The sequence below is a fragment of the Rhizobium sp. BK112 genome (assembly GCF_014193215.1).
Lineage (GTDB): Bacteria > Pseudomonadota > Alphaproteobacteria > Rhizobiales > Rhizobiaceae > Rhizobium > Rhizobium anhuiense.
The window spans coordinates 112,522-167,753 of sequence record NZ_JACHYZ010000004.1 but is presented as its reverse complement, the minus strand read 5'-3'; the positions used below and the strand labels follow the sequence as shown (position 1 = coordinate 167,753).

Annotated in this window: 57 protein-coding genes and 1 tRNA gene (2 of these 58 only partly in view); 35 read left to right on the top strand and 23 right to left on the bottom strand. The window is 61.2% G+C overall.

The annotated features are described in order from the left end of the window. The 3 genes from FHT75_RS13455 to FHT75_RS13445 all read left to right on the top strand — a co-directional run. Positions 1–440: the 3' end of a methyl-accepting chemotaxis protein gene (locus FHT75_RS13455; protein WP_028755456.1), read on the top strand. The gene continues 1,558 nt to the left of window position 1, outside the view; the window shows 440 of its 1,998 coding nt (coding positions 1,559–1,998); its start codon lies off the left edge, out of view; its stop codon occupies positions 438–440. A 345-nt stretch (positions 441–785) separates the two neighbouring features. Then, positions 786–2,306, top strand: a complete 1,521-nt coding sequence (locus FHT75_RS13450; protein WP_028755455.1) for an ATP-binding protein — start codon at positions 786–788, stop codon at positions 2,304–2,306. Positions 2,307–2,428: 122 nt separating this feature from the next. After that, a tRNA-Arg gene (locus tag FHT75_RS13445) sits at positions 2,429–2,505 on the top strand. 185 nt (positions 2,506–2,690) lie between these two features. On the opposite strand, the gene FHT75_RS13440 is transcribed toward FHT75_RS13445, so the two are convergent. Beyond that, positions 2,691–3,308, bottom strand: a complete 618-nt coding sequence (locus FHT75_RS13440; RefSeq protein ID WP_028755454.1) for a hypothetical protein — start codon at positions 3,306–3,308, stop codon at positions 2,691–2,693. 216 nt (positions 3,309–3,524) lie between these two features. Here FHT75_RS13440 and FHT75_RS13435 point away from each other — a divergent pair, with 216 nt between their 5' ends. Beyond that, a complete protein-coding gene (locus FHT75_RS13435) occupies positions 3,525–5,210 on the top strand; it encodes a winged helix-turn-helix domain-containing protein (RefSeq protein WP_049810844.1) in 1,686 nt (561 codons plus the stop codon). A gap of 287 nt (positions 5,211–5,497) precedes the next feature. Then, complete coding sequence (locus tag FHT75_RS13430; RefSeq protein WP_028755453.1) at positions 5,498–7,399, top strand: adenylate/guanylate cyclase domain-containing protein; 1,902 nt, start codon at positions 5,498–5,500, stop codon at positions 7,397–7,399. On the opposite strand, the gene FHT75_RS35835 is transcribed toward FHT75_RS13430, so the two are convergent. Continuing rightward, entirely contained in the window at positions 7,389–7,526 is a 138-nt protein-coding gene (locus FHT75_RS35835) for a DUF982 domain-containing protein (RefSeq protein WP_245294564.1), read from the bottom strand. The two genes, FHT75_RS13430 and FHT75_RS35835, sit on opposite strands and share 11 nt — an antisense overlap. Here FHT75_RS35835 and FHT75_RS36485 point away from each other — a divergent pair. Further along, complete coding sequence (locus FHT75_RS36485; RefSeq protein ID WP_245433233.1) at positions 7,482–7,640, top strand: nuclear transport factor 2 family protein; 159 nt, start codon at positions 7,482–7,484, stop codon at positions 7,638–7,640. The genes FHT75_RS35835 and FHT75_RS36485 overlap by 45 nt on opposite strands. A 17-nt stretch (positions 7,641–7,657) precedes the next feature. Here FHT75_RS36485 and FHT75_RS13415 read toward each other — a convergent pair whose 3' ends face one another. Further along, on the bottom strand, positions 7,658–8,179 hold the full coding sequence (locus FHT75_RS13415; RefSeq protein WP_028755451.1) for a hypothetical protein: 522 nt from the start codon (positions 8,177–8,179) through the stop codon (positions 7,658–7,660). Positions 8,180–8,392: 213 nt separating this feature from the next. Between FHT75_RS13415 and FHT75_RS13410 the strand changes: the two genes are divergently transcribed. The 4 genes from FHT75_RS13410 (at position 8,393) to FHT75_RS13395 (ending at position 10,301) form a co-directional block, all read left to right on the top strand. After that, entirely contained in the window at positions 8,393–9,172 is a 780-nt protein-coding gene (locus FHT75_RS13410) for a hypothetical protein (protein ID WP_246712920.1), read from the top strand. Positions 9,173–9,188: 16 nt separating this feature from the next. Next, positions 9,189–9,746 (top strand): sel1 repeat family protein, encoded by a 558-nt coding sequence (locus FHT75_RS13405; RefSeq protein ID WP_028755449.1) that lies wholly within the window; start codon positions 9,189–9,191, stop codon positions 9,744–9,746. 64 nt (positions 9,747–9,810) lie between these two features. Beyond that, on the top strand, positions 9,811–9,993 hold the full coding sequence (locus FHT75_RS13400; protein WP_028755448.1) for a hypothetical protein: 183 nt from the start codon (positions 9,811–9,813) through the stop codon (positions 9,991–9,993). Positions 9,994–10,004: 11 nt separating this feature from the next. Then, positions 10,005–10,301, top strand: a complete 297-nt coding sequence (locus tag FHT75_RS13395; protein WP_028755447.1) for a hypothetical protein — start codon at positions 10,005–10,007, stop codon at positions 10,299–10,301. A gap of 124 nt (positions 10,302–10,425) precedes the next feature. On the opposite strand, the gene FHT75_RS13390 is transcribed toward FHT75_RS13395, so the two are convergent. Together FHT75_RS13390 and FHT75_RS13385 are read right to left on the bottom strand one after the other, a co-directional pair. After that, the gene (locus FHT75_RS13390) at positions 10,426–11,910 is read right to left on the bottom strand and encodes a hypothetical protein (protein ID WP_183844898.1); all 1,485 of its coding nucleotides are present in this window, start codon (positions 11,908–11,910) and stop codon (positions 10,426–10,428) included. Positions 11,911–12,145: 235 nt separating this feature from the next. Then, entirely contained in the window at positions 12,146–12,571 is a 426-nt protein-coding gene (locus FHT75_RS13385) for a hypothetical protein (RefSeq protein ID WP_028755445.1), read from the bottom strand. Between the two features lie 280 nt (positions 12,572–12,851). On the opposite strand from FHT75_RS13385, the gene FHT75_RS13380 reads away from it, so the two are divergent. Beyond that, positions 12,852–13,463, top strand: a complete 612-nt coding sequence (locus FHT75_RS13380) for a hypothetical protein (RefSeq protein ID WP_028755444.1) — start codon at positions 12,852–12,854, stop codon at positions 13,461–13,463. Between the two features lie 86 nt (positions 13,464–13,549). Here the strand turns inward: FHT75_RS13380 and FHT75_RS13375 are convergent, their stop codons facing one another. Beyond that, positions 13,550–14,251 (bottom strand): class I SAM-dependent methyltransferase, encoded by a 702-nt coding sequence (locus FHT75_RS13375; RefSeq protein WP_028755443.1) that lies wholly within the window; start codon positions 14,249–14,251, stop codon positions 13,550–13,552. Between the two features lie 228 nt (positions 14,252–14,479). On the opposite strand from FHT75_RS13375, the gene FHT75_RS13370 reads away from it, so the two are divergent. The 5 genes from FHT75_RS13370 (at position 14,480) to FHT75_RS13350 (ending at position 18,296) form a co-directional block, all read left to right on the top strand. Then, positions 14,480–14,800, top strand: coding sequence for a hypothetical protein (locus tag FHT75_RS13370; protein WP_028755442.1), 321 nt, complete (start codon positions 14,480–14,482; stop codon positions 14,798–14,800). 191 nt (positions 14,801–14,991) lie between these two features. Continuing rightward, a complete protein-coding gene (locus FHT75_RS13365; RefSeq protein WP_028755441.1) occupies positions 14,992–15,363 on the top strand; it encodes a hypothetical protein in 372 nt (123 codons plus the stop codon). Positions 15,364–15,815: 452 nt separating this feature from the next. Then, complete coding sequence (locus FHT75_RS13360) at positions 15,816–16,487, top strand: class I SAM-dependent methyltransferase (protein WP_028755440.1); 672 nt, start codon at positions 15,816–15,818, stop codon at positions 16,485–16,487. Positions 16,488–16,506: 19 nt separating this feature from the next. Continuing rightward, positions 16,507–17,142, top strand: a complete 636-nt coding sequence (locus tag FHT75_RS13355; RefSeq protein ID WP_028755439.1) for a TetR family transcriptional regulator — start codon at positions 16,507–16,509, stop codon at positions 17,140–17,142. 272 nt (positions 17,143–17,414) lie between these two features. Beyond that, positions 17,415–18,296, top strand: coding sequence for an aldo/keto reductase (locus FHT75_RS13350; protein ID WP_028755438.1), 882 nt, complete (start codon positions 17,415–17,417; stop codon positions 18,294–18,296). Between the two features lie 503 nt (positions 18,297–18,799). Here FHT75_RS13350 and FHT75_RS13345 read toward each other — a convergent pair. Continuing rightward, a complete protein-coding gene (locus FHT75_RS13345; RefSeq protein ID WP_028755437.1) occupies positions 18,800–19,183 on the bottom strand; it encodes a hypothetical protein in 384 nt (127 codons plus the stop codon). Positions 19,184–19,391: 208 nt separating this feature from the next. Here FHT75_RS13345 and FHT75_RS13335 point away from each other — a divergent pair, with 208 nt between their 5' ends. The 3 genes from FHT75_RS13335 (at position 19,392) to FHT75_RS13325 (ending at position 23,097) form a co-directional block, all read left to right on the top strand. Beyond that, positions 19,392–20,669: an alpha/beta hydrolase gene (locus FHT75_RS13335; RefSeq protein ID WP_028755436.1), complete on the top strand. Its 1,278-nt coding sequence runs from the start codon at positions 19,392–19,394 to the stop codon at positions 20,667–20,669. 79 nt (positions 20,670–20,748) lie between these two features. Continuing rightward, entirely contained in the window at positions 20,749–21,999 is a 1,251-nt protein-coding gene (locus FHT75_RS13330) for an NAD(P)/FAD-dependent oxidoreductase (RefSeq protein ID WP_063474769.1), read from the top strand. Positions 22,000–22,059: 60 nt separating this feature from the next. Further along, on the top strand, positions 22,060–23,097 hold the full coding sequence (locus FHT75_RS13325) for a 4-hydroxyproline epimerase (RefSeq protein WP_028756127.1): 1,038 nt from the start codon (positions 22,060–22,062) through the stop codon (positions 23,095–23,097). Between the two features lie 42 nt (positions 23,098–23,139). Here FHT75_RS13325 and FHT75_RS13320 read toward each other — a convergent pair whose 3' ends face one another. From FHT75_RS13320 to FHT75_RS13305, 4 genes are all read right to left on the bottom strand, one after another. Next, on the bottom strand, positions 23,140–23,520 hold the full coding sequence (locus FHT75_RS13320; RefSeq protein ID WP_028756128.1) for a TfoX/Sxy family protein: 381 nt from the start codon (positions 23,518–23,520) through the stop codon (positions 23,140–23,142). Continuing rightward, complete coding sequence (locus tag FHT75_RS13315; RefSeq protein ID WP_028756129.1) at positions 23,513–23,875, bottom strand: nuclear transport factor 2 family protein; 363 nt, start codon at positions 23,873–23,875, stop codon at positions 23,513–23,515. The genes FHT75_RS13320 and FHT75_RS13315 overlap by 8 nt, the downstream gene beginning before the upstream one ends. Then, positions 23,872–24,453, bottom strand: a complete 582-nt coding sequence (locus tag FHT75_RS13310) for a TetR/AcrR family transcriptional regulator (protein ID WP_028756130.1) — start codon at positions 24,451–24,453, stop codon at positions 23,872–23,874. Before FHT75_RS13310 ends, FHT75_RS13315 begins: the two co-directional genes overlap by 4 nt. Positions 24,454–24,842: 389 nt before the next feature. Then, positions 24,843–25,511: a TetR/AcrR family transcriptional regulator gene (locus tag FHT75_RS13305; RefSeq protein WP_028756131.1), complete on the bottom strand. Its 669-nt coding sequence runs from the start codon at positions 25,509–25,511 to the stop codon at positions 24,843–24,845. Positions 25,512–25,592: 81 nt separating this feature from the next. On the opposite strand from FHT75_RS13305, the gene FHT75_RS13300 reads away from it, so the two are divergent. Then, complete coding sequence (locus FHT75_RS13300; RefSeq protein ID WP_028756132.1) at positions 25,593–26,333, top strand: SDR family NAD(P)-dependent oxidoreductase; 741 nt, start codon at positions 25,593–25,595, stop codon at positions 26,331–26,333. A gap of 289 nt (positions 26,334–26,622) precedes the next feature. Further along, positions 26,623–27,039, top strand: coding sequence for a GFA family protein (locus tag FHT75_RS13295; RefSeq protein WP_082849692.1), 417 nt, complete (start codon positions 26,623–26,625; stop codon positions 27,037–27,039). Between the two features lie 14 nt (positions 27,040–27,053). Here FHT75_RS13295 and FHT75_RS13290 read toward each other — a convergent pair whose 3' ends face one another. The 3 genes from FHT75_RS13290 to FHT75_RS13280 form a co-directional block, all read right to left on the bottom strand. Further along, entirely contained in the window at positions 27,054–28,601 is a 1,548-nt protein-coding gene (locus tag FHT75_RS13290) for a putative bifunctional diguanylate cyclase/phosphodiesterase (protein ID WP_028756133.1), read from the bottom strand. A gap of 460 nt (positions 28,602–29,061) precedes the next feature. Continuing rightward, a complete protein-coding gene (locus FHT75_RS13285; RefSeq protein WP_028756134.1) occupies positions 29,062–30,495 on the bottom strand; it encodes a hypothetical protein in 1,434 nt (477 codons plus the stop codon). Between the two features lie 348 nt (positions 30,496–30,843). Then, the gene (locus FHT75_RS13280; protein ID WP_028756135.1) at positions 30,844–32,376 is read right to left on the bottom strand and encodes a winged helix-turn-helix domain-containing protein; all 1,533 of its coding nucleotides are present in this window, start codon (positions 32,374–32,376) and stop codon (positions 30,844–30,846) included. A gap of 117 nt (positions 32,377–32,493) precedes the next feature. Here FHT75_RS13280 and FHT75_RS13275 point away from each other — a divergent pair, with 117 nt between their 5' ends. Together FHT75_RS13275 and FHT75_RS13270 are read left to right on the top strand one after the other, a co-directional pair. Next, positions 32,494–32,928: a cupin domain-containing protein gene (locus FHT75_RS13275; protein ID WP_028756136.1), complete on the top strand. Its 435-nt coding sequence runs from the start codon at positions 32,494–32,496 to the stop codon at positions 32,926–32,928. 19 nt (positions 32,929–32,947) lie between these two features. Next, the gene (locus tag FHT75_RS13270; protein WP_028756137.1) at positions 32,948–33,430 is read left to right on the top strand and encodes a RidA family protein; all 483 of its coding nucleotides are present in this window, start codon (positions 32,948–32,950) and stop codon (positions 33,428–33,430) included. Between the two features lie 3 nt (positions 33,431–33,433). Here the strand turns inward: FHT75_RS13270 and FHT75_RS13265 are convergent, their stop codons facing one another. Beyond that, positions 33,434–33,910: an RbsD/FucU family protein gene (locus FHT75_RS13265; RefSeq protein WP_028756138.1), complete on the bottom strand. Its 477-nt coding sequence runs from the start codon at positions 33,908–33,910 to the stop codon at positions 33,434–33,436. Next, entirely contained in the window at positions 33,894–35,141 is a 1,248-nt protein-coding gene (locus FHT75_RS13260) for an ROK family transcriptional regulator (RefSeq protein WP_063474768.1), read from the bottom strand. Before FHT75_RS13260 ends, FHT75_RS13265 begins: the two co-directional genes overlap by 17 nt. A 228-nt stretch (positions 35,142–35,369) precedes the next feature. On the opposite strand from FHT75_RS13260, the gene FHT75_RS13255 reads away from it, so the two are divergent. The 7 genes from FHT75_RS13255 to FHT75_RS13225 all read left to right on the top strand — a co-directional run bounded on the left by FHT75_RS13255 (position 35,370) and on the right by FHT75_RS13225 (position 42,365). Beyond that, entirely contained in the window at positions 35,370–36,389 is a 1,020-nt protein-coding gene (locus FHT75_RS13255) for a sugar ABC transporter substrate-binding protein (RefSeq protein WP_028756641.1), read from the top strand. Between the two features lie 155 nt (positions 36,390–36,544). Continuing rightward, the gene (locus FHT75_RS13250) at positions 36,545–37,609 is read left to right on the top strand and encodes an ABC transporter permease (RefSeq protein ID WP_028756640.1); all 1,065 of its coding nucleotides are present in this window, start codon (positions 36,545–36,547) and stop codon (positions 37,607–37,609) included. 2 nt (positions 37,610–37,611) lie between these two features. Beyond that, entirely contained in the window at positions 37,612–38,394 is a 783-nt protein-coding gene (locus FHT75_RS13245) for an ATP-binding cassette domain-containing protein (RefSeq protein WP_028756639.1), read from the top strand. After that, on the top strand, positions 38,391–39,023 hold the full coding sequence (locus FHT75_RS13240; protein WP_028756638.1) for a nucleoside triphosphate hydrolase: 633 nt from the start codon (positions 38,391–38,393) through the stop codon (positions 39,021–39,023). The genes FHT75_RS13245 and FHT75_RS13240 overlap by 4 nt, the downstream gene beginning before the upstream one ends. A gap of 211 nt (positions 39,024–39,234) precedes the next feature. Continuing rightward, entirely contained in the window at positions 39,235–40,272 is a 1,038-nt protein-coding gene (pyrC, locus tag FHT75_RS13235; protein ID WP_063474766.1) for a dihydroorotase, read from the top strand. A 185-nt stretch (positions 40,273–40,457) separates the two neighbouring features. Continuing rightward, a complete protein-coding gene (locus FHT75_RS13230; protein WP_048338238.1) occupies positions 40,458–41,627 on the top strand; it encodes a GGDEF domain-containing protein in 1,170 nt (389 codons plus the stop codon). Positions 41,628–41,831: 204 nt separating this feature from the next. Further along, positions 41,832–42,365: a glyoxalase superfamily protein gene (locus tag FHT75_RS13225; protein WP_048338239.1), complete on the top strand. Its 534-nt coding sequence runs from the start codon at positions 41,832–41,834 to the stop codon at positions 42,363–42,365. Between the two features lie 235 nt (positions 42,366–42,600). On the opposite strand, the gene FHT75_RS13220 is transcribed toward FHT75_RS13225, so the two are convergent. Together FHT75_RS13220 and FHT75_RS13215 are read right to left on the bottom strand one after the other, a co-directional pair. Continuing rightward, complete coding sequence (locus tag FHT75_RS13220) at positions 42,601–43,083, bottom strand: DUF1772 domain-containing protein (protein WP_048338267.1); 483 nt, start codon at positions 43,081–43,083, stop codon at positions 42,601–42,603. Between the two features lie 2 nt (positions 43,084–43,085). Continuing rightward, positions 43,086–43,910, bottom strand: coding sequence for an NmrA family NAD(P)-binding protein (locus tag FHT75_RS13215; RefSeq protein WP_063474765.1), 825 nt, complete (start codon positions 43,908–43,910; stop codon positions 43,086–43,088). A gap of 100 nt (positions 43,911–44,010) precedes the next feature. Between FHT75_RS13215 and FHT75_RS13210 the strand changes: the two genes are divergently transcribed. From FHT75_RS13210 to FHT75_RS13200, 3 genes are all read left to right on the top strand, one after another. After that, on the top strand, positions 44,011–44,664 hold the full coding sequence (locus FHT75_RS13210) for a TetR/AcrR family transcriptional regulator (RefSeq protein ID WP_028756631.1): 654 nt from the start codon (positions 44,011–44,013) through the stop codon (positions 44,662–44,664). Positions 44,665–44,739: 75 nt separating this feature from the next. Next, entirely contained in the window at positions 44,740–45,429 is a 690-nt protein-coding gene (locus tag FHT75_RS13205) for an orotate phosphoribosyltransferase (protein ID WP_183844899.1), read from the top strand. A 62-nt stretch (positions 45,430–45,491) separates the two neighbouring features. Then, a complete protein-coding gene (locus FHT75_RS13200; RefSeq protein WP_063474763.1) occupies positions 45,492–46,418 on the top strand; it encodes a carbohydrate kinase family protein in 927 nt (308 codons plus the stop codon). 56 nt (positions 46,419–46,474) lie between these two features. Here FHT75_RS13200 and otsA read toward each other — a convergent pair whose 3' ends face one another. After that, on the bottom strand, positions 46,475–47,875 hold the full coding sequence (gene otsA, locus FHT75_RS13195; protein WP_183844900.1) for an alpha,alpha-trehalose-phosphate synthase (UDP-forming): 1,401 nt from the start codon (positions 47,873–47,875) through the stop codon (positions 46,475–46,477). A gap of 288 nt (positions 47,876–48,163) precedes the next feature. Next, positions 48,164–48,523, bottom strand: a complete 360-nt coding sequence (locus FHT75_RS13190; protein WP_127431004.1) for a metalloregulator ArsR/SmtB family transcription factor — start codon at positions 48,521–48,523, stop codon at positions 48,164–48,166. 169 nt (positions 48,524–48,692) lie between these two features. On the opposite strand from FHT75_RS13190, the gene FHT75_RS13185 reads away from it, so the two are divergent. Beyond that, complete coding sequence (locus FHT75_RS13185; protein ID WP_127431003.1) at positions 48,693–49,646, top strand: acyl-CoA desaturase; 954 nt, start codon at positions 48,693–48,695, stop codon at positions 49,644–49,646. Between the two features lie 191 nt (positions 49,647–49,837). Here FHT75_RS13185 and pgi read toward each other — a convergent pair whose 3' ends face one another. Beyond that, positions 49,838–51,463, bottom strand: coding sequence for a glucose-6-phosphate isomerase (pgi, locus tag FHT75_RS13180; RefSeq protein ID WP_127431002.1), 1,626 nt, complete (start codon positions 51,461–51,463; stop codon positions 49,838–49,840). A 187-nt stretch (positions 51,464–51,650) separates the two neighbouring features. Further along, positions 51,651–53,351, bottom strand: coding sequence for a long-chain fatty acid--CoA ligase (locus tag FHT75_RS13175; protein WP_183844901.1), 1,701 nt, complete (start codon positions 53,349–53,351; stop codon positions 51,651–51,653). Between the two features lie 256 nt (positions 53,352–53,607). On the opposite strand from FHT75_RS13175, the gene FHT75_RS13170 reads away from it, so the two are divergent. Then, entirely contained in the window at positions 53,608–54,000 is a 393-nt protein-coding gene (locus tag FHT75_RS13170) for a PRC-barrel domain-containing protein (RefSeq protein WP_028756625.1), read from the top strand. A 200-nt stretch (positions 54,001–54,200) separates the two neighbouring features. On the opposite strand, the gene FHT75_RS13165 is transcribed toward FHT75_RS13170, so the two are convergent. After that, positions 54,201–55,232, bottom strand: partial view of a glycoside hydrolase family 2 protein gene (locus tag FHT75_RS13165; protein WP_183844902.1) — the final stretch only. The gene runs 1,425 nt beyond the window's last position; only the last 1,032 of its 2,457 coding nucleotides appear in the window; the start codon falls outside the window, past its right edge; its stop codon occupies positions 54,201–54,203.

Genomic DNA, 55,232 nt, shown 5'->3' with positions numbered 1-55,232 from the left:
TGATCACCAAGTCGGGCGACGAGGTGCAGGTCGGCGTCAAGCTGGTGCAGGCGACCGGCGAGGCGCTCGCCGAAATTGGCACCCGCGTCATCGCCATCAACGACCATATCCATTCGATCGCGACAGCCGCGACCGAACAGTCGACCGGCCTCAAGGAAGTCAATACCGCCGTCAATCAGATGGACCAGGTAACCCAGCAGAATGCCGCGATGGTCGAAGAGACCTCCGCCGCCACGCACAGGCTGTCGGCCGAAGCCAATGGGCTGGTGAGCCTCATTGCCCGCTTCAAACTGTCGGACGGTGCGCCGGCGCCTGTGGCGCTCGTCCGCAACGAGCCGCACCGGCCCGTCGCCTCGCCTGCCCGCCGGGCGATCGCCAAGGTCGCCCGCGCTTTCGGCGGCAATGCGGCGCCCGCCGAACAGAGCTGGGAAGAGTTCTAAGCTTTACTGATCACGCGCCTTTCAACGCCGCCTCCGGGCGGCGTTGGTTTTTTCTGCCCGGTCCGCGCCGGGCGAAGACCTCGCCCCAAGCCTAACCTGTCGCACCGGCGCTTCCAACTTCGTCGTTTCACCCGCGGAAAGGCTGATATTTGCCGCGTGGGCGCCGCAAATTGGTCCCTCCCTCTTGTGGGGAAAGGTTGGGGAAGGGCCTTCCTTCTCCAAGCTGGACGCTTCTTTGTGACGACGTGACGCTGCTCGCAAAGATTTGAAAGCGGAGCATCTTGGTCTAATATAAAGCTCCAGCGGTAAGGGCGGCGCAAATGCTGCCGATCGGGCGAGACGCGAATGCCGATGAAAGACCAGGGTGACAATCCTTCGGCGGAGACCCCGGCGGCCGGCGAGGCTGCGAGGGCGCCGTGCCCGTCTGCCCGCATGTTCGGCGGGCTCTCCGGCAAGCTGCTCTGGCTCACCGTCTTCTTCATCATGCTCGCCGAAATCCTGATCTTCTTCCCCTCGGTTGCCAGCATGCGCATACGCTGGCTGGAAGACAGGCTGAACACGGCCGCCGCCGCCGCCATCGTCATCGACGGGCTGCAGCCGGTCGAGCTGCCGCGAGCGCTGCAGAAGGAAACGCTGGAGGCAACCGGCACCAAGGCGATCGTGCTGCGCAAGGACGGCACCTCGCGGCTGCTGGCGACCACCGATATGCCGACCTCCGTCGATGAAGCCTATGATCTCACCGACGTGCCGCCAATGACGGCGATACGCGATGCGCTCGACACGCTGATCTTCGGCGGCAGCAGGATGATCCGCGTCTATGGCCCCGTCGGCGACACCAATACCGGCGTCGAGGTGGTGATGAGGGACAGGCAGTTGCGCACGGCGATGTTCGCCTATTCCCGCAACGTCCTCCTTCTGTCGGTGCTGATCTCCGTCTTCACCGCGACGCTGATCTTCTTTGCGATCAACCGCATCCTGATCGGCCCGATCCGCCGGCTGACCGGCAGCATGCAGCAATTCTCCTCCGATCCGGAAAACCCGGCCCATATCTATATCGGCGACGGCGGCCGCGACGAACTGGCGGTCGCCGGCCGCAACCTCACCTCGATGCAGATGGAGCTGCAGAAGACGCTGAAGCAGCAGAAGAACCTCGCCGCTCTCGGCCTTGCCGTCTCCAAGATCAATCACGACATGCGCAATATCCTGGCGTCGGCGCAGCTGATGTCGGACCGTCTCGTCGATGTCGACGATCCGATGGTCAAGAGCTTCGCCCCGAAGCTGCTGCGCACCATCGACCGCGCCGTCGGCTATACCACCGAGGTGCTGTCCTACGGCAAGGCGAGCGAATCGGCGCCGCGCCGCCGCCATATCCTGCTTTTGGAACTGACCCAGGAGGTCAAGGACATACTGGCGATCGACCCGCAGAGCGGCATCGAATTCGTCGAGCAGATCGGCGCCGAGCTCAAGGTCGATGCCGATGGTGAACAGCTCTTCCGCGTCATCCACAATCTCTGCCGCAACGCGCTGCAGGCGCTGACCGCGCCGGGCGAGGGCGCCCCGGGTACCTTGAGGCGCATCACCGTCGCCGCCCAGCGCGTCGGCAGCGTCGTCAGCATCACGGTCGACGATACCGGCCCGGGCATGCCGCTGAAGGCCCGCCAAAACCTCTTTGCCGCCTTCCGCGGTTCCGCCCGCTCCGGCGGCACCGGCCTCGGCCTCACCATCGCCCGCGAGCTGGTGCTGGCCCATGGCGGCACGATCGCGCTGGTGGAAAAGCCGACGGTCGGCACCCAATTCCGCATCGAGATCCCCGATCGCCCGGTTTCGCTGGAGGATTACCGCAGCCGGACGCATTTGGAAAAGTGACCTCGCTGGGCAAGGCGCTGCTGCGAACAGGCAAAGACGCGATTTTTTCAGAAATGCTCTTGCATTGTCCCGAAGGACGTTTTAGAGGATCGCCACGCAAGCGGCACCGCCGCATTTTGCACGCACCCGTAGCTCAGCTGGATAGAGCACCAGACTACGAATCTGGGGGTCAGGAGTTCGAATCTCTTCGGGTGCGCCATTCTTCCCAATTACCATGCCATCGGTCTTCAGGCCCCGGTTACGGACTGGCCATTTGGGTCTGATCGCACTTCAGTTCGTTATTTCCCATGCACATCCTCTAGGTGCGCGCAAGCTCGCAGCTATGCCCATGAGGCGCGTCGCGTCCTACTGGATCGGTGCCGTATGCCAAGCCGCCAGATGGCCTCAGTCGAGTTTGGCCGGCGACGAGAACGGCAGATTGGCGTCCACCACAAAGATGGCGAACTCATCGAGATCGCTTGTTCCGGCATTAAACACTTCCATCGGTGTATCCGCGCCATGACCAACCATGGTCGTTCCGGCTTCGGCATATGCCATGCCGTGCGGCGTCCTCTGGCCCAGCTTGCCGGCCAGCACATAAAAGGCCTCCGGCCCCGGATGTGAATGGATCGAAGTCTTGGCGCCCGGCACGCCTCCGGCGCGGTTGATGCGCAGCAAATATTCGCTTGCGCTGACCGGTGGGATGGGACCAATCGCGGCGACACTGGTTCCGCCTGGCGTAGAGCCATCCTTTGGTCCAAGCGTGAACAACCACACCTTGCCTGCGACCTCGGCCGCGAGTGACGTCGGGCCTGCGGCGCTTTGGGCCTGGGCCAGCGTTGGGAAATTCTCCAGCCGCCAGAACAATGGTCCGGGCGGCAGTTCCTTCACCTTCTTCTCGACCACTGGTTCGACGAGCAATTTGGCATTTTCGGCCGTCGCGGCGGACGTCGTAAGACCGAAAGCAACCTGCGAAATGAGCAGTATTCCGATCAGGCTCTCTGTGAGGGTTCGCAGGTTCATGGTGGTTCTCCTACCGATTCAACCTTGCATATGGTTTGGGGACGATGGGTCGCGACGCGCGCTTGGTGCGACGTTGGACGCGCACAATGCCAATGTCCCGAACGACTGGTGATCGTTCGGTGAAAAATTGCCGAAAAACAAAGGCGCTGCGGCGGCATTCACGGAGTTGCAGCTGTCTGATATGATAATGGATGTCCCCGCGGCAGGAGGCGGAGGATGGATTCCCGGGCTGCCAGGACGTTCGCGGTTAACGGCGTTATCGTTGATATTGCCGGAGGGATTGTGTGTGACGGGGAAGGGCGCGAGATCGCTCTCAGGCCGCAGGCCTTCCACCTCCTGAAGTATCTCCTCGAAAACGCCGATCGGCTGGTCACCAAAGATGAGCTGATGCAGGCGGTGTGGCCAGGCGTGTTCGTCACCGATGACAGCCTGGTCCAATGCGTGCGCGATGTACGCCGCGCTCTTCACGATGAGCAACAGGCAGTTCTCAAGGCCGTACCGAAACGCGGATACCGGCTGATGATCACCGCCGCGAACCCGCCTTTGGCGCCGGCAAGGTGGAAATGGACTGCGGGTCTGGGCCTGGTGGTCTTTCTGGCGGCAGGTGCAGTCTGGCTCTTTACAAGTTACGCAATCGAGAAGCGTCCCGACGCGGGGCTGCCATCCATCGCGGTGCTGCCCTTCGACAATTATCGCGGTGACGAGGCGACCGAACGCCTCGCCGATGGCCTCGTCGAGGACATAATCACCGATCTGGCGGGGTTCCCTGAATTCGAGGTGATCGCCCGCAACTCGACTGAACAATACCGGGACAAACCAGCCGAGCCGAATGAGGTGGGCAGGACGCTTGGCGCGAGCTTTATTGTCGAAGGCTCAATTCAACGCCAAGCCGATCGGGTGCGGGTTACAGCACAACTCATCGACGCCAAAACGAACAAGCACCTTTGGTCGCAGCGCTGGGACCGGCCGGACCGGGACCTCTTTGCGATTCAAACGGAGATTGCCGGGCAGGTCTCCAACCGGCTCGGCGGCGGAGGCGGCGTGATCCAGGAGGCAGGCCGGATCGCGGCCCATCGCAAGCCGCCAAGCGACCTTACCGCCTATGAGCTGTACCTGCTCGGCACGGAGAAGCTTGCGAAGATGAATCGCGCTGATGTCGAGGAGGCAATCAAGCTCCTCAAAAGCGCCGCGGAACTGGACCCGGGGCTGGCGCGCGCCTGGGTTGAACTTTATCACGCGTATAGCGTCATGCCGAGTTTTGGCGCCGATTTCGAGGTCAACTTCCGACTGGCCGCCGAGGCCGCCGAGCGCGCGGTCACGCTCGATCCGATGGACGCCGAGGCGCACGCCGTGCTGGGCTTTAGTTTCGGCGACAGGAACGATCTTGCACGCGCCAAAGCGGAATTCGACACGGCGCTGCGCATGGCGCCGAACCAGTTCGAAATTCTGACCTTCTACGCCTTCTTGGCATCCACCTTCGGCGAGCCGCAGCGCGGTGCGGAGATGGTCGATCAGGCAATCCGCCTTAATCCGATCTACCCGGTGTGGAGTACGAGAATCTTTGCTGCTGCCTATTTCATGGCAGGACGCTACGAAGATGCGCTTCGCATGCAGGGTCAAATGGGTCCGGAAAACTACGGTCGACGGATGTGGGTATATCGTCCAGCCGCGCTAGCCGCCACCGGCCGCACGGCGGAAGCGAAAACGGCTCTCACACAAGCACTGAAATGGTTTCCCGATCTCACCATAGAGGGATTTGTGAGCCTTCCTGATACAAATGAAAACGACAGGCGGCGATTGATCGAAACCATGCGACTTGCCGGCTTTCCGCCCTGCGCAAAGCCCGAGGCATTGGCCGGTTTTGTCAAGCCTTTCAGGTTGCCTGAATGCGTCGAGCGTTGAATCTCGCAAGCAGTCTGCGGCGCGGATAGCGGTAACTTCGAGATTGAAACCTAGCTGGCCGGCTCGTTGCAACCGCACAAACCCTGAAATGCGCTACGAATGGTCTCTTCAACGGATGGTCGCTCGGCAGCGGCTTAGAGCGTCAGTGTTTCTGGAAGGAGCCGATTGCACCCAACGCGGCCAACCCAACGGCTCACCTCTAAAATCGGCTATTTTCCCGACATGATTGCGCCGGATTCTAAGCGCTACGATTAAGCATTGCGGTCAACAGGGAGTGGGGGCTTCCAATGCAACGCAGGCTTTCGGCGATCCTCTCGGCTGACATCGTCGGCTACACCCGTTTGATGGAAATCGATGACATCAGCACGCTGAACCGCCTCAAGTCGTTGCGCCATGACCTGGTCGACCCCTGTATTGCGACTCACAACGGACGGATCGTCAAGCTGATGGGTGATGGGATGCTGGTGGAGTTCGCCAGCGTTGCCGATGCCGTAAGGTGCGCCACCGAGATTCAAAGCACGATAGCCAGAGCCGAACCCCAGGAGGCCCAAGACCGCGGTCTCGTATATCGCATCGGGGTCAATCTTGGCTACATCATCGTCGATGGTGACGACATCCATGGTGACGGGGTCAACGTCGCGGCGCGCCTGCAATCCCTCGCCGATCCCGGCGGGGTCGCGATCGCTGGCATCGTGCGCGAGCATATCGGCAGCGAGTTGGGGGTCGACTTCGAGGATTTCGGCCAACATTCCGTGAAGAACCACGAGAGGCCCATACAAGTCCACATGGCGCGCTTCGGACACAGATGGCAGGATTCACCGCCGAAGCGGCCTCCTGCGGCGGTGATCGCCGAAAGCGAAGGCGTGTCTATTGCGGTGCTACCGTTCACCAACATGAGCGGCGATCCGGAACAGGAATACTTCAGTGATGGCATCACCGAGGACATCATTACGGATCTTGCGAAAGTGTCCGCGCTCAGCGTCATCGCCCGCAATTCAAGCTTTATCTACAAAGGTCGCGCCGTGGACATGAAGCAGGTGGGATGCGAACTCGGCGTGCGGTATGTGCTGGAAGGCAGCGTGCGCAAGGCCGGAAACAAAGTGCGCATTGCGGCTCAGCTTATCAACGGAACGGATGGCCGGCACGTGTGGGCGGAGCGATACGATCGCGACCTTGAAGATATATTCGCGCTGCAGGACGAAATCTCCAAGCACATTGTCGACGCGCTTAAGGTCCGGCTCCTCGCAAAGGAGCTGGAGACTATCACCAAGCGGGGAACCGACAATCCGGAGGCCTATCAAATTTATCTGATGGGGCGGTCGTTCTTTAACCGTGGACACGAATCGAGAAGCATAAAGGCAGCCCGGGGTCTGTTCGCGAAGGCCGTCGACCTAGATCCGCGCTATGCACGGGCTTATGCCGGACTGTCCGACTGCGACTCCTACCTTCTGCTCGCCAATGATCCGGCTGCCACATATGACAACATCCTAGACAACGCCAACCGGGCTCTGGAGCTCGATCCAGGTCTCTCCGACGCCCATGCATCGCGAGGCATCGCAATGTTTACCAAGGGCCTGCGGGCTGAGGCCGAGGCAGAGTTCGAGCTCGCCCTCGAACGAGATCCGACCTCTTTCGAGGCGAACTTCTTCTACGGGCGCAATTGTCACGCGCAGGGCCAGTTCGAAAAGGCGCGCGGCCTCTACGAGCGCACTATCGCCTTGAAGCCAGATGATTATCGGGCCTGGGACCAGCTGCGAGCGGTCCATATATCCCTTGGGCACCATCAAGAAGCAGTTCAGTCGGCGCGAGAGTGCCTTCGGCTGATAGAAGGAGAGATTGCCGCACATCCAGACGAGCCGATCCTTATGTGCTATGGCGGCTGTTTGCTGGCGGATCTGGGCGAGATGGAGCGTGGAGCGTCGTGGGCGTCCCGTGCCGCCGCAATCGCTGGGGACGACCTCAGAGTGCTCTATAATCTCGCTTGTTGCTATGCGAAGCTCGGCAAACCTGCTGAGGCCATTGCCTGCCTTGAACGGCAGGCGTCCGGATCGCCTACCTATGTCGCGTCGGTCGTGGCGTGGATGAAGAAGGACAGCGATCTAGATCCTCTCCGGAACCATCCGCGCTACCTGGCTCTCGCCGACCGGATGGAAGCTCAGCTAGCAGAGCCTCCTGGCCTCATTCCTTGATCGGGATTCCGGCTTCGATCGCAGCGTCGATAAACGCCTGTCGCGCCTCCTGATCGATTGGCTTTCGCTGGCCGCTGCCACCGTGAAGGTCAGGCTGCGGATTCATTCCAACGTTTTCATCGACCATCTCTGCTTCGTGAAAGGCATCGAGGGCTGGCGGATCGTCGCCAAGGTCTGGCATCTGGAAACGGTGAGGGTATCGTTGCCCGCTTCACAAGATCAGGCCTTGCCGGGAAGCTGATGGCGCCCCGGCGACGCCTAGAATTCCTGAACGAATTCACACGCCAGCAAGGTTTTGCCTGGCAGGGCATTGCCTTGGCGGGCAACGATGGAGACCTTTCCGGGTCCGGCCATTCCCGGTTCCGGCTGCAGATCTGCCGGCAGTTCGCGCGAATAGCCCTTGGTAGATGCACCCAGCAGGTCCGAGGTCTCCCGCTTCAAGCCGTATTTTGCGGCCAGATCGTCGGCGCGTTCGCCTTCGACCAAAATTCCAACCGCGTTGCTTGCAAAGAAAACCTCGTTCGATTTGAAGCCGTCGCGGCCGATTTGGTTCGGGAGTTTGTAGATCGCCGCACCCAGAGACGACGTGTCTGGTTTGGCCAAAGCCTCCACGACGTCATAGATCTTCATTGCCGATGTCATCGTATAGGGTGGCTTGCAAAGGGCTGCGTCAAAGAACTTGTCATTGGCCGACTCGGCCAGAACCTGTCCGGCCTGAAATGCCGCAAAAGCGACGCACACAGAGAAGGCGGCGGAGCGAATGAATTGAGCGTTGGGCATGGAATATTCCTGAGAGCGCTATGGCGGTTAGCATTCGTTGTAATGCATCGGGATGCTTAGGGGATTCGAAGCAATTGTGCTACCTTAAGTTTAGCCCCTCGACATTTTCTGAAGGGCTGCCAAATGTTGAGCGAAAGGGCGCTGTCGATGGCGAACGGACAATTCGGCTTGCCCGGCTCGGAGTCCGGACAGTTTGGTAGGGCGAAAATGTAAATGACGTCACGAATGCAGGAGCACGTCGTCGAATTTCAGAGCCTCGCCGGCAGTGTGTCATCGATTTCATCAGGCAATCCAAACTCTCTTCTCAAGGCCACGGCCGGCCTGCTGGATGACGCCGATCTGCAGAGCATTGCGCGCGCCGACTACGGCAATGACAGCGAAGAACATCTCGCCCGGCTCGTCGATATCGCCCGGCTGTGCGAATTGCCGTCGCCATTGCAATGGCATCCCCGCGAGGTTCTGGAACTGACCCGGTGGTCTGAACCCGGGCAGCAGGGTCCCGGCATGGTGGCGAACCTATCCAGGCAATGCGCGTTTGCGTGCACGGTTCTGCTCGTCTCCTATGGCGACCCGCGCAACGCGGGTGCTTCTTATGGCGGCAACCAGACACTCATAAACTTGATCGGCAGCCTGGAAGCCCTCGGCTTGGATGTCGAGGATGACGTTCTGTCGCTGTTATTCTGGCTGATTCCGCGCCTGCCGGAACATGAAGCGGGAGAGATCCCCTTCTTCGGCTGGCCATGCTGTGGTTCGCGCTTGGCCGTCCGCACCAATGGAACGACGCAGCGCTTCTCGGTCTCTGCGAGTGGATCATGGTCGCCGAAGAGGCCGCCAGGCGCCGCAGATCCCCCGGCATGGATGCAAGCGGAGCGTGGCTGGTTTCGGGAACCGGCTATGACACCCATTGCGACCGGTGGCGGAAATTGGGGCGGAGGCTGGCGGATCGGCTCGACATGCGTCACGGCCCTGAGGTCAGAGAGGCTGTCCAATTGATCGGAGCAATGCTGGCATGACTGCGTCTAATGAGGAACTGGCCCAGCAATTGTACAAACAGAAGCGTTATAAGGAAGCCTTGCCTCTGCTGGAGGAGGCGGCAAATGCCGGATCTGCCTGGGCTCATGGAGTGTTGGGTTGGATGTATTGGTATGGCCATGCTGTTCGAAAGGATAAAGATCAATCGCTTCACCACTACCAGCTGGCCTATGACGGTGGAAACGAGTCCGCTGCTCATCCTCTTGGGCTCAACCATTTCGACGCTGGACGCGCCGAACTCGCGCTGGAATGGTTCCGGAGAGACCGGCATCACCCGATATCGTCGCTCTATTGGCAATACAGGACGATCGAGGCGCATCCCCATTTGGCGCGGCATGCCGACGAAGCCGATGACATTCTGTTGGCTGCAGCCAATAGCGGCCACCTGTTCGCGAAACGTGATGTGGCTTTTCGAATGATGAAAGGGCACAAGCGTTTTGGCACACGACGCCAGGGTGTGTTTCTATGGTTGGGTCTCTATCCCGATCTGTTCCGTCTGGCCCGTGCCGATTCCTATGATGAACGGCTCCGCTAAAGCATGTCGCACAAAACTGCGGAGAGAGAGATTGTAGTGACGTCTTTCGAAGACAGGAGAACCCATGATCGCAGCCTATATCGATGAAATCATCATGTTTTGCGCCGGCTTGTGGATGGCGTCCGTCGGCTTTGGTTATCTGCCCTTTCCCGGCAATCCGGCCAGCCGGCTGCCGGTGGTTCGTCACTTCAAGTGGATGGGTCCTTTGCTACTCGCGATCGCCATCATTCTAGCCGCAGCCTCATAGTCTCACCCGCAATGAACAATATGTTGGCCTGCCCGTCCTGCGGATTGGATGAAACCGAATCGATCGTCCATGGCGGTTCGTACATTCTTCGATGCGCCGCCTGCGGCGAAGCAATCGTCGCGACATCGTTCATGGCGATGCTCGACTCGGATCACCGGTGTTCAGCCTTTGTCGATCCGGGTCCGGGAAAACACCCTGCGCCAGATATGCTCGTCGCCGATGGACCGCTCCGGCAGATCGCAACGGCAATCAGCGCTGCGGCGAGGGATGGAACTTTGATACGTCTGATCCCCGAAGCAAAGGATTGAAGCCCCGCGTCGTTCCCCCGTTCATTTTGCCATCGGCGATTGACCCGGCGGCTGAAGTGAGGGGCAGCTGACCAGGGCGCGGCCGATGATGCCGCCGGGAAGGCAGACTGCACAGGTGGCGCCTTCATGGGCGTAGCCGGACGACAATCTTGGCGCCGGGAACCTTCAGCTGTTCCGCCAGCGCTTCCAAATCTTTCCGATCCGTTCCCGACAGAACAATGCGGCCATCCATGATCGGCTCCCTCATCCAGGGTTCCATGACGACATTGTCGTTGATCAGCATCTGCGTTTGTCGCCCCAATGCCGCCTGGGTGAAATCGCGGAATGCGGCAGCGCTTTCCGGGGTGAGCATGATATTCAGTCCGTGGTCGTAGGACACGGGGGACAGAGCTACCTCCGCACTCTTCACCGCAAGCGAGACAGGTGCGATTGCCTTGGCCCCGTCATCATCTGCGGCAGCGGCCGTATCTTGTGATGCCGTTGGCGGCGCAGGAGGTGTCGAAAGCTCATCCAGGATGCCCGGCCCGGTCTTGGCCGATGGCAGCGGCTCGATGCCCAAATCAGGCGTCTGCAAGTCTTTTGCCGTCAGCACGGCAGGCAGCGGCAGCTTGGCCGGCATGTCCTCGCGTTGGATATGGGTGTATGTGCGAAACGTTGCGTCTCCCGTGGTAACGGTCACGATCTCCGACGCTTCGAGCGTCGAGCCATCGTTCAGGGACACCACGAGTTCGACGCTTCGGTTCTTGCTGGCGCGTTTGACGGAAGCCAGCTGATCGGCCGTCAGGCTCTTTGCCCGCTCGGCAAAGCTGCTCATCAAATTTGCGATCACCGGCTGCTGCGACTGGCTGAACGCTGCGGCATCGGCTTCCTCCGACAGCGAAAGGGTTGCCGTGCCTGCGGTTGCGTCGGTCGATTTCAGGGTCCAGGTCGAGGTCACCGGGACATTGACGCCGCCATAGTCCTCGTCTCGGGATGCCACCGAGGCCTGTCCCATTTCCATCGTCTCCGCCTGGTAGGATTGCCCTGTGGCAAGCAGTTGCGCTTCCGGCGCCAGGGCGGCAACGATCTGCAGAGGGTTCGCCTCCAGCTTGGCGATAATGTCATAGACCCCGCTTTCCCGCGCCGCGGAGGCGCCGGCTGAGGGAGCGCCGCCAGCAGCCATCTCCCGCATATGCGCCACGATCTGATCGGCATCGGAGAGAGTGCGCGGGTTGCCGTTCAGGTCGGTTTCGAATTCGAGCGTGGCGGTGCCATAGGCTGTCAGAGAATTCCGATAGAGCAGGTTCATCTGATAGCTATCGGCAAGGCCAGCGGTGCCTGCCGGCAAATCGGCGCTGAGGGACCAGCGGACCCGCATGCCGTCTTCATCCCGCGACAGCACCGTCATACGCTGGCGAAACGCGCCGCGCATCGTCATGGCCGAGGCGCCTGGCTTGTCGAACCAGAACGACATATCGGTCTCAGTCGCTTTTTGAACGCGGTAGCTGCGCTCGACGCCCGTCGCCGGCGCGTAGCCCGGGATCTCGATGCCGCCGGCGGACCAGGCCGGATGGGAGAGTGTGAGGCACAGGCAAAACCAGGCAAATCTCTTCCAATGCAGTGATGTCATGCGGGCAGGGCCTCTGAACATTAAAGGTTGTGGGGCGCCGTTCGGCCGCCGACCGCGAGCATATTTGCTGATGAAGAGGACGGGTAGTGCCGAGGCTGCGATAATCGTCCTGCGCGAAACTGCTTGAGGTTTTCAAGATCGAGATCGGGAGAAGGTCAAGTACTTCTCATCGGCCGTTCCAGTCTCTGCCCCAAGACAGCGAAGCGAAAGGCCCCCAAGACAGCGAATCGAAAAACTATTGCTCGTCCGGATGGTCTTTCATATAGGCTTCCCTTTCTTCGTTCCCGAACAAGGATGAGTAATAGCCGCTGCAAACCAGGTATGAGCACTCATCCGGGTTGCCCGTTTGCCATCCCGGCTGGCAGAGGACGACGCGACGGAATTTGGCGTTGCAAAGCCCGTGGTTTGCCAGGAGCCGTGGATCGTTTCCGAAATACGCGCTTATGGCGTCCTGGTGAGTCCATGCGGGAACGATTTTCCAATCAGCGGCGCCGCCCTCAGCGCTCACATTGCCGGTCGCACAGAACGACCAATTCGAGATCACGACCGGCTGATCGCAGGGAAAGGCCTGGACGGCGCTTGCCAGCAAGATCGAAAACAAGACCAGCAATCGCTTGCCGCAAACCACCACGCTCTTTTTTCCCATGCCGATCATTCGCATCGCGCTCCTACCCTTCGAGATTCAGCGCCCTGATCCTAGCAGACGCAACCGAACGATGTAAGACCGAAACTAAGAATATTTTCCTAGTTCATGGATCGTTCTTGCGCTAGGTTGCCGTGATTGCAACCATGGAATGCCGGATGTCGAGCAAATTTTTCCTTATCGGCGAGTTGGTCGCCGGGACGAGCCTGGGCCGTCGCCCGCTTTATGAACAGAATTCCCGGTCTCGCAGGGTGAGTAGATTGCCGAAGGATCGACCGGCAACGCGGGCGAGGGGCTGATGGTCAAATTCAACCCTCGCGACAAAAGCCGAACCAGTCAGGGAAAGACGCGGGCGATGGTGCGCAAGCATACTGCTCCGCCAAGCGGCACGGATAACGGGTGCCTTCGCTGGCAATGGTTCACCATTCAGTTGCTGGAATCTGCGGCCTTCACGACACTGAGTGCGAATGCCTGCCGCGCCTTCTTCCGCATCGTCATCGAGCACACGTCGCACGCCGCCTTGGAAAACGGCAAGCTTGTCGTGACGCATCCGCAGTTCGTTTCCTACGGCGTGACCGGCGAATATGTGGCCGATGCGCTCGACGAGCTCGAATATAAGGGGCTGATAAAAGTTCGCCGCGGCCGGGCGGGCAGCGGGGTCGCGCATCCCAACCGGTTCACGCTCACCTTTGTCGGTGATCATGAAGGCGCGCCGCCCACAGACGAGTGGAAGCGGTGCACGGCCGAAAGATGCCGGAAATGGTCCGAGACCGACCGCAAGATTGCCGCTGACAAACGCGGTCGCGTCGGCAGGAAGAAAAAAACGCCACTTCGGGATCCCGAAATTCCCCCGCTTCGGGATTCCGAAATTCCCCCGCTTCGGGATTCCGAAATTCGCCGCGCTTCGTGAGCTGTCGGCATCAGGAAATATGGAATGATTTCAATAGCGCAGCCAATTTCGGGATTCCGCAGTGCTATATAGATTTTGGTGGGGAGTTACTGTCGAAGGCACTTGGCGACGATCAGGAACTCCGTCTCCCGTCCCCCGATCCTTCCGGCCGAAACTGCGCGCAGCAGAAGGCCGAAAGCCTCATAGAGCCAATAAAGCGGGGGAATTCTGTCCTTGAGCGCATGCACCTGGGTCGACACATATTCGCCGACGAAGACGATATCCATGCCGAGTTCCTTCAATGTCTGGGCAATCTCCGAATGGGATGCCTCGGCGGCGTGCTCGACGCGAAACGGCGCATAGCCCGGCTTCCCCGCGTTTTTCTGCCGCAGCACGTAGCGATAGAACAGGACATGGCTCCACCAGGGTGTGAGGTCGGTGAAGATCCCCTTGGCGGAACTGAGGATCGGACCTTTGACGAACACCAGACCGCCGGGAGACAAGGTATCATGGGCTCTCAACAAGGCGGAGCGCGGGTTTTCCAAATGCTCGAGAACGTCCCAGAACACGCAGGCGTCGAAGCGGCGATCTCCATAGTCGATGGTTTGAGCATCGCCGAGGATCCTTTCCGCGGCGTCCTTGTTCTTCTCGAGCTGCTCCTTGGAGATGTCCAGGACCGTATATCGCGCGCCTTTTAGTGGGATATGCGTGCGAGAGCCGCCCCCAACCTCAAGGATATCCGTGTTGATCTTGCTGGAAAACGCTGATTGTGCATGTGACAGTGCGTCGTTTACCCACGGCGAAGCCATAATCTTCCTCCCCCGGAGAGATTAGTGTCTACTATTGTAAGTAAGCATCAATGTAATAATTTAGCAATATTTTAAACATATTCGGGGCGCCCGCCATTCTTGGCCCGCATGCCCGAAATAGACAAGCGGCGGCTTTTGTCTGAAAGGGTGATTTGCCTAGTTTCGCGCAACCTTCCTGATGTATCCGCAGCTCTGATGATCTCAGAGGCGCTTCGGCCGGAGGAATGCATGATGGTGGGAATTTTTCGGGCTCTGGCTGCCCTGGCGATGATGACGGCGCTTGCCGGCTGTGTCGACCATGCCAATGATCCCGTGCTCCTGGCAGTCGGCGTGCCGGTCAACCCGCCTTCTGTTGCGCACGGCATTTGCATGACCGACGGCAACGCCATGTATGACGAGGCGCGGAAGCAGTATCAGCTGCGCGCCCAGCTGACCGGTTATGCCGGGGCCGATGAACTTGAGGCGGAAACCACGGCGCGCGCCGCCGCCCATCGTCAATATGTCGCCTGCCTCTCCGGCCAGGGCTACCGGACATTATACGCGAATTGAGAACAGAGAATTCACGGTGCAGCCCGGCTGCTCTTTGAGCTCCTCTTCTGATCGCGACTTTTCACGTTTTTCGGCGATTTAGTCACGCCGGATCGCCTGCAATCACGAGTTTTGGAATTGCATGTGAGCCACGGAACTCCGCCGGTGGGGAAGGCATTCTCCCGAGATAAATCCAGTAAGGAGGGTTTATCATGAAAATGCTCAGACTTGCCCCTTCCACCGCCGCGCTCGCCACCCTTCTCGCCATCGCCTCGATTGCATCAGTGCAGGCGGCTCCCGTCCAGACGGCTTTCCCGCCCGGTATTTCGGAGGTAAAAACGGTGCAATATAAACCACATGCCGGATCCTGGCATGGTTATCAGGGCTTCCGCACCGAACGCCCCGGCACCCGCCGCCATTCCGATGGCTATTGGTATCCGCTGGCCGCCTTCGGCGTCGAAGCCGGCACCACGGGCTCCATTATCCGCGAGCCGGTGAACAGGCCGGCAGCACCGGAAATGTGCAACCCTACGTTTTCTGGATCGATCGGCCCCGGCAGCATGCCGTGTGATAACGGCTATTGAGCCGGCACAGGAAAGAGGCGGCGACGAGCCGCCTTTTTCTTGCTCGGCGTGCCGCTCACATATCCGTGACCTCTGTTTCGGCGTCGCCGCTCGCGGGGCGAGGGGACGTGCCCCGCGAAAGGTTAGTGGGAACGGAGAGGTCGCGGCATGGTCCCTTCGCCCCGTTTGCGGGGGTCCGAAGGACGGGTCGAGACCCGTGGCTCGACCCCGGTCGGCGCCGGCAGGCGGATGAGGGGCGGGACCCCAGCCCACGACATGGCCTTCCGCAACGGTCACGCCCATACCTTGCATCAAATGCAAAAATGCAATAAGTACAGAATCAAACAATATTGGATGCTGGCGCTGCAATAAGCCGCATCGAAGAGCGATTGACCTGTCTGCCTTGGAATTGCCATGCTCGCCGCGATGGTCGCTTTTCATAATCAATCGAATTTCAGACAGGTGGGATAGTCATGACCGCAAAGGCCGCATGCTCCGATTTCCTGCATTTTTTCCGCTCATGGATCAGCAACCCGCTTCGCGTCGCGGCCATCGCGCCGTCGGGCGATTCGCTGGCCAGGATCATGACCAGTGAAATTGCCGCACTTGACGGGCCGATCATCGAGCTCGGCCCGGGCACCGGCGTCTTCACCCGCGCGCTTTTGGCGCGCGGCGTCAGTGAGGCGGATCTGACGCTGATTGAATACGGTCCGGAGTTCATAAACTCTCTGCAGGCGCGTTTCCCCACGGCGCGTGTGTTGCAGATGGACGCGGCCCAGCTCGCTCATGCCGATATTTTCGACGGCGAACCGGTTGGCGCTGTCGTCAGCGGCCTGCCGCTGCTCTCCATGTCGCCGCGCAAGATCGCCTCGATCATGGCGGGCGCCTTCGCCTATATGCGGCCGGGCGGGGCGGTCTATCAATTTACCTACGGTCCGCGCTGCCCGGTGCCGCGGCCGATCCTCGACCGTCTCGGCCTGAAGGCGGTGCGCATCGGCGGCACGGTCCGCAACCTGCCGCCGGCCTCCGTTTACAGGATTTCGCGCCGTAAGCCGCTGGAACTATCGCGCGAGCGCTTCAACTATCGCAACAGCGAGACCGAAATCGACGATGTCGCCGCTTTTTCCAACGAAACCGGCGGCTGAATTGTGATGCCGGGCAGGAATGGCTGAGAGCAAGCGGACGGAGACGGGGGAGGGCCGGCGGGTACGCAAGCGGCGGCAGACGCGCGAGCGCATCGAAAACGCGGCGATGGCCCTCTTTCTCCAGCGCGGCTTCGACGCCACGACGATCGAAGACATCACCGAGGCGGCTGATGTCTCCAAGCGCAGTTTCTTCGACTATTTCCCCTCCAAGGAAGAGGTGGTTTTCGCCTGGCAGGATAGCTTTGCCGATCGGCTGATGGCGGAAATCGCCGCAAGGCCTGTAGAGGAATCCTCCGTCGAGGCGGTCGAGGCCGCGATCACCACAACCGTCATCGCTTCCGTCGACGAGCGTGGCCTGGCGCTCGGCGAACTCATCCGTTGCACGCCGGCGCTGAAAGCCCGCGACCAGCTGAAATACGCCAAGCTCGAACAGAAGCTCGCCGAGGCGCTGCTGCTGCGCAGGGGAAATGACTCGGAGCAGCGGTCGCGGATGCGCGTCCTGGCGGCAATCGTCATCGGCGCGCTGCGCGTCGGCGGCGAACTCTGGCAGCAGCGCCCGGCAGGCGCCTCGCCGCAGGATTTCGCGCATGAGATCTTCGCCGAGCTTTGGAAAATGCTGGCGGAGTTCGGCGACCAGGCGAAGACCAGGCTTTGACGTAGGGCGCCTCGCAGTCGCCTGTACGCGCTGCGCGTCCGTCCGACGGCAATGTTTTCATCGCCGTCACTGTTATCCCTGCAGTGCCATCCTATATGTGCAAGCGTCGCAGCGACCACATTCTCATTCATCATCTCGATGGGCGGGTCATCACCATGCCGGCATTCCTTTCGATCAGGGCGCATTCGCGCTCGAAGGCATCCCAAAAGCCCAGGCATCTCCGACCGTTTCATCGACTTTCAGTGATCTATTGACCCAAGAGAGGAAAGACCATGTCCAGTTACAACGCAGCCAAGTCAGGCACCTTCAAGATCGGCGGCGAGATCGAGGTCAACCGTCTCGGATACGGCGCCATGCGCGTGACCGGTGACGGAATCTGGGGCGAGCCCGCCGATCATGCCGAATCTATCCGCACGCTGAAGCGGCTGCCGGAGCTTGGCGTCAACTTCATCGATACGGCCGATTCCTACGGCCCCGATATTTCCGAATGGCTGATCAAGGAGGCACTGCATCCCTATGCCGCCAAGTCCGTCGTCGCCACCAAGGGCGGGCTCACCCGCCACGGCCCGAACATCTGGCTGCCCGTCGGACGTCCGGAATATCTGATCCAGCAGGCGCATAAGAGCCTGCGTAATCTCGGTGTCGAGCAGATCGATCTCTGGCAGTTGCACCGCATCGATCCGAAAGTGCCGGCCAAGGAACAGTTCGACGCGATCAAATCGCTGCTCGATGCCGGCCTCATCCGCCATGCGGGGCTGAGCGAAGTGTCGGTTGCCGACATCGAAGCGGCGTCGAAGCACTTCAAGGTCGCGACCGTCCAGAACCGCTACAATCTCGTCGACCGCACCAGCGAGGACGTGCTCGATTATTGCGCCAAGCACAATATCGGTTTCATCCCGTGGTATCCGCTCGCCGCCGGCGATCTCGCCAAGCCGGGTTCGCTGCTCGATACGATCGCCAGAAAGCACAATGCCGCCCCCAGCCAGATCGCGCTCGCCTGGGTGCTGAAGCGCAGCCCGGTCATGCTGCCGATCCCCGGCACCTCAAAGGTCAAGCATCTCGAGGAAAACGTTGCGGCGGTTGATATCACGCTGTCGGACGAGGAATTCGCGGCTCTCGATGCCGAGGGTCGGAGGGTGTTCAAGGCGGCTTGATTTGCACCCGGTGGCTGCCCCTCACCGTAACCCTCTCCCCGTAAAAACGGGGCGAGGGGACCTGCCATGCGAGAGCCGAGGTGGGAATGGAGAGGGCGCGGCATATCCCCTTCGCCCCGTTTGCGGAGGTCCGAAGGACGGGTCGAGACCAGTGGCTCGAACCCGGTCGGTGCCGGCAGGCGGATGAGGGTCCAGCCTCGCCGATCTCCCAGGCCGCAATTTTCGGCAGAATTTTGACCACATGGTCAAACATGCCGTAAAATGAGGCGTTGGCCTGTTATTTTAGAGGCAAGCCATGCGCTGATTGCATTGCTGCATTGCGGTATTTTCGCTATTCCCGATCAAAAGAATTGGGTATTACTATCTTCGTAAGCAGCGCACTCCTCCTCCCAGCGCTCTTACATCGGACTGACAACACTCCTCCTCCCAGTTGTCAGTCAGGATCAAGAGCCCGGCGCACCTCCTCCCGCGTCGGGCTTTTTTCGTTTCCCCATCGAAATCGATCAATTGCCGATCCGTGCCACGCCGGTCCTGCCGTTATCCCGGGTCCATTTGACCTTGTTGGCGCCAGTGCGTTCGAGTGCGAAGCACATCGGCCTGCCCTTGTTCCAGCTCTGGAATTTCTGGCAGAGGCGGTTGGCGTCGATCCACCATCTGCCGCTATCGCTGGGCTTGAAATAGCGGCCGAGACCGATCGCCTTGCCGTTGCCGTCGACCTTGCCGGAGGAGCGGAAGATCAGCGGCAGTTCGCCGCCGAGCGGGGTGGAGAGGTAGACCGTCCTGCCGATGATATCGCGGCGGATCTCGGCCTCGCCGAGCGTCTCGGTCGAGCCGAGAGACGGCATCAGCACCAACGTCGATAAGCATGTGATCCCGAGCAATTTCATCACCGTGATCCATCGATTGAATGCGATCGGGAAAAACGCCGTGGACGGCAGAAAGTTCAAGAGCAATCCCGCAAAACTGCGCCGCGGTCCGGGTCCGGGATTGCGCAAACAAAAGGCTTCCAGCCCGCGCGGTTTGACTCGGCAAGCCTCGTCGGACTATTTGAACGGGCGCCGCCTGTCCGGTGCGTGAACCGATTGGAGTTTGGTCATGATCGGCAAAAGGCGCGGCTCGCGTGCGGCTCTGACAGGTCTTCTGGTGGCAATCATGGCGCTTTCCGGCTGCGGCGGCAGGCCGGTCGGTGTCATGCAGGCGGCCGGCAGCGTGCCGCCGGGCACCTCGAAGGTCGATCTGCTCGTCGCGACGACGCGGGCTGCCGATGACAATCCCGCCGTGCTGTTCTCCGGCGAACGCGGCACCGGGCTCGCCGTCAATGCCGTCGACGTCTCCATTCCGCCGGACGCCAATCGCAAGGTCGGCCAGGTGCAATGGCCAAATCGGCTGCCGGCCGATCCGCTGCGCGATTTCGTCACCGTTTCCGTCGATCCGCTGGAAGGCGAGCGGGCAGGCGAGACCTGGCTGAAGAGCCACATGCCGAAGAGCCGGCGGGTGCTGGTCTTCGTCCACGGCTTCAACAATCGTTATGAGGACGCCGTCTACCGCTTCGCACAGATCGTCCATGATTCGCATGCCGACGTCGCGCCGGTCGTCTTCACCTGGCCGTCACGCGCCAGCATCTTCGATTATAATTACGACAAGGAAAGCACCAATTATTCCCGCGACGCGCTGGAGGAGCTGCTGACCCGCACCGCCGCCAATCCCGCTGTCAGCGACGTCACCATCATGGCCCATTCGATGGGCACGTGGCTCACCGTCGAGGCGCTGCGGCAGATGGCGATCCGCAACGGTCACGTCGCTTCGAAGATCAACAATGTCATCCTCGCTTCGCCCGATCTCGATGTCGACGTCTTCGGCCGCCAGTTCGCAAGCCTCGGCAAGGACAAGCCGCACTTCACCATCTTCGTCTCGCAGGACGACAGGGCTCTGGCGCTGTCGCGGCGCATCTCCGGCAATGTCGATCGCCTCGGCCAGATCGATCCCTCCGCCGAGCCCTATCGCAGCAAGCTCGAGGCGGCCGGCATCACCGTGCTCGATCTCACCAAGCTCAAGGGCGGCGACCGGCTGAACCACGGCAAGTTCGCCGAAAGCCCCGAAGTGGTGAAGCTGATCGGCGACCGGCTGATTGCCGGCCAGACGATCACCGATTCCAATGTCGGGCTCGGCGAAGCCGTCGGCGCGGTGGCGATGGGCGCTGCCCAGACCGCCGGAAGTGCCGTCAGCGTCGCCGTCAGCACGCCGATCGCCATCTTCGACCCGCGCACCCGGCGCAACTACGACGCCCAGCTGAAACGTCTCGGCCAGTCGATGAACAATACCGTCGGTTCGGTCGGCGACAGCGTCGGTGCCGGTCTCCCCGAAAGCCAGTAAAAATTCCATAGGCATCATCGAAGATCTGATATATCAGAGTCGCGACGGCAATCCTGTCTGCCGTGCGATGGGTTGATTCATGGCGGATGAGACGAAGAAGAGCGTGGTTGTCGTCGGCGCGGGCGTGATCGGCGCCTCGATCGCCTTCGAGCTGCAGCGGCGTGGTTTGCAGGTGACGCTGATCGACAAGGGCGAGCCGGGACGCGGCACCTCTTTCGGCAATATGGCGAGCATCGCGCTGGATTTTGCCGCCGGTTCCGGCCCCTCGACCTGGAAGAAGATCCCCGGCTGGCTGCTCGATCCGGAAGGCCCGGTCTGGCTGCGGCCCTCCTATGCGGCAAAAATGCTGCCCTGGTTCCTACGCTTCCTCGCCGCCGGCCGGCCGTCGCGGCTCCGAGCGATCGAGGATGCCGGCATGAGCCTGTCGCACCGGGCGCTCGGCGATTTCAAGGAAATGCTGTCGGCGATCGGCGCGCCCGAGCTGATGACCGAAGAGGGCTGCCTGGCGATCTACGAGACCGAGGCGGAATTTACCGCCGATCGCGCGCATCTCGCCATGATGCAGCGCTACGGTCTCGAATTCGAGGTGTTGAGCAACGGCGCCATCCAATATTACGAACCCGCACTATCACCGGCGATCGCCAAAGCCGTGCTGCTCCCCGACAATAAGTCGATCCGCGATCCCTACAGGCTGGTGGTCAAACTGACCGACGCCGCCCTGGCCGCCGGTGCTGCCTTCGTTTCCGGCGGGGTGAGGAATATCGAGCGCCGGGGCGATGGCACATCAGTCATTCTCCTCGAGGATGGCAGGCGCATCGAAGCCGGTTCGGTTGTGCTTGCCGCCGGCGTCCACACCCGTTTCCTCGCCGCAAAGCTCGGCGAGCCGATCCCGCTCGAAACCGAACGCGGCTATCACACCCAGATCATGAAGCCCGGCATCTCCATGCGCTATTCGGTGATCTGGCCGCATCGCGCCTTCATGGTGACGCCGACGGCGGGCGGCATCCGGGTCGGCGGCAATGTCGAACTCGCCGGTCTCGACGCGGCTCCGGATTTCCGCCGCCCCCGGGTGCTGGTGCGCCATGCCCAGCGTGCGCTGCCCGGCCTGAAGGTCGAGGAGGCGACGGAATGGATGGGTCATCGCCCGGCGCTGCCCGATACGATCCCGATCATTTCGCCGTCCTCGAAGATGCCGGGTGTTTTCTATGCGACCGGCCACGGCCATCTCGGCCTGACCCTTTCGGCAACGACAGCGCTTGTGATCGCCGATATGGTGACCGGGGCGAAACCATCCGTCGATTTGACCCCGTTCCGCATAGACCGGTATTAACTTGGAACGATCCGCGTCGATGGCGGCGTCACCCGTCACGTCCGAACTGGAGTTTTCGATATGAGATGGAAGCGCACAATCCAGCTGCTGGATGTCCATGCCGAGGGCGAAATCGGCCGCGTGGCGATCGGCGGCGTGCCGAAAATCCCGGGCGACACCATCGCCGCCCAGCTGCATTGGCTGAACACCGATCCGAAGGGCGATGAGCTTCGCCGCTTCCTCTGCCTGGAGCCGCGCGGCGCGCCGATCGGCTCGGTCAATCTGTTGCTGCCGGCGCGGCATCCTGACGCGGATGCCGCCTTCGTCATCCTGCAGCCCGACCAGGCGCATGCGAGCTCCGGCTCGAATTCGATCTGCGTCACCACCGCCCTGCTCGAATCCGGCATCGTCGAGATGCAGGAGCCGGAAACGATCGTCACGCTCGAAACCGCCGCCGGCCTCGTCAAGGCGACGGCAACCTGCCGCGACGGGCGCTGCGAGAAGGTCAAGCTCACCATGGTGCCCTCCTTCGTGCATGAGCTCGATGTCGGCGTCGACACGCCGCATTGGGGAAGGATCAAGGCCGATATCTGCTATGGCGGCATCTTCTATGCGCTTGTTGATGTCGGCCAGATCGGCCTGACGATCGAAAAGGCCAATGCCGCCGGCCTCGTCCAGGCCGGCATGATCCTCAAGGAACTGATCAACCGCGACATCAAGGTCGTCCATCCCGAGATCCCGGCAATCTCCGGTGTCGCCTATGTCATGTTCCGCGATACCGAAGCCGACGGCACGGTGCGCACCTGCACCACCATGTGGCCCGGCCGGGCCGACCGCTCGCCCTGCGGCACCGGCAATTCCGCCAATCTCGCCACCCTTTATGCCCGCGGCAAAGCCAAGGTCGGCGACACCTTCACCTCGAAATCGATCATCGGCTCGGAATTTGAGGTCGGGCTACAGGCGGTGACCGAGGTGGCTGGCCGCCCGGCCGTCATCCCCACCATCACCGGCCGCGGCTTCACCTTCGGCCTGACCCAGGTGGCCCTCGACCCCTTCGACCCGCATCCGAACGGCTTCGCCCTGACGGATGTGTGGGGACCCTCGGCGGGAGAGATTTGACGCTCAGGCTCGATCCCGCGAAGGCCGGGCCTGGCATCGGCATTAGCCAGATGGGTTGAAAGCGAGCATCGTGTCGGAGAGTTTGTGGCCGGCCGTGGGCGTAGCGTGCAATGCCCGCTGCGAGTACGCGTGCAGCAATGCGGGATCATCGATCACATGGGCCGGGACTGCGTAGTAGCGGCGAACCGTCACCTCTCTGCCGGCCGCTCGGTAGCTGAACGGTTCGGAACCATCGGCCTCGAACTCCGCGCGCATCGCATCGTCGACGCGGAGATACAACATGCCCTTCATGACGAATCCGAATTGCGCGCCGTTTCGGACCAGAGCGGATCCGCCGAAGAAGCGTCGGACATCGATGGAGCCGGCTGGAGCGATCTGGCCCGCAAAGTCGAGCGCCAGCCTGCGTGTCGCCTCGCTACTCATGCGGCTGTGGCGCCAGAGGATCGAAGAAGCCGGTGATCGCGCCGAGCCGGCCATCGGAAATCACTCCGAAGCTGGTGCCCGTCTGCAAGACCATGTCGTCTTCCCGGCGCAGTGCCCAGCGTGCCAGCGAACGTTCATTATGATGGAGAACGCTCAATATCTTGAACCGGCCTCCCGGTACGCTCTCCTGAAATCCGGCCATGTAAGCCGAGAGACCGGTTCGTCCCGCGATCGCTCCATTCGGATCGCAATAGGTCACATCGTCAGCGAGGCAAGCCAGCATTTCCGGCTCGCGAGCGGCAGCATCCAGCGACCAGATGGCTGCATATCGATTCCATAGCGCCTCAGGTGTCATGACAGCGTCTCCAGTTGATTGAATTCGTCTTCTATTGCCTGCCGCAGGCCGGTCTTGTCTTCGCCGCCGCGAATGAGCACGAGGAGGCCCTGATAGAGGGCAAGAAGGCGGATGGCTGTCCTCGTCGCCTTGGCGCCATCGGCATCCCGAGCGAAGGTCGACGCCTCGGTAAGCCTCGCGCCGAATGTGGTGCGGAGGAGTCCGAGCGCGGCCTCGACACGGGGATGCGGTTGGACACCACCGCCGAATTCCACCGCCGTGTTTGTGATCAGGCAGCCGAGGGAGCCGTCGTCGGGCTCATGCAGGAGTGAAAGGAACAGTTGGCGCAAGCCTTGAAGTCCGCTCCCTGGCGGCGCATATCGCGCGATCCGCCCTTCCAGGACAATCCGGTGGTAGTGTCCGAACGCGGCGTCGAAGAGGCCGGCCTTGTCGCCGAAGGAGTGATAGATGCTGCCGCCTTTGAGGCCCGTCGCCTCCTCGAGGTCCCGGATTGATGCGCCTTGATAGCCCTGCTTGCGAAAGATGTGCATCGCCCCCGTCAGCACCGCCTCCTCATCGAATTCCCGCGTCCGGCCCATAGTCGCTCCGATTCTTTATTGCTCATTCTAGAATGGCTGATAAAGAATGCAAAAGCAACCGCCTCCCGTGACTTTCCGGAAAATCCCGCCAGATCGACCTCGGTCGAGCCAGGCGATTCCGCGGGATTGGAATGTGCCGGGGAGCGGCTCAGGACTTCGTATGAAATTTGGCGTGAGAAGAGACTGCCTCGTCTCAGCCTAGAGCAATTCCGGGAAAAGTGCGAAGCGGTTTTCCGTCCGGAATTGTGTAAAAACAAAAAGTTAGAGCGGTTCTGCGTTTCCATGAGAAGGTGAACCGCTCTAGCGCTGATGAAGTGGTCGCCCGAAGCTTCCGAGACGATTGACCAAGGTGACACATGAGCATCCACGCAGCGATATTTGAAACGCGATCAGCCTTGCCCGCGTTCGGCATCCGCGGTTCGAGTGTCCCAACCCAGCATGGCCAACTCGGCGACTGCCTCCAGTTCGCTACGGCTCGCTCCGTCACGGGCCAGGATCGACATGCCGTTCTGAACGGTCTGGATGAAGCGGGCGAGCGCATGGACGTCGGTCGAGACCGGAATTTCGCCTTCTGATATCGCCTGGTTCAGGCGCAGCTTCAGGCGGTCGAGCGTCACGGTGCGGGCGGCTCGCACGAGTTCGCCGAGTTCCACATAGCCCTCACTGCCGACCGAAGACAGCGTCACCATGCAGCCGCGGGGAATATCCACGACACAGCCGGTCAGGACAGCGGCCGAATCCATCAGAAGCGACTTGACCGCTTCGCGGGCCGTGCCCGCCGAAAAGAAGCCTGCCCAGACCAGCGCCTCGTTGTCCTCGCGATAGTGGCGCAACGCTTCGGCATAGAGCGCCTCCTTCGAGCCGAATGCGGCGTAGAGACTCGGCGATCCGATCCCCATCGCCTCGGTGAGGTCGGCGATTGAGGTCGCCTCGAAGCCCTTGATCCAGAACAGACGGGTCGCCTGGGCGAGGGCTGCTTCCCGATCGAACGCCCGCGGCCGTCCGCGGCTGCGGGCAGGGCTGTCATCGACTTTCCGGTTCTCATCCGATTTCTGCATCGATCATTATATAAACCCGTTGACACCTCGCGGCAATGCGCCTAGCTATTTATGTATCGATCATTACAGAAAGAGAAGATCATGACAGAACTGGCTGGTAAGCGTGCCCTCGTCACTGGTGGTTCGCGTGGGATCGGCGCCGCCATCGCATTGGCGCTTGCCGACAAAGGCGCTGATGTCGCCATCACCTATGAGCGTTCGGCCGATCGCGCCGCCGAAGTCGTCCGGGCGATCGAGCACAAGGGCCGCAAGGCGCTTGCCATCCAGGCCGACAGTGCCGATCCGGCGGCCGTGAAGCGTTCGGTCGACGAGGCCGCCCAGGCGCTTGGCGGTCTCGACATTCTCGTCAACAATGCCGCAATCGCGCTTTACGGTGCGATTGCCGACGTCAGCGTCGAGCACATCGATGCGCTGCTGGATGTCAATGTGCGATCGCCTTTGCTCGCTTCGCAGGCCGCCATTCCCTATCTGCAGGCGGGAGGCCGAGTCATCACGATCGGCTCGGCCGGTGCCGAACGCATCGTCGGTGACACCGGTACGGTCTACTTCATGACAAAATCCGCGCTTCACTCGTTTACCCGCGGCCTCGCTCGGGAACTGGGATCTCGCGATATCACCGTAAACCTGGTCCAGCCGGGCTCGACCGACACCGATATGAATCCCGCCGATGGCGACTTCGCCGACTTCCAGCGTGCGCTGATCCCACTTGGTCGTTACGGCAAGCCGCAAGATGTGGCGGCGGCTGTGGCTTTCCTCGCGAGCCCGGCTGCAAGGCACATCACGGGAACCATTCTCACGGTGGACGGCGGCTTGAACACCTGACCTTGTCGCGGCACTCCAATTGTCTTCATCCTGCGGCGCGCAGCCCGCAGGGCGAAGCCTCGAAGGACACGCCGCGACGCTGCTCCTTGCATAGATTCAACGACGGAATGCCCGACCTCGCATCCGCCAAGAATAGGCACGCGCTTGAAAACTCCCAGGTCCTGTCATAACCTGTTTGAGCAAAGATTGCTGTATTGATCGGCCACATCAGTGGCGACTGCAGCACTGCCAGGCGTATTGCCCTGGTGCCAAGCTTTGCCGATTATCCCAAAATATCCGGAGATTCCGAATGACCCGTGCGCAATGTAGTTGCGGTGGACTCACCGTTACACTCTCGCAGCAGGCAAGATTGGTCGTTGCATGTCATTGTTTCGATTGCCAGCGCAGAACTGGCAGTCCATTCGGCGTCGGTGCGTTTTATCCCTCGGACTCCGTCGCCGTTTCGGGAAGCCAGCGTGAATTTAACCGGACAGCCGCAAGCGGTGGAAAGATCCGCAACTATTTTTGCCCGAACTGCGGGTCTACGGTCTATTGGAGGGCCGACAACCTGCCAGGTTTTACCGGTGTTGCCATCGGTGCGTTGGCAGACCCGCGATCTCCGGCTCCTGCCCTGTCCATCTTTGAACAATCAAAACATCACTGGCTTCATATCGACGGCGCCGTAGAGCATTTCCAACAAAGCAGCGCGACAAAGAATTCCAAGTAAGACCCGTCGACCCGTCAGCGCCGTTGCGAAAGTCTGGCGCTGACATGGTCTGCGGCGAGCATCTCGGCCGGGGCTGGCCTGCCGAGCAGATAACCCTGGCCGATGTCGCAGCCCAAATCCTGAAGCCGCTGAAGCTGGCTCTCCTCTTCGATGCCTTCGGCGGTGATCGTCACGCCAAGCCCGGCGCCGAGAGCGATGATCGCCTTGATCACCTTGTCCTGCTTGTCGTTGGTTTCGAATGAAGCGACGAAACTCCTGTCGATCTTGATCTTGTCGAACCGGTAGTTGGAGAGCTGCGAGAGGCTGGAATAGCCTGTTCCAAAGTCGTCGAGAGCGATCCTGACGCCGGCGTTCACCAGATCGTCGAGCACGATACGTGCCGTGACGGCGTCCTGGATGATGGCGCTTTCGGTCACTTCGAGCTCGACCCTGTGCGCCGGCAGACCGACATCGCCCAATATCTTGAGAATTCGGAGGCCCAGCAACCGGTCGCTCAACTGGATCGGGGAAAGGTTGAACGACAAGACGAGCTCGCTTGGCCAGGAAAGCGCATCGGTGCAGGCGCGGCGAAGCAGTTGGTCGGTCAATTCGACGATCAGTCCGGCTTCCTCCGCCACGGGAATGAATTCGTTCGGCGGGATGAATTCGCCGGAAGCGGTCTTCCAGCGTGCCAGTGCCTCGAAACCGATAATCTTGTTGGTCTTCAGGTCCACGAGCGGTTGATAGTAGGGAACGATCTCAGCCTTCCTGATGGCGGCTCTCAGATCGGCTTCCACCCGAATCCGTTTCGCCAACTCTTCCTGCATCGAAGGCACGAAGGGCTTCACCAGATCGCGCCCCTGCTTTTTGGCGACATACATCGCGCAGTCCGAATGTCGGATGACCTGGCTGAGGTCATCACCGTTCTCCGGATAAAGCGCGAAGCCGACACTGGCGCCGAGGTCGACGGCGACGCCATTGAATGTGAAGGGCTTGCCGATCACGCTCACGATGCGGTTCCCCAAGGCGGCAAGATCGGGATTTCCCGTGCGCCGCGCCAGAACGACAAACTCGTCTCCACCAAGGCGGAAGACATGCTCACGCGGAAAGAGGGAGGAGAGCCGTTGCGCAACGGCCTTCAGCACCGCATCACCGTGATCGTGCCCCAAGAGGTCATTGATCTTCTTGAAGCCGTCGAGATCGATGCTGAACACGGCATAGGTCTCTTGTGCCCTCTGATCGCTCATCGACTGCGCGCAGACGGATTCCAGAAATCTGCGGTTCGGCAGTTCGGTCAGCGTGTCGTGACAGGCAATCCAGTCCACGTTCTTTTCGGCCTGCAGCCTGCGACGAACCTCCCTCGAGAGATCACGGATCCGCAGTGCGGAATAGATCAGCCCGAGAAACCCGGAGATATTCAGGGCAAGGAGCGCGTGGTCCAGCGGATAGTCATGATGCTTCTCGATGAACGCATCCAGCCCCTCATGCCAGTGGAAGAACCACGACAGGCAGAAGAGAAGCAGGAAGACCGCGAGCCAGACAAGGATCTCCACCTGGGGTCTGGTCGGTTGGACGCGAGGCATATGAACAGGCTCCTGTTGTGCGAAGAGCCCTCATGGCCAGTTTGGAGAACCGCATCGTCTCCGACATGTTTCAATCAACAGCCGGCACGGCTGCTGCTCGTGTCACCGGATACCGGCGACCAATGGGCAACTTCACGGCATCGGCGTCCTGTCCGTGATTGAAGACCGCCACAACTCATTCGGGCGGAATTAAGAAAGTCGGGCAATACCGTCGTTGATAAAGCCGCACAGGTCCGTAAGTCGTTTGTGACCCTTGAAAGTTAATGGCGGGTTGCATTGAAGAAGGGGCGGGCGATTCGATGCGTGAAACGGATATTTCTCCCGCAAATCGGATGAGGCTTTACCAGGCCGGGAAACTCCCGCTTGACGACTTTGATTAATCAGCCGCTTCCACGATGCATTACCTCGCTTCAACGGAAACCATGAATTAGACATCGGCGCCTTTTCATAGGCCGGATTGTCAAGGCAATTTCGATTGGTGGAGCGAGGTGAGTTGGGCTTTTGCTTCAGCGAGGACGTTGTTCGTCATTCGAAGGTAGAGTGATGTGCCCGTCTGTTCGAATAGCGGCTTGACGCCTTCAGCTAAATTGACCGCCTCGTCCAACATCGCGATCCTCTCGTTTTTCGGAACCGAAGGAAGCTCTGCCTTTGCATAGTGCTGCAGGGTCCGCGCAAGTTTCATATTCATATAGGCGGAAGCGTCTTGCGAATTCTGCTTTTCCGTTATCGCGTATGCGTCACGATGAAGCTTCAACGCTTTCTGAAATCCAGCTTCCTGCTGGCTCAGTTCGGCTAGGAGTAGCGTGTCATCGCCAAGGTTCGCCATGTTTTCCCAGCTGGGGCCGTCCTTGTCTAATTTTCTGGCTATTTCAAATGCCTGACTATTGAATTTTACAGCCTTTTCAGCGTCTGTGCGCTGCTGGGTATCCGATGCGATGCGTCCGTATGCTGTGCCAAGTTTGCTATAGATGTATCGCAATTCACGTTCATCGGTGCTGTTTTCAAATTTGCTCAGCCACTCCTCCAGCGGCTTCACACCCCGCCTGGCGTGAGCGCTTCCGTTTCCTGGATTGAGCTCATTGGCATAGCCCAGCGTTGCAGAAAAGTCCTCAGCAAAGTCGAGCTCCGCTTCTTTGTCTGGATCTTTGATGCCTTTGTGTTCACGTTCCAATAGTTCTGCAGAACGCAACAGCAGGGTCTCGTTGGATTTCCAGCGCCCAAGCTCTTCCAGAGCCTTGGGCATTCCGCTTGGTACGAACCTATCGCAGTCGGTCCGACCGGCAAGCGGGCACAGGGCCAACAGCGCTTCACCAGATTCAGCTTTCATGGCAGAGCCAAACAGGAAGGGTGGATAATAACCGGTAGAGGCACCGCTCGCATTATTTGCGATCCAAAGGCTATCGAGAGCAGAGAAGGCTTCTTTCGCAGCATCCGGCGCAGCCGCATCCAGTGCGGCTCTCAGCATCGAGATTGCCAGGACAGCGCGCCTGTTTCGATCGGTTTCGTTGTCGGAAAGAGAATAAGTATACTCCTCGTCCGCGTCGCCAAGGATCATGGCCAACCAGATACGTTTTTGGCTTATCTCAGCTGCGCTGCCCGTTGAAATGTTGCCGCAGGCGTCTAGAAGCTCTTCTGCGGCATCCGCATTGGATTTTGTCATTTCCTGTAGTTCGATGCAGAGGTCGGCATCTCCGGCATAGGAGAATTTGTCTAGCAAGGGCGTCGCAATATGCGCCTCGCGCCCTGAAGCATCCTTGTAGATCCTGGAAGGCGGCGTTTCGCTCGCCGGTGGGATGCCGTCTGGCTTGATAGGGGTAGACAATCGAGTTTCTGTCGGGAGCGCCATGTAGGCGGCGGCAACGAGCACGCAAGCAATCACCAGGCGCTCCTTCATTTGATTTTCCCAAACCAGTTCGACGCACACAGATGATCGATCAATCGACACTCCCGGATTCCACATGTCTTACGGCGTTGAGCGCTTGACACCCAACCGCTTCATCACCCGGTAGATCGTCGTCCGCGATAGGGCGCGAGGCGCTGCACGGAAAGAGATCAGACAACACTATTGCAGATCCAGGTTGTGAAAGTCTAACTTTTGTTTGAGGTTTTGCGACTGAGCGACGGCTAATGAAGCCGATCCCGACTGGAATTTCCCATCACCGAACGGCGGTTTTCACCCGACCGTAGAAATCCTCAGGCTTCTTCGGCGCCGATCCTGAGCGGCCTTTGCCAACCGGTCGTTCTAAAGTTCCGCCTCTCGCAGCAGCTCGTCCAGGCGGGTGGCCCATTCCTTGTTGCCATCTCTGAAAGGACCAAGCGCATCGCCGGCAGCTTCGGGAAAGTCGCTGGCCGCCGTAGCAAAGCGGCGAGCCTGCTCACGATGTCCCGCGGCCGCATGGCAACACGCCTGAATGCGCAGAAGCGCCGGCCAGTCAGGCCGCGCCTTTAACGCCGTACGCCCCGTTTCGAGCGCGCTCTCCACGTCGCCCGAAAACAACAATGCAAGCATCAAGAGGCCGAACCAAACCCCATTCTGCGGATCATGGGGGTTGAGTTCGAGGCCGCGAGCCAGGGGCTTGCGCGCACCGGCGGCATCACCCGAAAAAAGACGGGCCATGCCGAGGACGAGATAGCCCAACGCGAAACTCGAACCGAGTTCGATGGACCGTTCCGCTGCGAGGATCGCCTGGTCAGCCCTGCCTGTATAGGCCGACACAATCGCCAGCGCATAGTGCGAATACGGGTTTCGCGCGTCGAGATAGATCGCGCGCAGCGCCGCATCCAAACCCTCCTTCCCGTCCGCGGCGGGGTTATCGGTCCAGCCGTAGGCAATGAGGCCCGCATTGACCCGCGCCCGCCAGATCTGCGCCTCCGGCAGCAGGGGATCGAGCTCCGTGGCCTCGCGGAAAAATCGCCGGGCCATGAGGTGGGTGGACTGCGTGACCTTGTGGAAATGGAATGTGCCTTGCCGGACAAGATCCCAGGCAGTGATGTTGCCGGTGTGCGGAGCGACCTGAAGCCCATGGCGCAACAGCAGCTCGGGCTCGACCGCCGCTGCAATCCGTTCGGCGATGGCGTCTTGCACCGCAAATACCTCGGCCACCTGAAGATCGTAATGTTCGGACCAGACGGTGGCGCCTTTCGCGACGTCGGCGAGGTGCACCGATATTCGTATCCGATCGCCGGCATGCCGAACAGCTCCATCCACCAGAAAATCGACGCCAAGTTCGTGCGCGATAGATTGCTGATCGCTCGAGCCATTCCTCCTTGTGAAACTCGCCCCACGTGACGCGACGCGGAACCATCTGAACCGGACGAGCGCCATGATCAGGTCGTCGGTGATGCCGTCGGCCAGATACTGTCTTTCAGCATCGCCGCCGAGATTCTCGAACGGCAGTACCGCAATCGCCGGGATCGAACTGGTCTGCGCATGCCATCCGCTATCGGCTGCATCGGTCCGGCTCTCCACCGGACCGGAGAATCTGTAGCCGACCCGCGGAACCGTGACGATCCATCCGCTGCCGTCTGATGCGGGGCCGAGCAGCTTGCGAAGGGCGGCAATCTGAACGGAAAGATTGCTTTCCTCGACGGCCAATCCCGGCCACGCGGCATCCATCAAGGCCGACTTGGAGACGACACCCCCCTGTGCCGAAAGCAGAACGGCAAGCAGCGAAGCACCTCGGGCGCCGATAGCGACAGGCCTATTGTCGCGAAACAGGCATCCGTTCTCGGCAATGAACTCGAAGTGGCCGAAGGCAAGGTGCTGGGTGTTCATGGCCGGGAATGATACCGCGATTTCGCAGCTTTTCGGAAACTTTTCGGCCCCGCTTCAGGACTTGCGCCGGCTGAACGCGCAGTCTGCTCCAGTGCAGCGGTTGAAGTGGTGAAAGCGATGAAGAACGAAGCAACGCAACCGAAAAATCCGCATCTGTTAGCCGCGAAAGTCGTACGCGGGAGCGGCAGCCATGTCGCCGAGCAGGGGTCTGTCTATCGCTCGGGCGTCTCGGCGGAAAGCGTCGGATCAACCATGCTGTGGCTCGGGACGATTTCGCTACCCGCAGGCAGACGAACCAGGGCCCATCGCCATGAGGGACACGAGACGGCCCTTCTCATGACCGCGGGTCACGAGATCGAGATCTGGTCGGGGTCGAGGCTCGAACAGTGCGAATTGGTCCACGCCGGCGACTATCTTTTCATTCCGGCCGGCGTTCCCCATGTGGCCGTCAATCGCTGCACCGAAAACGCCGAGTTCCTCGGTGCCCGCAATGACCCCGCCGCCAACGAGAGCGTCGTTCTGATGCCGGAGCTCGATGACATCCTACCTTGATCATGCCGGGAGGTGCACCATGGCCATCATCGAACAACGTCTGGCCGACATGGGTCTGGAATTGCCCGAGCCTTTGAAAGTTCGCGAAGGGCTGCGAATGCCCTTCGTCTGGGTTCGGGTTCGCGGCAACCGCGCCTACATTTCCGGTCACGTCGCGTGCAACCGCGATGGGACATTGGCAGCCCCGCTTGGCAAGGTCGGAGCGGAGGTCTCGCCAGAGCAGGGTTACGCGTCGGCCCGGCTCGTTGCCCTGGCCCACCTCGCCAGCCTCAAACGTGCTATCGGAGACCTTGATCGGGTCACGGCTTGGCTGCGCGTCTTCGCCATGGTGAATGTTGCTCCGAGTTTTAATGAGACGCCGCTGGTCACAAACGGCTATTCCGATCTGATACTGGAGCTGTACGGGCCAAACATTGGCGCCCACGCCCGCTCGTCCATCGGCATGGCCATCCCTTTAAATGCGCCCGTAAACTGCGAAGCGGAAGTCGAAATTGACGGGTGACCGCTAGAAGACGAACGGATCCACCCCGGCCGCCGCCTTGGCACCCGCCTCCCTCGGATAAATCACCCCCTTGCGCAAGATGATATTGGCATAGAGCCTCGGCTCGCCGGTCTGGATCACCGCATGAGCGGTTTTCACCCGACCGTAGAAATCCTGGCCGATCAGCGGCACCACCTGCCGGTGCGGCTCGTGGTGGGCGCAGCAGTCGATCATCTCCTCATGCACGGGGTCGAGCTTGTCGCGCTCGGCCTTGACGGTCGAGCGGAAGATCGCCTCGGGAACGAAATCGTCGATCGGCAGCACGCTGAGCACGGCGTTGAGCACCGGGATGAGGTGGTGGCCGTCGAGCCGGATCAGCCGGCGTGCATGTTCGACGCCCGGATAATTGCCGTCGACGATGGCGATCTCGTCGCCGTGACCCATGGCGCGAAGCGTAAAAAGCAGCTCCGGGCTCAATAGCGGATCAAGTCCTTTCAGCATGGTCTACCTCCTTGAAGAGTACGTTCTGGTCGGTGAGGTAACGCGCGAAGATCGGCAGGCTGGCGCCGCCGATGGCGCGCGCCTGGGCGCCGACCGCGCCCTCGATGATTTCGGGCATGACGACGCCCTGCAGGTCGAGCTTGGCGGCTTCGTCGATGGTGGCCTGCACCACGCGGCTGCGCACCCAGCCGGGAAAGCCGCCGTCGATGACGGCCGCGCTGAAATCGAGGATCGAGGCGGCCGCGACGATCGCCTGTGCCAGCGCCTTGGCGCTATCCTGGATCCAGCTTTCCATCGGCTCGCCGAAATCCACCCAGTCGTCGGCCGAATACCAGAGCGGCTCGGGATCGATGCCGCGCTCGCGCAGCATGTTTTCGAGCACGAAGATCGAGGCGATCTCGAGCAGCTGCTTGGTCTCGCCATTCTTGCCGCGCACGGGCAGCGGCCCGATCGCGCCCGCCGTGCCGGTGCGGCCGGAAAAGATCGCCGAGTTCAGGACGATGCCGCCGCCGATGAAGGAGCCGATGAAGAAATAGACGAAATCGGGATAGGACGGCCCGACGCCGAAGACGAGTTCGGCGCCGCAGGCGCTGGTCGCATCGTTCTGCATGAAGACAGGGTGGGCGACGCGTTCGGCGATGTCGGCCTGCAGGTCGATATCCCGCCAGACCTCCATGGCACCCGGCGGCGCCCCCACCTCTTCGGCCCAGTTCCAGAGCTCGAAAGGCGCGGCGATGCCGAGGCCGGCAATGCGGCCGCGCTGCTTGTCCTCGAGCCGGTCTTCGAGTTCGCGGATGCCCGATGTGACGAAGGCGAGGATTTCATGCGGCAGCGGATAGGCATAGGTCCTATGCAACTGCATGCGAATGCGGCCGACGAAATCCATCAGCACCAGATCGGCGCTGCGCCGGCCCATCTTCAGGCCGAAGGAATAGACGGCGTCGGGATTGAGATGCATCGGGATCGACGGCTGGCCGACACGGCCGCGCACCGGTTCCCCGCGCGACAGCAGCCCTTCCTTCTCCAGGACCCGCATGATGACGGAGACGGTCTGCGCCGACAGGCCGCTGCGGCGTGCGATATCGGCCTTCGACAGCGCGCCGTAGAGACGCACCAGCGACAGCACGAGCCGTTCGTTATAGGCCCGCACCCTGACCTGGTTCGCACCTCCGGCCGGATTCAGAATTGGTGGCGGGACCGGTATATTCGCCGGTCCATCCAAGGACGACATGGCCGCTCCTCCCGATTGTTGGCCTATGCCCTAATTCGATTGAGCATGCCACATCGAATTAATAATTCAATTGGATTTATTTATTGACAAGCCGATTTCTTTTCGCTCTTAATTGCCGTCGTCAAGGGCACGGGACCGCTGGGAGGCATTAGCGATCCACGGCGAAGTGTCATATCTTAAGATTCCGGCCCCGCAGGGGCGGCGCCGGCAAACTCTGGGAGGAGTTCCATGAAGAAATCTGTTCTCGCTTTCGGCGCGCTCGCGCTTGGTGTCACTTTTTCCGCTCCTGTCATGGCGGCTGACGTTGCTGCCTGCCTGATCACCAAGACCGACACCAACCCCTTCTTCGTCAAGATGAAGGAAGGTGCGACGGCCAAGGCCAAGGAACTCGGCGTGTCGCTGAAGTCCTATGCCGGCAAGATCGACGGTGACAGCGAAAGCCAGGTCGCCGCCATCGAAAGCTGCATCGCCGACGGCGCCAAGGGCATCCTGCTCACCGCTTCCGACACCAAGGGCATCGTCTCGTCGGTCAAGAAGGCGCGTGATGCCGGCCTGCTGGTCATCGCGCTCGACACGCCGCTCGAGCCGGCCGATGCCGCCGACGCCACCTTCGCCACCGACAATCTGCTCGCCGGCAAGCTGATCGGCCAGTGGGCCAAGGAAACGCTGGGCGACAAGGCCAAGGACGCCAAGGTCGGCTTCCTCGACCTGACCCCGTCGCAGCCGACGGTCGACGTTCTGCGCGACCAGGGCTTCATGATCGGCTTCGGCATCGACCCGAAGAACCCGGACAAGATCGGCGACGAAGATGACAAGCGCATCGTCGGCCATGACGTGACCAACGGCAATGAAGAAGGCGGCCGCAAGGCCATGGAAAACCTTCTCCAGAAGGATCCTGGCATCAACGTCATCCACACGATCAACGAACCGGCCGCTGTCGGCGCCTATCAGGCGCTGAAGGCTGTCGGCATGGAAAAGAACGTGCTGATCGTATCGGTCGACGGCGGTTGCCCGGGTGTGAAGTCGGTCAAGGAAGGCGTCATCGGCGCCACCTCGCAGCAATATCCGCTGCTGATGGCGTCGCTCGGTATCGAGGCGATCAAGAAGTTCGCCGATAGCGGTGAAAAGCCGAAGCCGACCGAAGGCAAGTCCTTCTTCGACACCGGCGTTTCGCTCGTCACCGACAAGCCGGTCTCCGGCGTCAAGTCGATCGACACCAAGGAAGGCACCGACAAGTGCTGGGGCTGAGCCCGCTTTATTGAAAGCAGACCGGCCGGGGCTTGATCCCCGGCCGTTTTCGACGGACGATGTGCCGTCGCCTCACGAACCGGCTAAGCAAAGACCGGAAGGATATCGGTGACGGCCCCCGCGCGAGTTCGGCGCGCGGATGCGGAGGAGGAACCATGACCGGAACACAGGAATTCGAACGCGTTCTCGACGGCAGCGACAAGAGCGTTGCCTCCTTCGAGCACCAGGACGTCTCGCTGATCAAGCGCGCCCAGCATTTTCTGCACTCGACGCCGGCCGCCGTGCCGCTGATCGTGCTGGTGCTGGCAATCATCATCTTCGGCATCGCCATCGGCGGACGGTTCTTCTCGTCCTACACGCTGACGCTGATCCTGCAGCAGATCGCCATCGTCGGTATTCTCGGCGCCGCCCAGACGCTGGTGATCCTGACTGCCGGTATCGATCTTTCGATCGGCGTCATCATGGTGATCTCGGCCGTCATCATGGGCAATGTCGCCATCACCTACGGCATACCGACACCGATCGCGGTCGCAGCCGGCATGCTTGTCGGCGGCCTGTGCGGATTGCTGAACGGCTTCCTCGTCGCCTACATGAAACTGCCGCCGTTCATCGTCACGCTCGGCACCTGGAATATCGTCATGGCGACGAATTTCATCTATTCCGCCAATGAGACGATCCGCGACACCGACGTCGACGAACAGGCGCCGCTGCTGCATCTTTTCGCCATGAGCTTCAAAGCCGGCACCGCCGTGCTGACCCTCGGCGTCATCGCCATGGTGCTGCTCGTCCTGCTGCTCTGGTATGTGCTCAATCACACCGCCTGGGGCCGGCATGTCTATGCGGTCGGCGACGATCCGGAAGCGGCCAAGCTCTCCGGCATCCAGACCAAGAAGGTGCTGCTTACCGTCTATACGATTTCGGGCGTCATCGCCGCCTTCGCCGCCTGGGTCTCGATCGGCCGCAACGGCTCGATCTCGCCGTCCTCGGCGGTCACCGACTATAACCTCCAGGCGATCACCGCGACCGTGATCGGCGGCATCTCGCTCTTCGGCGGCCGCGGCTCCATTCTCGGCACGCTGTTCGGCGCGATGATCGTCGGCGTCGTGTCGATGGGCCTCAATATGCTCGGCGCCGACCCGCAATGGAAAGTCCTCTTGACGGGCGTGCTGATCATCGCCGCCGTCGCCATCGATCAGTGGATCAGAAAGGTTTCGGTGTAATCATGGCTCGCGAACCCCTTCTCACCGCCCGCGGTCTCGTCAAGCGCTACGGCCGCGTGACCGCCCTCGACAATGCCGATTTCGACCTCTATCCGGGTGAAATCCTCGCCGTCATCGGCGATAACGGCGCCGGCAAGTCCTCGCTGATCAAGGCGATCTCGGGCGCCGTCACCCCGGACGAGGGGGTGATCACGCTCGAAGGCCGGCAGGTGCAGTTCCGCTCGCCGATGGAAGCGCGCGAGGCCGGCATCGAGACCGTCTATCAGAACCTCGCTCTGTCGCCGGCGCTGTCGATCGCCGACAACATGTTCCTCGGCCGCGAGATCCGCAAACCGGGCATGCTCGGCTCGATGTTCCGCATGCTCGACCGGCCGGCCATGGAGAAGCTCGCGCGCAACAAGCTGTCCGAACTCGGCCTGATGACCATCCAGAACATCAACCAGGCGGTGGAAACGCTCTCCGGCGGCCAGCGCCAGGGTGTCGCGGTCGCCCGCGCCGCCGCCTTCGGCTCGAAGGTCATCATCATGGACGAACCGACGGCAGCCCTTGGCGTCAAGGAAAGCCGCCGCGTGCTGGAACTGATCCTCGACGTCAGAGCCCGCGGCCTGCCGATCGTGCTGATCTCCCACAACATGCCGCATGTGTTCGAGGTGGCCGACCGGATCCATATCCACCGCCTCGGCCGGCGTCTCACGGTGATCGATCCGAAGGAATACACCATGTCCGACGCCGTCGCCTTCATGACCGGCGCCAAGGCGGTGCCGACGGAGACCGTCGCGGCATGACGGCACGCATCGACGAAATCGCCGGCGCAGTTCTTGACCGCGCCGGCAACTCCAGGCGTTTCCTGGTCGCCATCGCCGGGCCGCCGGGTGCCGGCAAATCGACCATGGCCGACAATCTGGCCAACGCCCTGAAGGCGAAAGGCGAGCGTGTCGCGGTGCTGCCCATGGATGGTTTCCACATGGACAATGCCATTCTCATCGAACGCGGCCTGCTTGCCCGCAAGGGCATTCCGGAAACCTTCGATGTGCGCGGCTTCCTGGATATCGTCCGCGCGGTTCGCCCCGCAGATCAGGAAGTCCTCGTCCCGGTCTTCGATCGCTCGCGCGAGCTTGCGATTGCCTCTGCCCGCCCGATCTCTCCCGAGGATCGTTTCATCATCATCGAGGGCAATTATCTGCTCTTCACGCAGGGCAAATGGGCTGAACTCGACGGCATCTTCGACTACACGATCATGCTCGCCCCGCCGATCGAGGTGCTGGAAGAGCGCCTTTGGGATCGCTGGCGCGGTTATAAGCTGACCGAGGAAGCCGCCAGCGCCAAGGTCTACGGCAACGACCTGCCGAACGGCCGGCTGATCCTCGAAAACCGCCGCCCGGCCGATGTGACGCTGGAGATCGCGCTGGCGTGACGCCGTGCGGCATGCATGGAAAAAGAGCGAAAGCGCATCGCATGAATCAATTTCAATGCGAGGCGCTAATGCATGTCGCCCGGAAGTGTGCTGCGGTTCAGGGGTAACGACATGCATGGAAAAAGAGCGAAAGCGCGTCGCATGATTCAATTTCAATGCGACGCGCTTTAGTGCTATCGAGGCCGCAGACGCATCGCTTCGGAGGCCTGCCATGCAATCGATCACCATCCGCCGTCCTGACGACTGGCACCTGCATCTGCGCGATGGCGCCATGCTGGAAGGCGTGATCGCCGATACGAGCCGCACCTTCGCCCGCGCCATCATCATGCCCAATCTCGTGCCGCCCGTTGTCACCACCACTGACGCCAGGGCCTATCGCGAGCGTATCCTCAAGGCGCTGCCGGACGGCCATCGCTTCCAGCCGCTGATGACACTTTACCTCACCGAGCATACCAGTCCCGATGACGTGGAGGAGGGGGCTGCGAGCGGCCTCATCACCGCCGTCAAGCTTTATCCCGCCGGCGCCACGACCAATTCGCATGGCGGCGTGCGCGATATGGAAAAGGCGATGCCGGTGCTGGAACGCATGGCGAAGATCGGCCTGCCGCTCTGCGTCCATGGCGAGGTGACGACGCCTGAGGTCGATATCTTCGATCGTGAGGCTGTCTTCATCGACACCGTGCTCGATCCGCTGCGGAAGCGTCTGCCGGAACTGAAGGTGACGATGGAGCATGTCACGACAGCAGATGGCGTCGATTACATCAAGGCCGCCAAATCAAATCTCGCCGGCTCGATCACCACCCATCACCTGATCATCAACCGCAACGCCATCCTGGTCGGCGGCATCCGCCCGCATTATTACTGCCTGCCGGTCGCCAAGCGCGAGAACCACCGGCTGGCCCTGCGTGCGGCCGCCGTAAGCGGTGACGCCCGCTTCTTCCTCGGCACCGATTCCGCCCCGCATGTCGATCCGCTGAAGGAATGCGCCTGCGGCTGCGCCGGCATTTACACCTCGGTCAATACGATGAGCTGCCTTGCCCATGTCTTCGAGCAGGAGGCCGCGCTGGAGCGGCTCGAAGCCTTCACCTCGCTGAACGGGCCGGCCTGGTACGGGCTTGCGCCGAACGAAGAGCGCATCACGCTCTCACGGCAGGCCGAGCCGGTCGCCTTTCCCGCGAAGATTGAAACCGGCGCCGGTCCGGTGACGGTGTTCGATCCGATGTTTCCCCTGCATTGGCAGGTGGTGTAGCAGGTATAGGTTTTCAGAATTCAATTTTAAATGGAATATTCATCTTAAGTTTCGGCGTGACGTTAAACGCGTAACATTTGCATTGTGCAGTGCATCATTTGTTAACGGATGCATAAGACATTCCTCGCTGCGAACCCCAGAAGCTGCCACATCCGGCACTGGAATAGCTGCGGAGACTGAAGAGCATGATGCTTGACTACAACTCCCTTTTGCTAGCGCTCGGCGTCTCCGCGGCGTGCCTTGCCGTGACACTGATGGGCAGCTGGATTGTCCGCCGGGCGGAAACGGTGCTGCTCACCGCCACCGTCGGCCTGGTCCTCGTCGTCAGCGGCATTTTTGTCTACAGCGCCTATGTCGATACGCCGGAGACATGGTTGGGCGTCGCCAACTTCGTGCTGTTTCATGCCGGTTTTGCTACCATCTGGGGGGCCGGCCGGCAGTTCCTCACCGGCCGTCCGTCCGTTCCGGCCATCGCGATCCGCGCCCTTGCGGCGATGGTCTTCTCCGTCGTGCCGATGCTGTTGGGTTATGACGGTCTCGCCTTCATCGCCGACAATATCGCCATTGCTCTTTTGCTCTTTGCCACCGCCCGGCAATATTGGCTCGCGCGCGCCGAGGCGCCGGCCCCGCTCCTCGGCATCACCGCGCTTTACACGCTGACCGCAATCTCCTTCGTCCTCTGCGCCGCCGTGCTGATCTCCGACGGAAAGCTGGTGCTCGGCAAGGCCCCCAGCAACTGGGCCGAAGATCTGAGTCTCGCCGTCTGCATCGCCGGCATGACCGGGATCGGCGCGCTGTCGCTGGCGCTGCATCAGTGGCGGCTCGCCGCTCGCCATCGCCTCGAGGCGATCACCGATCCGCTGACCGGCCTGCTCAACCGCCGCGCCCTGTTCGACGAGTACGGTACGCGCCCGATGGGCAACACCACCGCCGTCATCGTCTTCGATATCGATCATTTCAAATCCGTCAATGACCGCTTCGGCCATGCCGTGGGCGACAGCGTGATCAGGGCCTTCGCCGCCGAACTCGCCGCCCATTGCCGCGCCGGAGATATCGCCGCCCGGCTCGGCGGCGAGGAATTCGCGCTGGTGTTGAAGGAGATCATGCCCGGCCGGGCGGAATTGGCCGCCGAGCGCATCCGCCGCGCCTTCGAAGCGCGCGAGATCCAGATCGACAACGAAGTGCTGACATGCACGGTCAGCGTCGGCGTTGCGCCCGGCCGCTCGAACAGCCTGGATTTCGACGCCATGCTGAGTGCCGCCGACAAGGCGCTCTACGTCGCCAAGCGCGGCGGCCGCAACCGGGTCGAGCTTGCCGGCCACCTGCAGGCGATTCCCTCGCGCACCGCATCTTGATTCCTGACCGGTGCTTTCATAAAATCGACCTCGGCCGGATGCGGCCAGCCGCCCCGCGACGCTCGACGTTTGACACTTTGGCGTTATGGTGAATGCATCCAGAGAACATCCTTCACATCCCTTGCCGTTTGGCGATCGATGGCGAACGGGTCAGCAGACGCGGGCACTGATCTTCCTGTTTGCCGCCAACGGAAGGATGACATCATGCGCGATTTTCGCGATGCCAAGCTCATGGCAAAAACCTTGCGGCAGGCTCTCGCCGACCGCGACATTTCGCTGACCCACAGCGAGACTCTCGAAATCGTCGCCCGCCAGTTCGGGCTCGACCAATGGAACATCCTCTCGGCCAAGATCGATGCGGCGGGCGCTTCCTCGGCCATCGGCATCGAGCCGCCGATGCCGATCTTCCGGATCTTCTCGGTCGAGAAAGCGATGGAATTCTATTGCGGATTCCTCGGCTTTCATCTCGATTGGGAGCACCGTTTCGGCGAGAACTTCCCGCTCTATTGCCAAGTCTCGCGCGACGGCATGGCGCTGCATTTGAGCGAACATTCCGGCGACGCCAGCCCCGGCGCCAAAGCCTTCGTCCGTGTCGCCAATATCCGGGCCTACCACGCCGAACTCTCGGGCAAGGACTACCGCTACATGAAGCCCGGCGTCGAGGAAGCGCCGTGGGGATTGGAGATGACGGTCATCGATCCTTTCAGCAACCGCATTGCCTTTTGCGAGCAGAAGTAGACGAGGGGCGGCTTGGCTCCCTCCTCTCCCCAGCGGTGAGAAGGTGGCCCGAAGGGTCGGATGAGGGGGCGCACGGCACACCCTATATGTTGCCCTTCGCTTACGCTCCGTGCATTCGCGGCCTTGCCGCTCACCCCCTCAACCGCCTGCCGGCACCGACCGGGGTCGAGCCGCGGGTCTCGACCCGTCCTTCGGACCCCCGCCGGGGAGAAGGGACGTGTGGCAGACGCGCCGCCTAGACAATCATCAGCGCCCGCACGAATGCCACCGAGGCGAGCAGCGAGGCGATCGTCCGCACATGGTTCCACCATGTCCAGTCCCTGAGATAGCTGGTCCAGAGCTGAACCGCCTCCGCCCCGCTGCCGCCGACCTTATCAAGCGCATCGTTCATCGGCACGTTGAAGATGATGGTCGAGAGGAATGAGGCGACGACATAGAGGGTCGCACCTGCGAGCATCAACACGGATGCCCCGCCGCGCCAGTCGATCACCGCCAGCACCGCGATGACGATGCAGAGGATTGCCGTCGGCACGAAAAGGCCCATGAAGGGCGAGCGGACGATCGTGGCGTTGATCGAGTTCATTGCGGCGATGCCCTGTTCCGCCGGGATGCGCGAGAAGGCGGTCATGATGAAGGTCGAGAAGGCGAAGAAGATGCCGGCGACGAGGCCGCTGCCGATTGCCGCGGCGGCGAGGGAGAGGGTGAGAACGATCTGCATGGTCAGGCGCTCCATATTCCGCTTGTCGCGGTTCGGCGGGCATATTGGCTGAATTCGGTGGCGGGGCGGCCGAGGATTTCGGCGACACCGCCCATCACCTTGGAGTTGCGCCCGTCGAGTACCTGGCCGAACAGTTCCTCCAGAAGATCGATCAGGCCTTGGGGCAGGCCGGCTGCCGCAAGCGCGCCGGTGAAATCCGCCATCGACACCTGCTCATATTCGATCGGCCGCCCAGTGGCCGCGGCGATCTCGGCGACCGCCTGTCGGAAGGTCAGTGCCCGCGGGCCGGTCAGTTCGTAAACCTTGTTGCGATGGCGGGGATCGGTCAAGGCGGCGACGGCGGCATCGGCGATGTCGTCGGCATCGATGAACGGTTCGCTGATCTCGCCTGCCGGCAATTGCAGCCGGCTGCCGATGATCTGCTCGACAAAGGCGCCCTCACTGAAGTTCTGGCAGAACCAGGAGGCGCGCAGGATGGTGGTGTCAATGCCGGACGCCTTCAGCGCTGCCTCGCTGCGTTGCGCGCCCTCTTCGCCGCGGCCGGAAAGCAGCACGATATGCGCAAGGCCACAGTCGACCGCGACCTTGGCGAGTGCGCCGATCGCCTCTGCCGCCCAGGCGACGGAAAGATCCGGCTGGAAGGCGACATAGGCGCTCGATGCGCCATCAAGCGCCTCGCGCCAGGTCGACCTGTCCTCCCAATCGAAGGGACGGGCGCTGGAGCGTGACGCTGCCCGAACATTCAGCCTGCGCGCTTCCAGGCGCTTGATGATGCGGCCGCCGGTCTTTCCCGATCCACCGACGAGGACGATTTCGGAATTCTGCATGTCGAAGCTCCTTCCTTGATCAAAACAAGAGAAACTCTCTCATTTGCAAAATGAGATAAACTCTCTTATTTTCTTTGTCAACTTGGAAAGGGAGCAGACGATGTCGGAGCAGCCGGTCGCAACGCGCAGGCGCCAGCAGGAGCATAGCGGCCAGCTGCGCCGGATCCCCAGCCAGCAGCGCGGCCGTGAGCGCTTCGAAAAGATCCTCGCCGTCGCCTCCGAGCTGATCGAAAGCCATGGCAGCGACGGCTTGAAAATGAGCGAGATCGTCGAAAAGGCCGGCCTTTCCTTTGGCGCCCTCTACCAATATTTCCCCGACAAGAGCTCGATCATCCGGACATTGGCCGAGCGTTTCAACGAAGAGGGCAGGCGGTGCGTCGAGGCGGAATTGGCGAAGGTCACCGATGCTGCCGGGCTGCAAGGCGCGCTCGCCACGATCGTTGACGAATATTACGGCTTCTTCCGCCGCGAGCCCGTCATGCGCGACATCTGGCATGCGACCCATACCGACAAGCTGCTGCAGCAGGTCGATGCCGAGGACATGGAATTTCATGCCCAGGCATTTCTCGCCGTGCTCGTCCGCCTATGGCCGGATCGCGACCGCAAGGAACTGCTGGCGATCGCCCGGCTGACGATGCAGCTGCTTGCCGCCGGCGTGCGATATGCGGTTTCGCTCGATGCGGAGGAGGGCGCCCAGGCGATCGCCCTGTTCAAGAAGATGCAGATCGCCGATATCGGTCGTCTGCTGCGGTAATTGGCTCGCCTTTCGTCTGGAAACGTCGGGCTCTTGCTGCTATTCCCCCAAGGACCCAAGCCGAAGGAGAGCCGCATGATCCAGACCACATTTCCCGACCGCGCCGTGATGGCCGAACTGGTGGCCAAGATGCTCTGGGAAATCAAGGCGGTGCATTTCAATGCCGCCCAGCCTTACAAACTCGCCTCCGGCATGGCGAGCCCGGTCTATATCGATTGCCGCAAGCTGCTTTCCTTCCCGCGCATCCGCTCGACGGTGATGGATTTCGCTGCCAGCACCCTGCTGCGCGATGCCGGCTTCGAGCAGTTCGATTGTATCGCCGGCGGCGAGACCGCCGGCATCCCCTTTGCCGCGCTGCTGGCTGACCGCCTCGGCCTGCCGATGATCTATGTCCGCAAGCAGCCGAAGGGCCATGGCCGCAATGCCCAGATCGAAGGCAACATGCCGGAAGGCTCGCGCGTTCTCGTCATCGAAGACCTGACGACAGCCGGCGGCAGCATGTTCAAGTTCATCGACGCGGTTCGTGCCGCCGGCGGCATAGTCGATCATGGCATTGCGCTGTTCTTCTACGGTATCTTCGGCGAACAGCGCTTTACCGACGGCAAGGTCCGGCTGCATCACATCGCCACCTGGCGCAATGTTCTGGCCGTCGCCAGGGCGCAGAAGCTCTTTGACGACAAGACGCTGACGGAGGTCGAGGCCTTCCTTGATGCGCCGCTGGCCTGGTCGGGCAGGAATGGTGGGGTTGGTGAGCTTTCGCTCTAGCCAGTTGACAAAAGCTCACTTAATCGATTGATGGACATATCAGTGCTGTTGGGAGGAATACGATGATTTTGTGCTGCGGCGAAGCCTTGATCGACATGCTGCCGAGGGACACGACGCTCGGCGAAAAGGGCTTTGCGCCCTATGCCGGCGGCGCGATTTTCAACACCGCGATCGCGCTCGGCCGCCTCGGCATCCCCACCGCCTTCTTCACCGGCATTGCCGATGACATGATGGGCGAAGTCCTGCTCGAGACGCTGAAGGCGAGCAATGTCGATTACAGCCCGTGTGCCATCACGCCGCGTCCCTCGACCATCGCCTTCGTCAAGCTGGTCAATGGCCAGGCGACCTATGCCTTTTACGACGAGGGCACGGCCGGCCGGATGATCACCACGGCCGACCTGCCTGTTCTGGGCGATGATTGCGAAGCCTTGCATTTCGGCGCCATCAGCTTGATCCCCAGCCCCTGCGGCGAAACCTACGAGGCGCTTCTCGACCGCGAAGCCGCAAGCCGCGTCATCTCGCTCGATCCGAATATCCGTCCCGGTTTCATCAAGGACAAGCCGTCGCATATGGCCCGCATCAAGCGCATGGCCGCCAAATCAGACATCGTCAAATTCTCCGACGAGGATCTCGAATGGTTCGGCTTGGAAGGCGACCACGATACGCTCGCCGCCCACTGGCTTGCCCACGGCGCCAAGCTCGTCGTCATCACCAAGGGTGCGGAAGGTGCTTCCGGTTATACCAAGGAGCGTAAAGTCACGGTCCCGAGCCAACGCGTCACCGTCGTCGACACGGTCGGCGCCGGCGACACCTTCGATGCCGGCATCCTGGCTTCCTTGAAGATGGATGGTCTGCTGACCAAGCCTCAGGTCGCCTCGCTCGACGAAAAGGCACTCCACAACGCCCTGACCCTCGGCGCCAAAGCCGCCGCCGTCACCGTCTCCCGCGCCGGCGCCAATCCGCCCTGGGCGCATGAGATCGGGCTTTAACCCTCGCGCCGGGGACGGTGCGAGGCTTTTTGCGATGACGGCTGGACGCTGATCGATCAGGCGATTGTCCGGGGAAGTTCGGGAGCGGTCACTAGGTCCCGCAGGAAGTTTTCGCACCAAAGCGAGACATCGTGAGAGAGCAGATGCTCCATCATCATGCTCCAGCGTTCGCGGCGCTCCCCAAGCGACATGGCAAGGCCCTTGGCAATCGCATTGGCAGTGCCTTCGACATCGTAGGGATTGACCAGCAGCGCACCCTTCAGCTCCCGAGCCGCGCCGGCGAAGCGCGATAGCACCAGGACGCCCGGGCGATCCGGGTTCTGGGCGGCGACATATTCCTTGGCGACGAGATTCATGCCGTCGCGCAACGGCGTGACCAGCCCGATCGTCGCCAGGCGGTAGAGGCCGGCGAGCACGGTGCGGTTGATCGAACGGTTGACATAGCGGATCGGCACCCAGTCGACCGTCCCGATGGCGCCGTTGACGCGGCCGGCCTGCTCGGCGACCATCTTCTGCATATGCTCGTATTCGGGAACTTCCGATCGCGACTTCGGCGTGATCTGCAGATAGGTGACCTTGTTCTGATAGGCGGGATTGCCGGTGAGGAAGCGTTCGAACGCTTCCAGCCGCTGAATGATGCCCTTGGAATAATCGAGCCGATCGACCCCGATGATCATGTCGCGGCCCTCGATGCTGCGCCGGGTCTTCTGCACCATGACATTGTCTGCGGCGCTCTCGGCGAAGTCGGCGAAGCCCGCGGTTTCGATCCCGATCGGATAGGCGCCCGCCTTGAATATCCGCCCATGTGAATCGAACGATCCATTTCCGAGGTCGTCGCCAATGCCTTCCCTTCTGAGATACCCGGCGAAGTTCTGGAGGTCGTAGTCCGTCTGGAAGCCGACGAGATCGTAATGCGAGAGCCCGCGCATGATTTCTTCATGGACCGGCATCGTGACGAGAATGTCGGCCGGCGGCCAGGGAATGTGCAGGAAGAAGCCGATCCGGTTCTTCAGCCCCATTTGGCGCAGTTCGGCGGCCAGCGGAATGAGGTGGTAGTCATGAACCCAGATGATGTCGTCCGGCTCGATCATCGGCGCCAGCCGGTGCGCGAAAAACCGGTTGACGCGGAAATAACCGGCCATTTCCTTTCGGCCATATTCGGCGAGGTCGAGGCGGTAGTGACAGATGGGCCAGAGAACACGGTTTGCAAATCCGCGATAATATTCCTCGACGTCGGTGTCGGTGAGATCGGTCAGCGCATAGGTGATGTTACCCTTCTGCAGTTGCGACAGCGGGCCAGGCTCCCTGTCTCCGCTCGACTCTCCCGACCATCCCATCCAGATGCCGCCGCGCGCCTGCAGGGCTGCCTGCAGCGCGACCGCCAGGCCGCCGGCCGGGGCGCTCCCATCCTTGGCCGGCATGGGAACACGATTGGAAACGACGATAAGACGGCTCATGAATTTCCTTTGGTGAAGATGGATCGTGAAAACGCTCTATGGTGAGCGTCTCGGGCAATCTCCCGAGCTGGGCGCGAAAGAGCCGATCCGGACGCGAGTGGCCCGGCGCATACGCCAGCGGAAACAATGAAACGGGGCATCGCCCCCGGCTTGTAGGCCATGTCGTCGGAAGTACCCTGCGCACATATTTTGCTTGAATCTAGGGCGATGGCGGCAGATTGAAAGAATTCTTTCTAAAATTTTCTATTAGAAGAAAGTTCAATCCGGTTTTGCGCGACGGGCCCCATGCTATTCTTTCGCGCGGGCGCGCGCCTGGCTTTCCTTCTTGATCGGCCGACCGACGGGGCAGACCTCCTGTACGAAGCCGTTGAGCGTGTTGACAAGATTGTTCTCGATCAGGGAATAGTGCACGAACTGGCCCTGTTTCTCTCGTCTGATCAGTCCTGCGGTTTCGAGGATGGAAAGATGTTGCGAAACGGCCGGCTTGGACATGCTGAAGCGGTCGGCGATCTCGCCGGCGGTCAGGCCCGAGGCTGAGAGATAGGCGAGGATCTTTCGCCGTGGGGCACTGGAAAGCGCGTGAAATACCCGCTGGGCGGCGCTGACGGAGCTGCCTTCCACAGCGTCATCGAAAGTCTCTTCGTTCAAGTCCGGTCTCCGTGCCTGCGGCATCATCGCAACGATCCACTAACAAATTAAGCAATTAATGTATTGCTTAATTAATGCCGTTCGCGCAAAGTAATTAGGTAATTTCTTAATTAATGAATTGGTGGGCGATGTACAAGTGGAGAATGCGCCCGATAGGAGGGAGTTTGTCATGAGCAGTATTTCCACGGGGCGGATGATCGACAACGGAAGCGATCCCGTGAAGGGCAGGGTCGTCTGGATGCCGGCAAAGTCGATCTGGATCACCGCCATGACTTTGATCGCCATTATTGGCGGGCCGTTGACCCTCACCTGGAGCGCTTTTGCTGTCTTTATCCTCCTGACCGCCCTCACGATCTGCCTCGGTCATTCCGTTGGCATGCACCGGCTGTTGATCCACCGCTCGTTCAGCACCCATATCTGGATCGAGCACTTCCTTGTCTATCTCGGGACGCTGGTCGGCATGGCTGGTCCCTTCGGCATGATCTACGCGCACGATATTCGCGATTGGGCGCAACGGCAGCGAGACTGCCATGACCTCTATGCCCATCGCCGGCCTTTCTTCATCGATGCTTTCTGGCAGATGCATTGCATCGTGGTGCTGGACCGTCCGCCACGTTTCGTCCTCGATGAGCGCGAGCGGCGCAACCGCTTCTACCGCTTCCTGGAGGCGACATGGATGGCGCAGCAGATTCCCTTGGGGCTCGTGCTCTTTGCGCTCGGCGGCCTGCCGTGGATAGTCTGGGGTATTGCCGTGCGGATATCAGCGTCGTTAACCGGACACTGGCTGATCGGCCACTTCGCTCATCGCGACGGCCATCAGAGCTGGAGCGTCGATGGTGTCGCGGTGCAGGGCTATGACCTGCCGCGTTTCGGGCTGGTGACCTTTGGTGAGAGCTTCCATGGCAACCATCACGCCTTTCCGGAATCGGCGCGGCTCGGCATCGAGCCGGGGCAGCTGGATCTCGGTTGGTATTTCATCCGGCTGCTGGCGAGGCTCGGCCTGGCTTCGGCGATCAAGCTCCCGCACACGATCATGCCAAGGCGAGGGTTGAGGCGCGTCAAGGCAGCTGAAACTGTTGAGGATGGCGCCAATCCGCCCTGGGCAAGTGAGATTGGCTTTTGAGGCTTAAGCCAGCGTCCGCCCCTCATCCGGCTGCCGCCACCTTCTCCCCGTAAACGGGGCGAAGGGACAATGCCGCGGCCTCTCGATTCGCTCTTCTCCCCTTATGGCGCAACTTTTCCATCCCTGCCTGCGTCTCGCGTGGCACGTCCCCTCGCCCCGTTTACGGGGAGAGGGTCAGGGTGAGGGGCAAATTACTTCGCCAGCTTTGCCAGCGCCGCAACCAGGCCCTGCGTCGAGGAATCATGGCCTGCCGCACTTTCCTTGCCTTCGACGACCGGCAGCAGGCCGGTTGCCAGTTCCTTGCCGAGCTCGACGCCCCACTGGTCGAAGGAGTTGATGCGGAAAAGCACACCTTCGACGAAGACGCGGTGTTCGTAAAGCGCGATCAGGCGGCCGAGGGCGTAGGGGGTCAGCTTGTCGTAGACAAAGGTGATCGATGGGCGGTTGCCGTTAAAGACGCGGTGCGGCGCGATGAAGTCGGCCTTCTTGTCGTCCATACCCTTGTCGGTCAGCTGCTTCTTGGCTTCCGCGAAGGTGCGGCCCTTCATCAGGGCTTCCGACTGGGCGAGAACGTTGGAGATGAGCAGCTGGTGCTGGTGACGCAGCTCCGGCTCGAAGGCATTGGCGGCGATCATGAATTCGGCCGGGATGATGCTCGTGCCCTGGTGGATGAGCTGGTAGAAGGCGTGCTGGCCGTTGGTGCCGGGTTCGCCCCAGACGACCGGGCCGGAATTGCCCTCGACCGGCGTGCCGTCGATGGTGACGCCCTTGCCGTTCGATTCCATGTCGAGCTGCTGCAGATAGGCCGGGAAGCGCGACAGGCGCTGGTCGTAGGGCAGGATGGCGCGGGTGGGGTAGCCCAGCACATTGCGGTGGTAGAAGCCGATCAGGCCGAGCAGCATCGGCAGGTTTTCGGTAATCGGTGCCTTACGGAAGTGATTGTCGACGGCATGGGCGCCATCGAGGAATTTGCCGAAATTCTCCGGCCCGACGGCGATCATCAGCGGCAGGCCGATCGCCGACCAGATGGAGTAGCGGCCGCCGACCCAGTCCCAGAAGCCGAAGACCCGGGCGCTGTCGATGCCGAAGGCGGCGACCTTGTCGAGCGCCGTCGAGACGGCGGCGAAATGGTGCTGCACGGCCGCTTCGCCGAGCGCCTTGGCGATGAAATTGCGCGCCGTCTGCGCATTGGTCATCGTCTCGACGGTGGTGAAGGTCTTCGAAGCGACGATGAACAGCGTCGTTTCCGGCTGCACCAGCTTCAGGATATCGGCGATATGGGCGCCGTCGATGTTGGAGACGAAATGCGCGCGCGGGCCGTCATGAAAGGGGGCAAGCGCCAGCGTCGCCATGACAGGGCCGAGATCCGAGCCGCCGATACCGATATTGACGACGTCGGTGATCGCCTTGCCGGTGGCGCCCTTCAGCGCGCCGGAGCGGATCTCGTCGGCGAACTTGCCCATGGCGGCAAGCACGGCATTGACGTCGGGCATGACGTCCTTGCCGTCGACCAGAACCGGCGTGTTGGAGCGGTTGCGCAGCGCGGTGTGCAGAACGGCGCGGTCCTCGGTGAAATTGATCGCCTTGCCCGAGAACATTTCCTCGCGCTTCTTTTCGACGCCGCCGTCTTCGGCAAGCTTCACCAGCAGCTTGAGGATATCGTCATTCACCGCCGTCTTGGAAAAATCCATCAGCAGGTCGTCAAGCGAAACGGAAAAACGCGAAAAGCGCTGCTGATCGGCGGCGAAGGCGGCACGAATATCGGTCGCCTTGGTGGCATCAGCGGTGCTTTTCAGCTGTTCGACGATGGCGTTCATGGGAGGCTCCTTTGGAGGCGGAAAGGGTTGCGGAAACTATTCGCTTTATCACCCGCAAATCAAGTTCAGCCACCTGCCGAAATAGAAAAAAGCCACCCGCGGCGAGCGGATGGCCCTCAATTTCATTAGAGCGCCGCGCGTCCGAAAGACGTGCAAAGGACGCTGTAACACTTTGAATTCGTCAAATTCAGCCGCGCAGGTCCTTGCGCAGGATCTTGCCAACCGGCGACTTCGGCAGTTCGGTGCGGAACTCGATGAAGCGTGGCCGTTTGTAGTTGGTAAGATTGGCGATGCAATGGGCTTTCACCTCTGCCTCGGTCAGGTTCGGATCCTTCCTGACGACGAAGAGTTTGACCGCCTCGCCCGAATGTCCGTCCGGCACGCCGATGGCCGCGGCCTCGAGAATGCCGGCATGCATGGCGGCGACCTCCTCGATCTCGTTCGGATAGACATTGAAGCCGGAGACCAGGATCATGTCCTTCTTGCGGTCGACGATCTTGGTATAGCCGCGTTCGTCCATGAAACCCATGTCGCCCGAGCGGAAATAGCCGTCATCGGTCATCACCCGCACCGTTTCCTCCGACTTCTGCCAGTAGCCGGCCATCACCTGCGGCCCGCGGATGCAGATCTCGCCGACCTGGCCGAGTGGTAACGAATTGCCTTCCTCGTCGCGAATATCGAGGTCGGTGGAGGGCAGCGGCAGGCCGATCGTACCGGTGAACTCGGCCGAATCGAAACGGTTGGCGGTGGCGACCGGCGAGGTTTCGGAAAGGCCGTAGCCCTCCGTCACCGGCGTGCCCGTCATCTTGAGCCAGCGGTCGGCGACCGGCCGCTGGACGGCCATGCCGCCGCCGAGCGACATGATCAGCGGGGAGAAGTCGAGCTTGGCGAAATCGGCATTGTTCATCAGCGCATTGAACAGCGTGTTGAGACCGGGGAAGATATGCACGTCGGATTTGCCGAATTCCTTGACGAGACCGGGAATGTCGCGCGGATTGGCGATCAGGATATTGTGGGCGCCGAGTGACATGCCCATCAGCGAATTCACCGTCAGCGCAAAGATGTGGTAGAGCGGCAGGGCGCAGAGGAAATTCAGCACCTCCGGCTGCTTCTTGCGCTCGAAGGCCGAGCGGAGCCAGAGTGACAGCTGCTGCTTGTTGGCGAGCAGGTTCGCATGCGTCAGCACCGCGCCCTTGGCAACGCCCGTCGTGCCGCCGGTATATTGCAGGAAGGCGATATCGCCGCCGGCAAGCGTCACCGGCGCAAGCGTCTTTCCCGCCCCTTCGCGCAGCACCTGGCCGAAGCTCTTGTGCTGCGGGATCGACCAGGAGGGAACGAGCTTCTTCACCCTGCGCACGACGAAATTGACGATCAGCCCCTTGGGTCCCAGCATTTCGCCGAGCGAGGTGACGACGACATGGCGCAGATCCGTCTTGTTGAGCACCTGCTCCACCGTCCGGGCGAAATTCTCCAGCACGAAGATCGCCTTGGCGCCGGAATCCCGCAGCTGATGTTCGAGTTCGCGCGGCGTATAGAGCGGGTTGACGTTCACCACGACGAGGCCGGCGCGCAGGATGGCGTAGGTGGCGATCGGGTTCTGCAGCACGTTCGGCATCATCACGGCGACGCGATCGCCCTTCTCGAGGCCGATGCTCTGCAGCCAGGCGGCGAGTTTGCGCGTCTTGCTCTCCAGTTCACGATAGCGCATCGCCTTGCCCATGCTGGAAAACACCGTCCGGTCGGCGTAACGGGCGCAGGATTTTTCCAGCATTTCGGCAAGCGAGGCATATTCCAGAGGTGGGAGTTCGGCCGGAACGACATCGGGATAGCTGGCAAGCCAGGGCTTGTCGGGTTTGGCTCCGTTCGGATGGACGGAAATGCTGTTCATCGTATCCTCTCTCCCTTGCGGCCGCCGCTGAGCCAGCAATCGTCTGGCCCATATTGACCGGAAAGATCCTCCGTCTTCCAGCCCGGCAGCTTATGCCATTGCCTGAACGGTTCAAGCCGAATGAAGCTATACTAACCTTGACGTAAACGTCAACATTCGGCCATCGCCGGATCGTGGGAAGGCTGGGGAACTTTGAGTCGGCCATGACGTTGATCCTGCAGACTCACCATGAGGAAACACCAAAAGGAGGTGCACAATGTTGAACCAGGATACTGACGCCACCCGCCGCGACCCGAACGTCGAGGGCACGCATGCGATGATCGCCAGCGACCGTGTCGAAGGCACCCGTGTTTATGGTTCGGATGGCAGGCATATCGGCTCGATCGAACGCCTGATCATCGGAAAACTCGACGGCCGCGTCGCCTATGCCGTGCTGAGCTTCGGCGGCTTCCTGGGCATCGGCCACGATCACTATCCGCTTCCCTGGGAAAAGCTGAACTACGACACCCAACTGGACGGCTATCGCATCGACCTGACCAAGGAGCAGATCGAAGGCGCCCCGAGCTATTCGGACGATGACGACACCTGGTACAACGATAATGGCCGCCGGGTCTATGATTACTACGGCGTGCCGCCCTACTGGATGTAACGTCGTCCGATAGGCCGAGCTGGAAGGGCCCCGCGGCATGCGGGGCCTTTTTGGTGTTTGGTGACAAATGTCGTGGCTCGGCAGCCCCTCATCCGGCTGCCGCTACCTTCTCCCCGTAAACGGGGCGAAGGGGATGTACGCGACCGCTCTCGGCTCGTCCCTCTACCCGTTTACGGGCAGAGGGTTAGGGTGAGGGGCAGCTAGCGCGAACCGACAACAAGATCATTGGCCGATCGCAGCACGGTGCCGATGACAATATCCTCTGCCCTGATCGCCTTCGCCGTCTTGACCGCAAAGACATGGCTCTCGCCCGGCAACAGCGTCACCAGCATCGAATCGACGACGGCATCCGGATCCAGCCGATCCGCCATCAGGCAGAGATCCTTGAGGAAATTTTGCGCCGTCACCCGCACTGCATACCCACTCTCGATGCTGGTGACATCGACCGCCAGCCGCGGTGGCGGCAAGGCAAGCTCGATATCCTCGACGAAATAATGGAAGGCGCGCCTGTCCAGCATCTGCACGACGATGAGCTCGTCCTTCGGTAAGCCGGGAGTGACGATATCCTCGGGCAGCGGAAATTCCTTGGCCTCGAAGCGGTCGCAGAGCAGGCGCCAGAATTCGAATGCGGCAAGCACGGTGCCGTCGAGCTTCAGGCGTTTGCCGCTGATCTTCGCCCGCCAGAACAGGGTGCGTTCATTGACCGCCACCGCCGCAAGCCCGCTGCCGCGCGGCTGGATCGTCAGCAGGCGCGGATCATAGGCTGCCTTCAGCGCATACCAGAGCGGCTTGCGGCGGCCGGCCGAATCGAGCGCCGCCCATGAGGTCACCGGCCAGCAATCGTTGAACTGCCAGACCACCGCACCCTTGCAGACATTCCGGTGCGAGCGCATGTGCTCGACGCCGAAGCGGATGGCGCGCGCCTGGTTGAGCTGGGTGGCGAAATGCCAGTCGTCCATCGTCTGCGGCTCCGGCAGATGGCCGGCAAGGCCGCGGATCAGCTTGTCATTGCCCTCGGTTGCCTTCTGATGGTGGAAGACGCCGTTCGATTGCGGCGTCAGCGGCTGGTCATGCACGCTTTCTTCGATCGTTGCCCAGGCGGCCGGCGCCTGCCAGCCGAATTCGGAGCAGAAACGCGGGATATAATTGCGGTAGACCTCGTAGCCGACATCGTTCCATACGTCCCAGATGTGTTTGCAGCCATGGCCGTCGGCATTGGGTTCGATCTCCAT

Excerpts from the sequence above, each read along its gene's own strand:
- FHT75_RS13225 (WP_048338239.1), top strand. The coding sequence starts at position 41,832 with ATGCGCGATTTTCGCGATGCCAAGCTCATGGCAAAAACCTTGCGGCAG.
- FHT75_RS13245 (WP_028756639.1), top strand. The coding sequence starts at position 37,612 with ATGGCTCGCGAACCCCTTCTCACCGCCCGCGGTCTCGTCAAGCGCTAC.
- FHT75_RS13280 (WP_028756135.1), bottom strand. The coding sequence starts at position 32,376 with ATGAACACCCAGCACCTTGCCTTCGGCCACTTCGAGTTCATTGCCGAG.
- FHT75_RS13185 (WP_127431003.1), top strand. The coding sequence starts at position 48,693 with ATGAGCAGTATTTCCACGGGGCGGATGATCGACAACGGAAGCGATCCC.
- FHT75_RS13260 (WP_063474768.1), bottom strand. The coding sequence starts at position 35,141 with ATGTCGTCCTTGGATGGACCGGCGAATATACCGGTCCCGCCACCAATT.
- FHT75_RS13390 (WP_183844898.1), bottom strand. The coding sequence starts at position 11,910 with ATGACATCACTGCATTGGAAGAGATTTGCCTGGTTTTGCCTGTGCCTC.
- FHT75_RS13305 (WP_028756131.1), bottom strand. The coding sequence starts at position 25,511 with ATGCAGAAATCGGATGAGAACCGGAAAGTCGATGACAGCCCTGCCCGC.
- FHT75_RS13450 (WP_028755455.1), top strand. The coding sequence starts at position 786 with ATGCCGATGAAAGACCAGGGTGACAATCCTTCGGCGGAGACCCCGGCG.
- pyrC (WP_063474766.1), top strand. The coding sequence starts at position 39,235 with ATGCAATCGATCACCATCCGCCGTCCTGACGACTGGCACCTGCATCTG.
- FHT75_RS13240 (WP_028756638.1), top strand. The coding sequence starts at position 38,391 with ATGACGGCACGCATCGACGAAATCGCCGGCGCAGTTCTTGACCGCGCC.
- FHT75_RS13250 (WP_028756640.1), top strand. The coding sequence starts at position 36,545 with ATGACCGGAACACAGGAATTCGAACGCGTTCTCGACGGCAGCGACAAG.
- FHT75_RS13415 (WP_028755451.1), bottom strand. The coding sequence starts at position 8,179 with ATGCCCAACGCTCAATTCATTCGCTCCGCCGCCTTCTCTGTGTGCGTC.
- pgi (WP_127431002.1), bottom strand. The coding sequence starts at position 51,463 with ATGAACGCCATCGTCGAACAGCTGAAAAGCACCGCTGATGCCACCAAG.
- FHT75_RS13410 (WP_246712920.1), top strand. The coding sequence starts at position 8,393 with ATGACGTCACGAATGCAGGAGCACGTCGTCGAATTTCAGAGCCTCGCC.
- FHT75_RS13360 (WP_028755440.1), top strand. The coding sequence starts at position 15,816 with ATGACCGCAAAGGCCGCATGCTCCGATTTCCTGCATTTTTTCCGCTCA.
- otsA (WP_183844900.1), bottom strand. The coding sequence starts at position 47,875 with ATGAGCCGTCTTATCGTCGTTTCCAATCGTGTTCCCATGCCGGCCAAG.
- FHT75_RS13220 (WP_048338267.1), bottom strand. The coding sequence starts at position 43,083 with ATGCAGATCGTTCTCACCCTCTCCCTCGCCGCCGCGGCAATCGGCAGC.
- FHT75_RS13290 (WP_028756133.1), bottom strand. The coding sequence starts at position 28,601 with ATGCCTCGCGTCCAACCGACCAGACCCCAGGTGGAGATCCTTGTCTGG.
- FHT75_RS13435 (WP_049810844.1), top strand. The coding sequence starts at position 3,525 with ATGGATTCCCGGGCTGCCAGGACGTTCGCGGTTAACGGCGTTATCGTT.
- FHT75_RS13350 (WP_028755438.1), top strand. The coding sequence starts at position 17,415 with ATGTCCAGTTACAACGCAGCCAAGTCAGGCACCTTCAAGATCGGCGGC.
- FHT75_RS13355 (WP_028755439.1), top strand. The coding sequence starts at position 16,507 with ATGGCTGAGAGCAAGCGGACGGAGACGGGGGAGGGCCGGCGGGTACGC.
- FHT75_RS13335 (WP_028755436.1), top strand. The coding sequence starts at position 19,392 with ATGATCGGCAAAAGGCGCGGCTCGCGTGCGGCTCTGACAGGTCTTCTG.
- FHT75_RS13400 (WP_028755448.1), top strand. The coding sequence starts at position 9,811 with ATGATCGCAGCCTATATCGATGAAATCATCATGTTTTGCGCCGGCTTG.
- FHT75_RS13255 (WP_028756641.1), top strand. The coding sequence starts at position 35,370 with ATGAAGAAATCTGTTCTCGCTTTCGGCGCGCTCGCGCTTGGTGTCACT.
- FHT75_RS13295 (WP_082849692.1), top strand. The coding sequence starts at position 26,623 with ATGACCCGTGCGCAATGTAGTTGCGGTGGACTCACCGTTACACTCTCG.
- FHT75_RS13330 (WP_063474769.1), top strand. The coding sequence starts at position 20,749 with ATGGCGGATGAGACGAAGAAGAGCGTGGTTGTCGTCGGCGCGGGCGTG.
- FHT75_RS13170 (WP_028756625.1), top strand. The coding sequence starts at position 53,608 with ATGTTGAACCAGGATACTGACGCCACCCGCCGCGACCCGAACGTCGAG.
- FHT75_RS13385 (WP_028755445.1), bottom strand. The coding sequence starts at position 12,571 with ATGCGAATGATCGGCATGGGAAAAAAGAGCGTGGTGGTTTGCGGCAAG.
- FHT75_RS13345 (WP_028755437.1), bottom strand. The coding sequence starts at position 19,183 with ATGAAATTGCTCGGGATCACATGCTTATCGACGTTGGTGCTGATGCCG.
- FHT75_RS13175 (WP_183844901.1), bottom strand. The coding sequence starts at position 53,351 with ATGAACAGCATTTCCGTCCATCCGAACGGAGCCAAACCCGACAAGCCC.
- FHT75_RS13285 (WP_028756134.1), bottom strand. The coding sequence starts at position 30,495 with ATGAAGGAGCGCCTGGTGATTGCTTGCGTGCTCGTTGCCGCCGCCTAC.
- FHT75_RS13205 (WP_183844899.1), top strand. The coding sequence starts at position 44,740 with ATGATCCAGACCACATTTCCCGACCGCGCCGTGATGGCCGAACTGGTG.
- FHT75_RS13405 (WP_028755449.1), top strand. The coding sequence starts at position 9,189 with ATGACTGCGTCTAATGAGGAACTGGCCCAGCAATTGTACAAACAGAAG.
- FHT75_RS13370 (WP_028755442.1), top strand. The coding sequence starts at position 14,480 with ATGATGGTGGGAATTTTTCGGGCTCTGGCTGCCCTGGCGATGATGACG.
- FHT75_RS13380 (WP_028755444.1), top strand. The coding sequence starts at position 12,852 with ATGGTCAAATTCAACCCTCGCGACAAAAGCCGAACCAGTCAGGGAAAG.
- FHT75_RS13270 (WP_028756137.1), top strand. The coding sequence starts at position 32,948 with ATGGCCATCATCGAACAACGTCTGGCCGACATGGGTCTGGAATTGCCC.
- FHT75_RS13440 (WP_028755454.1), bottom strand. The coding sequence starts at position 3,308 with ATGAACCTGCGAACCCTCACAGAGAGCCTGATCGGAATACTGCTCATT.
- FHT75_RS35835 (WP_245294564.1), bottom strand. The coding sequence starts at position 7,526 with ATGGTCGATGAAAACGTTGGAATGAATCCGCAGCCTGACCTTCACGGT.
- FHT75_RS13430 (WP_028755453.1), top strand. The coding sequence starts at position 5,498 with ATGCAACGCAGGCTTTCGGCGATCCTCTCGGCTGACATCGTCGGCTAC.
- FHT75_RS13265 (WP_028756138.1), bottom strand. The coding sequence starts at position 33,910 with ATGCTGAAAGGACTTGATCCGCTATTGAGCCCGGAGCTGCTTTTTACG.
- FHT75_RS13375 (WP_028755443.1), bottom strand. The coding sequence starts at position 14,251 with ATGGCTTCGCCGTGGGTAAACGACGCACTGTCACATGCACAATCAGCG.
- FHT75_RS13365 (WP_028755441.1), top strand. The coding sequence starts at position 14,992 with ATGAAAATGCTCAGACTTGCCCCTTCCACCGCCGCGCTCGCCACCCTT.
- FHT75_RS13310 (WP_028756130.1), bottom strand. The coding sequence starts at position 24,453 with ATGGGCCGGACGCGGGAATTCGATGAGGAGGCGGTGCTGACGGGGGCG.
- FHT75_RS13210 (WP_028756631.1), top strand. The coding sequence starts at position 44,011 with ATGTCGGAGCAGCCGGTCGCAACGCGCAGGCGCCAGCAGGAGCATAGC.
- FHT75_RS13230 (WP_048338238.1), top strand. The coding sequence starts at position 40,458 with ATGATGCTTGACTACAACTCCCTTTTGCTAGCGCTCGGCGTCTCCGCG.
- FHT75_RS13215 (WP_063474765.1), bottom strand. The coding sequence starts at position 43,910 with ATGCAGAATTCCGAAATCGTCCTCGTCGGTGGATCGGGAAAGACCGGC.
- FHT75_RS13300 (WP_028756132.1), top strand. The coding sequence starts at position 25,593 with ATGACAGAACTGGCTGGTAAGCGTGCCCTCGTCACTGGTGGTTCGCGT.
- FHT75_RS13200 (WP_063474763.1), top strand. The coding sequence starts at position 45,492 with ATGATTTTGTGCTGCGGCGAAGCCTTGATCGACATGCTGCCGAGGGAC.
- FHT75_RS13320 (WP_028756128.1), bottom strand. The coding sequence starts at position 23,520 with ATGAGTAGCGAGGCGACACGCAGGCTGGCGCTCGACTTTGCGGGCCAG.
- FHT75_RS13275 (WP_028756136.1), top strand. The coding sequence starts at position 32,494 with ATGAAGAACGAAGCAACGCAACCGAAAAATCCGCATCTGTTAGCCGCG.
- FHT75_RS13325 (WP_028756127.1), top strand. The coding sequence starts at position 22,060 with ATGAGATGGAAGCGCACAATCCAGCTGCTGGATGTCCATGCCGAGGGC.
- FHT75_RS13395 (WP_028755447.1), top strand. The coding sequence starts at position 10,005 with ATGAACAATATGTTGGCCTGCCCGTCCTGCGGATTGGATGAAACCGAA.
- FHT75_RS13315 (WP_028756129.1), bottom strand. The coding sequence starts at position 23,875 with ATGACACCTGAGGCGCTATGGAATCGATATGCAGCCATCTGGTCGCTG.